The following is a 57,671-nucleotide window of genomic DNA, read 5'->3' as shown; positions in this document are numbered from 1 at the left end:
TTAGAAACTGAACATTTAATTCAGTTTAAAATTGTCAATCAAGAAAAAGTAAACTTTGTTTGTAGATTGGAGTTGAGGTAAGATTTTTCAAACTTCCGAAACTTTATTAATTATCGTATTTTTGTTTTTCTAAAAAATCAATTTTATGAAGGTCGGTTTATATTTTGGATCATTCAATCCTATTCATGTCGGACATTTAATTATTGCAAATCATTTTCAACAATTCACCGATTTGGATCAGGTTTGGTTTGTGGTTTCGCCTCAAAATCCATTGAAGAAAAAAAGTTCTTTGGCAAATGAATATGATCGATTAGAAATGGTAGAGTTAGCGATAAAAGATTATCCTAATCTTCGTGCATCTAACATCGAATTTACGTTACCGAAACCTTCGTACACAATTGATACGTTAATTCATCTAAACGAAAAATTTACTGAGCATGACTTTGCGTTGATTATGGGTTCTGATAATTTGGATGGAATTTCGAAATGGAAAAACGCTGAGATTTTAATGCGCGATTATCAATTGTATGTTTATCCGCGTCCTGGTTATTCGCAAGAAGAAAATTTGGATAATGTCGAAATGGTTGAAGCCCCTTTGATGGAAATTTCTTCTACATTTATTCGAAATGCAATCAAAGATGGAAAAAATATAAAACCTATGTTGCCTCCAAAAGTTTGGGAATATTTGGATGGAAGTAATTTGTATGGATAATTAATAATATTTCGTCAATTCGAGTAATTCTGACAAGAATTGTATCAAGAACTAAGTTGAAATATTTCATTCTAAATCGTCTATCTCGATAATAATTTAATTCATAAATTCACTCGAAATTACGGTAAAATTAAAAAATCATGACAAAACAAGCTACTATAAATAATTTAGAAGAATTAGTTCCTTTATTTGATTCGTATCGTCAATTTTATAATAAAAAATCTGATGTAAAAGCAGCAGAAGAATTTCTAAGAGCCAGAATCATAAATGACGAATCGGTTATCTTTTTAGCCTATAATGAAGACGAAAAAGCTGTTGGTTTTGTACAATTGTTTCCTTCCTTTTCATCTACTCGAATGAAACGTTTCTGGATTTTGAATGATTTATTTGTTTCTCCGAAATTTCGAGGAAAAGGTTTTTCAAGAGAATTGATTGAAGAAGCAAAAAATCTATGTCGCAAAACAGATGCTTGCGCGATGTTGTTAGAAACCAGTGTTACGAATGATATTGGAAATTCGTTGTATCCAAGTGCTGGATTTCAATTGCGCTATGATGCAAATTTTTATGAGTGGGAAGTTTAACCAAATTGACGTTTCAATTCGTAGATAATATCTTCTAAACCATTTAGTTTTATTTCGTAAACGGTCGATAATAAAACGCCTAATTTTCCTTTCGGAAAACCACCTTTACCAACAAACCATTCCAAATAAGAAACGGGTAAATCGCACAACAATCGCCCTTCGTATTTACCGAAAGGCATTTTTGTTGTGACAATTTCTTTTAATATTTCGGGACGAAATCCTTCCATTATTTTGCTACAGTTCCTTTGTACGTCGACATTCCATCTTTGAAATTCTTCGCATTTTTGAAACCTTTTTCTTGCATTTTTTCTGTTGCCAATTTTGCTCTAACACCAGATTTGCAATAAATAAAATAATTCTTTTTTGTGTCTAATTTCTGAATTTCTTCTTCGAAATTTGGATTTTTCACATCAATGTTTACCGCTCCAGGAACATGACCTTCAGCAAATTCTTCAGGTGTACGAACGTCTAACAAAACATTCTTTTTGTTCTTGAAATTGATTTCATTTACATTGTCTAACGTCGAAGTTACTTCTTCTATTTTCGCTTCTTTTCCTTCTGAACTTGACGAATTGCTTGCACAAGAACCTAAAAAAAGTGTTCCTGCAATCATTGCAACTCCTAAAATTTTATTTACCATTATATTGATTCATTGTATTCCCTAATCCTTGAAAAATAAACGACAAAACTGCATCAGCAGCCAAATTTAATCGTTCATTCATTTTTTCATTTTCTTCTGCCGACCAATCGCCTAATACGTAATCCACTTGTTTACCTTCCGAAAACTCGTTTCCTACACCAAAGCGTAATCGCGCATAATTTTGTCCGCCAACTTTATTCTGAATATCTTTCAAACCATTGTGTCCACCATCGCTACCTTTTCCACGCATACGAATTGTTCCGAAAGGCAAGTTCAAATCATCAGTAATGACAAAAATATTTTCTAACGAAATATTTTCTTTTTTCATCCAAAAACGAACCGCATCCCCACTCAAATTCATGTATGTATTCGGTTTTAACAACGTAACTGGACGCGCTTTATATTTAAATTGAGCCACATCACCAAAATTTGATGGCGAAAATTTAGCATCAACTTTTTTAGCAACTTCTTCAACAACCTTGAAGCCAATATTATGACGAGTATTTTCGTATTGAGCACCAATATTACCAAGCCCAATAATCAGATATTTTTGCATGAAACAAAATTACATCTTTTTGCAATGATTCGAAATAAATATTTAACTTCGCTTTAAAATCTACTAAATTGGTATAGATTTTGAAAATACAAGAAATCGATAAAAATTTATCATGAACAAAATAATTAGCGTTTTTATATTATTTATTGGAATGAGTGCGTTTGCGCAAAATATTCCGTCGGTGATGAAAACTGAATTTCCCGCTGCTGCTTTGCAAGATAGTGTAGTTGATTTGGATGGGAATTCGACAACTATAGGAAAAGTTTTTTCGAATTATAAAGGAAAAATTGTCCTATTAGATTTATGGGCAACTTGGTGTGGAGATTGTATCAAAAACATGCCAGCTTTGAAATCTTTGCACGAAAAAAATCCTGATGTAACCTATGTTTACCTTTCAATGGACAAGAATGAGGAAGCTTGGAAAAATGGTATTGAAAAATATCAAATTGAAGGTCAACACTTTTACTTAGGAAACAACTGGAAAGGCAATTTTGGCACAGGGATTGATTTAAATTGGATACCGAGATATTTGGTTCTTGATCAAAATGGAAAAATTGCAGATTATTACAGCGTAAAAGCTGATGATCCTAAAGTTCAAGAAACAATTGATCGTTTAAGAAATAAATAGTTTATAGTTTACCAACCAAATGGTGATTGAAATTGAAAAATCAATCACCATTTTCTTTTATTAATCATTAGAAATCAATACCTTTCATAGAATAAAAATAAATATTCTATAATTTTTTATAGATCATTTTTTGTATCAAACTTTTAGTTATTATTGCATTGATTTTAATACCCTTTTTATTTATATGAAAATATGCTTCGTAATGTATCCTTGGGACAAGGTTGAACCAGGAAAAGACACCACTATGCGAATTATTAAAGAATGCGTAGATCGTGGATTTGAAGTATCCTATTTAACAAAAAAAGATATCTCTATTGCCAAGGGCAAAGTTGTAGGAAACTGCAAAAAGATGATAACTACAGAAACAAATGATTGTGTTGAATTTTATCACACCATGAAATTTGAAAGTAGTATAAAAGATTTGACCGAATTTGACATAATTTTTATGAGAGCCGATCCACCAATTGATCCGCTTTTGTTGAATATGTTAGAATTAATTGAAGAAAAAGTTTTCTTCGTTAACAAAATTTCGGGATTACGTAAAGCAAATAACAAAATATACGCCGCTTCTTTTGATGATGGTCAAGAAACAATTGTTCCTCAAACACTTATTACAAAAGACATCGATTTGATAAAATCGTTTGTAGAGGAAAATAATTTTGAGAAATTTATCATCAAACCATTAGACGGAATGGGTGGTAAAGGTGTTATACTTTTCGAACGAAAAAATATTGGTAACTTAAGCTCGATTTGCGATTTTTATATCAATCATACCGGAAATTCTCAGCCTATTATTTGTCAAAATTATATAGAAGGTGCAGAAAAAGGTGATGTTCGTGCCATTGTGATTAATGGAGAACCAATTGGTGCAATTATGCGTGTTCCTGCAGAAGGCGATCACCGTTCTAATATTTCGGCTGGTGGTTCTGCGATTAGACATGACATGAGTGAACATGAGTTAGAATTGTGCCGTAAAATAGGAAAACAACTAAATGAAGATGGAATTTATTTTTGCGGAATCGATTTGATTAACGGGAAAATGGTTGAGCTAAATGTCGTAAGTCCTGGAGGAATTGTTCCTCACAATAATGTAAACAATAACAACGAAATTCAGAAACAAATTGTGTCGATGTTATTGGAGAAATATAAAGAATTTAAAGCATGAAATCCATAAGTATACAGCAAATTTTAGATAATATTGAGAACGAAATTGTATTTGAAGCTTATGCAGAAGACGAATCATTCAAAATAAAAATCGACGAATACATTCCTTACGTTTGTGCTGCCATTCATGATGGTGGACAAATGCGCGAAGATATTCGCGAAAAATGTTTATTAAGCAATTATGAACGTTGGTACGAGGAAGATCCGCATACAGCTGAGTTTGTAGAAACTTTTCCAATCTTAATTCAAGGTTGCGATTCTCGATTTGAATACGATCTAAATCGTGGTCCAGAAACTGCTGTGTACGAAGAAGCTTGGGGAAAACAGGTTTGGAAAGAGCCTTTGTCGGTTTCTCAAAAACAAAAAAGTATTGCAAAACATCACGCTTTTTATGAGGTTTTAGAAGCTTTAATTAACAAACTTGAAACTAAATTTAAGTCGTGTTTGGTTTATGATATTCATTCGTACAATTGGAAACGTTGGGATCGTCCGGTTCCTGTGTTCAATATTGGTGCGGAGCGAGTTGACAACGAACGTTATGGAAATTATGTAGAAAGTTGGCGCGATGAATTAGCGAATATTGAGTTAGAAAATATTCACAATTATTCAGCGATTAACGATGTATTTTATGGACGTGGATATTTGTTAGAATTTGTTACAAATCGATTCAAAAATACATTGGTTTTAGCCACAGAAGTTTCAAAAATTTATTGTGATGAATTAACAGGAGAATCTTTTCCTGAGATTATTAACCAAATAAAAGAAGGTTTCAAATCGGCGATTCTTAACCACGCTTATGAATTTGTAAAAACAGAAACGACATACAAAGTAGGTTCTAAGCAAGTGAATATTTTGCACAATGAATTAGAATCTGATTTGGTCAAAATTGATAAACAATTGTATCAATTGGTTCAGAATTTTGAGTTGTTAAGTGTTATCAATCCGATTAATTTAGAATTTGAAAAGAAGAAATTCTTAGCTTCAAAATATACATACGAACCACAATTTAAGTACAATCCGCTTAACATTGATCCATTCGAATTTAAACGAAAATTATCGAATATTAAAGTCGAAAAAATCAATGATATTAGTATTCAAAATATGTATGTTAACACGATTAACGCTTATTTTGACAAGGTAGATTTGTTGGCGAATCTTGGTACGGATAAATTTCTGTACAATTCGTTGCGTTATTTTGGCGAACCATCTAAAAAAGATATCGAAAATGCGAACTTTATCCTTTATTGTCCTGAGTTTAGAATGGATAAACAAGGCAATTATACAGAGGAAGAAGTGGTTAATCTTTTTAGAAATGCTACAAATGATTATGGTTTCAAATTTGACATCGAAGTTTCGGATGATATCGCTTCAAAAGCGCTTGTGATAAATAGTAAGAGAAAAGTTGTGATTAAGCGTGGCGTTAAGTTTGATAAACGTTTTACAAATGGTTTAATTGAGCACGAAATTGGAGTTCATATGGTGACAACGATGAACGCGTTGGATCAACCATTAAAAATCTTTAGTATTGGTTTACCTGTGAATACATTAACGCAAGAAGGTTTGGCGATTTTAAGTGAGTATTATTCTGATTCTATTAATCATAGCCGTTTAAGAGAACTTGGTTTGCGCGTTATGGCGGTACATATGTTGACAAATGGAAAATCGTTCAACGAAACATTTATGACGTTGATGGAAGAATACAAAATGCAACCAGAAGACGCATTTTATCTGACAACTCGTGTTTATCGTGGTGGTGGTTTTACAAAAGATGCGCTTTACTTGAAAGGTTTGAAAACAATTTTGAATTATGTTGATCAAGGGCGTTCTTTGGATAATTTATTGATTGGAAAAACTTCGGTTGAATACATTGATACAATTGACGAATTAGTTGAGCGTAAAATGATTAATAAACCAAAATATCATACCAAAATTTTCAAAAAACATCTTGAAAATCCAGAAATCAATCCGATTTTACAATATATTTTTAATGGAATAAAAGATTAAAAAAATAAAAACCCACTCAAATTTGAGTGGGTTTTGTGTTATTATGAGCTTATATTTAATCTTTTTCCTCAATTCTCTTATCAAAATAGAATAATACAATTCCTAATGCGATAATTCCTAAACCAAATAAACTTTCTTTTGGTTTTTGCATCAAAACGAAATAACAGATGTATAAACTAAATGCTAAAAATATCGCAGGTAAAACATAAAAGAATTTACTTTTGATAATGGTTAATTGATCTTGTTTGATAAAGAACGCTGTACAAACTGCCAATGTGGCCAAAATTTGTAAAACAAACGATGTATAGGTAAAAATCACTTCAAAATCTCCTGAAAAAATAAGCAAAATACTAATTGTTGTATGCACCCAAATTGCACGAACCGGAATTCTATTTTTATTCTCTTTTGCCATAAAATTCCACAATTTATTTTCGCGCGCTGTGGCTTGCGTCAAACGAGAACCAATCCACAAATAACCGCTAATCGTCGCAATCAATTGCAAAGCAATAAAGCAACTCACCCATTTTACATTATTTCCAAGTAGATTGCCGAACGAAATATTCGCCACATTTTCTTGTCCAGCCAAAGCTACTGATGATCCATGTTTCAAGAAAACATAATTTAGCAAAACATAAGAAATCGTGACAAAAATAACGCCTATAAATAATGCTTTTGGTAAGTTTCGTTTTGGTTGTTCAATTTCTTCTACGATATATGAAGCCGAATTCCAACCTGTATATGCGAAAGTGACATAAACCAAAGAAGTCGCAAATGCTGGAAGTAACAATTCATTTTTCCAAGTCGAATCAAAAAGTACCGCATTTGGCTCAACTGCTGGAGCAAAATAAAAACCTAAAGCAATTAAAACGATGATAAATACAACTTTAAGAATAGTAAAAATATTCTGAAATTTACTACTCAAATTTAGACTGAATGATTGAAAAACAGCGACAATTAAAATCATGGCTATTGCAAATTCTTTTCCTAAATCCAATCCAAAAACATTGAGGTATTTTCCCATTGCCAAAGCTGCTAAAGATATTGGAGCAGAAAAACCAACGAACAACGAAATCCAACTTGATAAATAACCAAAAACGGGATGAAATGTCCGAGATAAATAAATATAATCTCCTCCTGATTGTTTAAATTTTGAAGCTAATTCCGAATAAATAAATGCGCCAATCAACGCTAATAAACCTCCTATTGACCACAATAATAAGATAGAAGTTGTATTTTTTAGATCAGAAATCTGATAACCCAAACTGGTAAAAACACCTGTTCCGATCATATTCGAAATCACTAATGCTGCTGCGGTTTTCCAACCAATTTTTGAATGTGCCATACACAAAAAAGTGCCAATTGAATGTTTGAATTTACATTAAAATTGACACTTAGAATATTTTATTATTGATTAAAATTTAAAACTTGCACGCGCAAAATAATACGCTCCTGTCATCCCCATTTGAACCGGTGCATACGGAAAAACTCCATAATAAGAATTTTCGTAAACTTGCTTGTCTGGGAAAACATCAAACAAATTATTTGCACCAATTGTAAAGTTGAAATTCTTTGTGATATCATAACCAATCGATGCATCTGTCACCACTTTTCCCGTGTGTTCTTGGATACTTCCCCAAGGATATCCATCTTTTATCACTTTTCCGAAATACGTGTTACGCACCATAAAATTGAATCCAGAAATTGCATAATTCAATCCTAAAGTTGCTTTTGTTTTTGGACTTAATGATTCGATAATATTGACTTGATCAGGACCAAAAAATTCTTCTGTTGGAATCGTCAAAGCTTTTGGAAAATGATAACCGACAATTTTTGTTTCGTTGATATTTCCTGATAAACTTGCATTCAACTTTCCTCGACCTAAACGAGTATCATAAGAAATTACTAAATCCAACCCTTTGGTTTCTGTATCAATTGCATTCGTAAAAATACGCGCTGTCGCAACATTATATTTTTCTAAAGCAGGATCTGTAATATCAGAAGTCAAGACAATTCTGTCATCAACTTTTATAAAATATCCATCCAATGTGATGAATAATTTTGAAGTCGGACGAAATGTTAAACCTAAACTTGCATTGATTGATTTTTCTTCTTTCAATTTATCCAAACCAATTTCTTTCGACAATTCAGACTCATTTCGGATAATTCCTTTTGTTACCAAAACTTGATCTCCATTATCATTCAAGAATAAATCAGTATATGAATTACTGAAGTATTTTTGTTGTAAAGAAGGCGCTCTAAATCCTGTTGAAATTGCTCCACGAACCGAATATCCTTTTGCGTATTCATATCGCATCGCTAATTTTCCATTGATTGTACTTCCAAAATCTGAGTAATTTTCGAATCGTCCAGCTAAATCAGCTGTAAAATCTCCAAATTTCAATTCTCCATCTACATAAGCCGCAACTGAATGACGATCACCTTTTACAGCATTTAATGGAGAAAATCCTACAAAAGATTCAGATCCAGAACCTGTGTAAGAAGCTTCATCTCCAGCTTCGATTTTATATTGTTCAAAACGATATTCTCCTCCAAACGCTAAACTAACATTTTGGTTGATTCGTTTTGAAAAATCTAAATTGACTGTATTTTGCAAAAATTGATGTTTCCCAGCGTAAAAATCTGTTGGAGAATTTAAGCCTAATGATTGATTAATTGAATTTTCTAAATCATATTTGAATGAATTTAAGCCAAAAGTATTACTCAAGTCAACTTTCCATCCATCATATGAATAACGCAGTCCTGTCGAATTTGAATAATCATTTACATTTGATTTTAAGGTAGCTTGAAAACCATTTGGATAAATTTTTAACGCATCTTCAGACAATTCGCTTGGTAATCTTCTAAAACCAAATCCATTTCCTTGACGCAACGAAACTCCTCCAAATGAATAAAAATCTAATCGATCATTAATCGTCGTTTCAGCATTTACAAAAAATTGTTGATTTTTGATTGCCGCATCTCCAATTTGAAATCTAAAATCTTTTCTCGAAAGTCCTAAAGCAGCAATTTTCGCATCATCCGCAGCTCTCGCAGCATCTGGATCATCTGCAAAATCGTATGCGAAATTATCTCCAAAAATATCTAAATTATGATCTTTTGAACGATTTGTTTTCTTACGCTCACTTACAACTGCCGAAAAAACAATTGAGCCTGATTGTCCTAATTTCGTTCCATAACTTCCGTTAAAATTGTATGTTTCTCCATCATTTCGAGAAGTCTGACCATACGTCAAAGATGCATCACCACCTGGTTTAGATTTCAAAACAATATTTACAACTCCCGCAATCGCATCAGAACCATATTGCGCAGCTGCACCATCACGTAAAACTTCAATTTTATCAATCGCTGAAATCGGAATTGCGCCTAAATCTGTTCCTACAGAACCATTCCCTACCGTATTTTGGTAATTCACCAACGAAGTTGTGTGACGACGTTTTCCATTAATCAAAACCAAAACCTGATCTGGTCCCATTCCACGCAACGTCACAGGATCGATATGCTCCGTTCCATCGGCAGATGATTGACGAACCGAATTAAAAGAAGGAATAACCACATTCAAAATATCATTCACACTCAATTGAGGAGAAGACGTTTTCAATTTCTCAACATCGATAATATCGACAGGAACTGACGAATTAACCACCGTTCTTTCTGATGTACGACCACCGATTAAAATAACCTCGTTAAGATTTGTTTCCTCTTTTTCAACTTCTTGAGCGAAAAGTGTAGATGCGCAAATAAATGCGAATGAAGCAAGTAAAAATTTGTTTCTTTTCATTTTTAATTTTCATAAAACTTTCAAGAAACCAACAGATAAAAGTGAAATACTTTTGCTCATCTTTCCCTCTAATAGGTTGGATTTAGCACCTTAGATTATAAGTCATCTGGTTGCTAAGGTTTCACAGGGCCAATCCCTCCACCTTTCTTGATAAGTTATGCAAAGGTAATGTTAAAAAATGAAAATGCAAATAATACTCTATCAATTTTATAGAGTTATTGAATTAACAATGAAATATCTAACTCTTGACTTTCGTCCAAATTCATCATTGCATTGATTCGTTTGAATGATTTGAAGTTAACTAGATCTGAAACCTTTATATTTTTCTGAATGATTTCGCCTGATTGCAACAAAGCTTCTCTCATTGTTCCTTTCAACAAAAAACTTCGCGGCGTGATCCATTGAGAACCGTCAAAAAAAACAATATTCGAATAAATACAATCGGTAATATAATTTGATTTCACCAAGACCAAATCATCTGTTTTTGATTCTTTTAAATATTCATCAAAAAACCAACGATCTAAATATTTGTAGGAATAATCAATTTTATTTTCGATCTCAAAAAGTTGAATACTTTCAATTGGTTTGATTTGATACGATTGAAATTCTACCGATTGAATTTCTCGATCATAAACAATTCTAACTTTATATTTTTCATCCGTTAAATCTGTTGGAAACTTAATAATTTCGTTCAACAAAATCGAGTTGATTTCAGTAAAATTATCATTTCTTGTTCGATCAAATCTCGCTTGATGAAATTCTAAATTTCGAAGTTGTTTATTCACACAACAAATCGATTCAATAAATTGGAACATATACTTTCTGAATTAATTCTTCGTATTCTGCTTTCGCTTTGCTTTTTGCCGTTATTCCTCCTCCACTCTTGAAAAACAATCCGCCTTGATTATTTTCAATGAAACGAATCATCACAGCACTATCAAGATTTTCGCCATCAAAAACACCGAAAACACCCGTATAAAAATTTCGATGATACTTTTCTGCTTCTAAAATAATTTCGACGGTTTTCTTTTTGGGCGCACCACAAATAGAACCAGCAGGTAAAAGTTGATCGAAAATCGTTCCTAAGTTTTGGTAATAATCATCATTTAAATCACCTTTTATCTCAGAACTTACTTGCAAAAGTGTTGCATCATTTGTCTTCACCTCATCGATATATCGATAATTTGTCACCTCAACATTTTCTGAAACAAGACTCAAATCATTTCTAATTAAATCGACAATTGTAGCATGTTCGGCAGCTTCTTTTTCATCATTTAAAATGAGTTGTTTTGCATTTGGAATCGAAGCATCAATAGTTCCTTTCATTGGATTTGAAAAGATTTTTTGATCTTCAATTTTCACAAAACGTTCGGGAGAAAAACAAACAAATTCGTCTTTATATTTCAATTTATATTTTGCTTCAGAAAACTGAAAAATTTCGTCTAAAGTCAAATTCGTTTCGATTTTTGTTGGAAGAGTTAAATTCGTTAAATATGAATTTCCAAACAAAAGATTATCGTGAACATAATTGAATTTTGGCAAATATTCGTCAAAGGAAATCGGGAATTTATTGAATTTAAAATCTTTCTGAAAAGATTCTTTTTTTGGCGAATCTATTTCAAATTTTATCTCATCAGGTAATTCATTTAACGGAATTACTTCTCCATTTTCTTTCAAAAAATCGATCATAAAAAAAAAGGGAACTTCTGCAGCTCCCAATTCATTCATTTTCGTAAAAATCGAATGCTTTGCTAACATTCGATAAAATTAATATTATTCTTGATTTGTACCAAGTAGATCAATTTCTGATTTTTCATCATCCGTCAAAATCATATCTTTTAACATAAAATACACCATAATATAAGCAAATGGATACGTTGCAAGAGCACCTACATAACAAGCAATAGCACCAATTGAAGCAACCAGACTAACCACAATCGCCATTAAAACCATCCACCAAAAATTCTTTTTTACGATTGCATAAGACGTTTTCATTGCGTCAATAGCGCTCATGTTTCCGTAATGAATAAAATACGGAGCCAGATAAATACATGCTTGTAGGAACAATAAAAATACCGTCGCCACTAAGATATATAACATACCAAAAAGCGATGAACCAATCATTAATGCTGGGTTTACATTTTCGGGATCATTAAACATAAGTGGTAAAAACGAAAAAATAATGTAAGGTGACAAAACGACAAGCGAAACACCCATAACGATAAGTGTTAAAAGGAAATAGCTTCCTATGTTTTTGAAACCTCCAAAAAAGTCACCTAGCTCTAACGACATTTTGTTTTCGGCACGTTCTGCACCTATCATAAATCCCATTATAAGTGGATACATCACAAAAAGCAATCCGATTACAGTGAACGAAGTAAACATATAAATAATGGCTGCGACAAGAGCATAAATAACAAATGGCTGCCAATTATTTTGGAAAAGTTCTAATGATTGATTGAAATATTTCCCGATATCAAATTGAAATTTATTGTTTTTGTAATACTCAATTTTGTTGTAATCTAATGTTTTCATCTTAACGTTGGTTTAATTGAAATTAATGTAAATTTGCTTGATTAGTAGAATAAAATTAATAATTGTTACAACATGAATGCAAACGATTTATTATCAATCATAAAAAATAGACGCTCTATATTTCCTCCGCAATACAATCAAGAAGAAATTACGCGCGAAGAATTGAATCAAATTTTTGAGGCAGCAAATTGGGCGCCATCTCATAAAAAAACAGAACCTTGGCGTTTTGTCGTTTTAGAAGGGCCTGCAAAAGACCGTTTCCGCGAATACGTAAAGCGTGTTTATGTGCAAGGAACGCCAACAGATCAATTGAGCGACAGAAAAATAAATGCATTAATTGAGAAATGTGATAAGTCGAATAAAATTGTTTTAATCAATTTTATCAACACAGAAAAAAATCCTGAATGGGAAGAATTAGCTGCGACTTCTATGGCTGTTCAAAATATGTGGTTAATGGCAAGCGCTTTAAATATTGGTGCATATTGGTCTTCCCCAGCAAATATTATCGCCAATGTTGATGAATTTACAACTATGGAAGAAGGCGAAAAATGTGTTGGAGTTTTCTATATGGGAAAAATTGAAGGAGATTCTCCAGAAGCTGTTCGTCAACCAATCGAAGATAAAGTGAGATTTTTAGAATATTAAAGAATCTTCTAAAATATAATTTAAGAAAGACTACTAATTTTTTTAGTGGTCTTTTTTATTTAACATTAAAAATATCTTTTAAAACTAAATATATCCTTATTTTTAATACATTAATTAACACTACACTATGAAAATAATTCATCTATCTATATCAATTCGATTACTCTTCTGCTTGCTATTCTTATCTAGTTTTTGTTTTTCTCAAGAAGATATCATTAAACTTCAAGAAGCTAATATAACAAAGAAATCAAAAAAATCTTTGCATTATGAAGAGCTCAAAAAAATGCCTCGAATTGGTCTTTATTCTTTTGGATATACGATTTATGATGATAAACTTTATATTATGAGTGGAGATATCTCAGAAACCAATATTACCGAATTCAGTTCTGATATATACACTTTTGATTTCACACAGAATAAATGGGTGACGCAAAATGCTAAAACATCAAAAGTCGCAGGAAATTATGTCTTTACTTATAATAATTTTTTATACAGTTTAGGAGGAAGAAAACGCGAAAAGAAGGACAATAAAGAATACTTGAATAATTCTATTGATATCTATGATATTAAAAATGATAGCCTATTTAGTCGTCAACCAATGCCTCATCAAGCTGTTAATTTTGCAGCCGTAAAGGCCAATGATAACATTATCTTATTCGGAGGTTCTACTAAAATCTCTGAAACTGGAAAAAAGAAATATTCTGATAAAGTAACATTTTTTGATTTAAAAACTGGTTTATGGTATGATTTAGCACCAATGCCTACTCCAAAAGAAACAACTGGAATATTAGTAGGAAATAAAGTTTATTTAATTGGAGGCTTTAGAAATCAAGCACTCAAAACGATTGAAACTTATGATTTAGCAACAGGTAAGTGGGAAAATGAATTTGAATTACCAACTGCTTTAGAAAACCCAACTTTAGCTACAAAAAATGGAATAATTTATATGTACGAAGAAGGTGCTTTTTATACCTACAATACAACTAATAAAAATTTGAAAGAGTTCAGAATTAAGAATATCACAGCAAGCAATAGTAAAATGGTTATTTATAAAAATGATCTTTATTTACTTGGAGGATGTAATATTTCAATAGGCGATGATCCTAGAAAACCAAAACAAAATTTAGAAATGGGAATTCCAGAGGGCTTTGTAATGGATTGGCAAACTAAATACATTTCAACTGTTGACGATGTTTATAAAATTAGCCTTCATCAATTTGAAACGACTACACCTAAATTGAATTTATCAAAAAATTAGTTTTTTTTTATAGTTATTTTAATTAACAAATAGATAAAATAAATTTTCATATTTTAGTGTTATTTTAACACACTATGAAATCGATTTTTAACTATTTAATTTTTGCAATTTTTGTTTGTTTTTTGACTTCTTGCAAAAACTCTAATCCCATTGTTTACAACGATCCAATTCCGAAACACGAAACATTCACAATTGATTCTAAAATTCTGAATGAAAAACGAATTATTAATGTTTGGGTTCCTAAAGAATATTCAACTTCTCAGGATTCGTTATCCGTTTTGTATATGCCTGATGGCGGAACAAAAGAGGATTTTCCGCATATTGCAAATACATTGGATAGCTTGATTATTTCGAAAAAAATAAAACCAGTTATTTTAGTTGGAATAGAAAACATACAACGTCGCAAAGATTTGAGTCCGCCAACCGAAAACGAAGAAGATAAAAAAATAGCCGATGTTGTGGGAGGTTCGAATGAATTTAGAAGTTTTATCAAGGATGAATTATTTCCTGAAATCACGAAAAAATATCGTACTAAAAATAATAAAGGAATTATTGGCGAATCCTTGGCTGGATTATTTATTATGGAAACTTTTCTGAAACAACCCGAAATGTTTGATTATTATATTGCAATTGATCCTTCACTTTGGTGGAACGATCATAAAATGTTATTGAATTCAAAAAATGATTTAGCTAAATTTCCTTCTACTCAAAAAAAGTTATGGTTTGCAGGATCTGGAGCAAGTGATATTTTGCCTTATACAGATGATTTGAAGAATATTTTAACGCAAGAAAAACTTCCAAATCTACAATGGAATTATTCTCCAGAACCGAAAGAAGAACATGTTACAATTTACAGAGCAACTAAAGAAAAAGCACTGATTTGGAGTATTGGTAAATAAAATTTATCTAATAAACCAAAAAACCTCACTTCAAATGAAGTGAGGTTTTTTTTATGCGATTCGTTTACCTAAAATAGTTAAACTTCTTTCTATTCCGTCTAAAGTTGCAATATTGGGATAATTTCCCCAATCTTCGAAACCAAAATGTTTGAATAATTTCAAGCTCGGTTCGTTATGCGAAAAAATAAAACCTAAAATCGTTTTGATTCCAAATTCTGGCGCTTTCGTAATGCTATATTCCAACACTTGTTTTCCTAAACCTTTTCCACGTTGCGTAGCATCTAAATAAATGCTAATTTCTACAGTTGCATCATAAGCTGGTCTTCCATAAAAAGATTGAAAACTTACCCAACCTACAATGTCTTTCGATTCATTTTCTACAACCCAAAGTGGTCTTTTTTCAGGTGAATGTTCTTCGAACCATTTTACTTTACTTTCAACTGAAACTTGTTCTGTATCGGCAGTCACTAATCGCGAAGCTATTGTAGAATTATAAATTTCTGTTATTTTTTCTAAATCGCTTCGTTTAGCATCTCTGTATGTTAACATCTAAATTTTTAAATTTTATTCTCTGTTCAATTTTAAAAAGGAATATTCTTTTTCATCGCCATCATATAGCCCAAATGCATTGCTTCGTGAATATTGTTGTACAAAATTGCATCTTCAATCGATTCTAACGTCATACCAAAACTTGTTTTATATGATCGATAATACGATAGTTTTTCCGAACGATAATCCTTGAACATCTGCATTGGAGTACTTTCCAACATTTCCTTCAATTCTGTCACATCTTCTTCTGTTACTTCCGTATTTCCGATTGTTCCTTTTTTATACTTCTGAATAAACTGAATATCGACCAACATCCTATTATCGGTTAAATAATAATGGATCAATTGTTGTGTTGCCAAAACATGAGCCGCATTCCAAAACAAATTGTTTTTATAGCCAACAGGTATATAAAGTAGTTGTTTCAGAGAGTGTTGTTCAAGCTCATCAATAATCTGTTTTCTTATATTCGTCAGATAAATAATATGCTCTTCCATAGTCAGATTTAAAGTTTAAATATACATCAAAATAAGTCTATTTATCAAATTATAAAGCAAAACAATTAAAATCACGTTTTTAGATTATTTAAAGTCTTTGATTCTTCGTAATTTTGTCTCATTAAATTTAAAAGATGGCTTACACAAGAGATCAAATATATCAAGTATTAGAAGAATTGGGTATTCGCAATTGGATGCGTAACGCTCAAGTGATGGGAAATGATATTATTTTGGATATTGTTTCTCCTTCGCCTGCAATGCACGAACGCAAGCGTTTGGAAATTGCGTTGAAAAATGCATTTAAAGAAAATTTACCTGAGTCAAATCTTAAACTTAACATTTCTGTTGAAGTTGAAGAAAAAAATCCGAACGAAATCAAAGGTTCAGAATTGCCAGGTGTTAAAAATATTATCGCTGTAGCATCAGGAAAAGGTGGTGTTGGTAAATCTACTGTTTCATCAAACTTAGCAATAAGTTTAGCAAACATGGGATTCAAAGTTGGTTTATTAGATGCTGATATCTACGGACCTTCTATGCCAATTATGTTCGATTGTCAAGATGCTCGTCCATATTCTGTAGAAGTTAATGGAAAAACGAAAATAAAACCAGTAGAAGCTTACGGAATCAAGTTATTATCAATTGGTTTCTTTGCTGATACAGATCAAGCAATTGTTTGGAGAGGACCGATGGCTGCAAAAGCATTAAATCAAATGATTCGTGATGCACATTGGGGAGAATTAGATTTCTTATTAATCGATTTACCTCCAGGAACAGGTGATATTCATTTATCTATCGTTCAACAAGTTCCAATTACAGGAGCAGTTGTGGTTTCTACACCTCAAAATATTGCATTAGCAGATGCGAAAAAAGGAGTTGGAATGTTCCAAATGGAAGCGATTAATGTTCCAGTTTTAGGAATTGTAGAAAATATGGCGTATTTTACACCAGAAGAATTACCTAACAACAAATATTATATCTTTGGACAAAATGGTGCAAAGAACTTAGCAGAACAAATTGGTGTTCCTTTCTTAGGCGAAATTCCAATTGTACAATCTATTCGCGAAGCTGCTGACGTTGGTCGTCCAGCTGCAATGCAAGAAGATACTGTTGTAGCTAATGTTTACAAAGAAATTGCACGTAACGCAGTACAAAGTTTAGTAGAACGTAACAATACTTTGCCTCCAACAGAAGCTGTCCGTATTACAACGATGGCAGGTTGTTCGGCAAAAAATTAAAAAAGTAAAAGATCATGACTCCAGAAGAAAAATATTCAGAAGTTGAAAAGGCCTTAACTGAAATTAGACCATTCTTAAATTCAGATGGAGGCGATATCGAATTAGTATCTGTAGAAGATAATATTGTAAAAGTTCGCCTTACAGGTGCATGTATAGCATGTTCTGTCAACCAAATGACCTTAAAGTCAGGTGTTGAAATGACCATCAAAAAATATGTTCCAGAAATTGTTTCGGTTATCAATGTTTCAGATTTTGAAACTTCAACTGAAGCAGATCAAATATCTTCCTTAAAAGAAGAAAATTAGAATATCATTAGATTCTCATAAATTAAAACGCCTTTATATCAATTTATAAAGGCGTTTTATTATTTTTGGCAAACAATTTGAATCTTAACCTCAAAACCAAAAATTCAAAATGAAAAAATATATTTTATTTTTTACTTTTATTATCCTTTCATTTGCATTGCCTTTAAATGCTCAAAACAACTACAAAGTTGGCGAAAATCTAAAATTTAGAGTTCATTATTCTGGATTGAATGCAGGCTTCGCATCAATTGATGTAAAAGAAGCTACATTGAACGGAAAAAGTCATTTTCATATCGTAGGAAAAGGAACTTCTACTGGTGCGGTACGTGCTTTTTTTAAGGTAGATGATAATTACGAATCATATATTGACAAAACAGATTTGAAACCAACAAAATTTGTTCGAAATATTGTAGAAGGAAGTTACAAACGTCATCAAATCTATTATTTTGATCATGCCAATAGAAAAGCAAAAGTTGAAAATAAACGAGATGGAAAAGTCACAACAGAAACAATTCCGTACGATGCGCAAGATTTACTTTCTGCTTTTTATAGCTTACGTAATGCCAATCATGCCACTCTTAAAACAGGAGATTATTTGAACGAAAATATTTTTCTTGGTGATGAAACGCTTAAATTTCGATTGAAAGTTTTGGGACGTGAAACCCTAAAAACAAAATTCGGGAAAATTGCAGCAATCAAAATTCGTCCTTACGTACAATCTGGTCGTGTTTTCAAAGAATCAGAATCGGTTACAATGTGGGTTTCTGACGATGATAACTTAGTTCCATTAAAAATAAAAGCTGGACTATTAGTTGGATCATTAAATGCAGATCTTAACGAATATAGTAATTTAAAATATCCAATTACTTTTACGAAGTAAACTGATTGTAAATCATAAAAAAATCCCGCTATTAATGCGGGATTTTTTCATTTAATATTGTGTTTCCGTTTTTGTCAAAATAAGTACAAGTATAATTATCTAAAGAAACAATCCATTTCTCTATGCCTGTTTCTGCACAATGCTTACAAAATGTAAAATAATCTGTTTCACCTTTTTGATGAATTTTTAGATATGTTGTAAATTTCTCAATATTTACATCATCTTCAATCATTAAATCATCGTATTGTGTATCAGAAGTCGTTTCAAAATTATCTGTCCCAAAATAATTTGTATGACTATCTACCACCCAAGTCTCGAAAGCTATAACGCCTAACGATTTTATCTCTTTGATATAATTCGGAAAATCTGCTCCAGATTTCACTTTTTCATGTGCTTTTTCTATATTGGCAACTGTAAATTTTTTCATATTATTTTGATTGATTATGTTCTAAATATTCCAAAAAAACATCACTCGGAATTTCCATTGCACCCAAACTCGCTAAATGTTCGGTATAAACCTGACAATCGATCAATTTATATTTCTTGTGATATTTTGCAACAAACTGTATAAAACCCGCTTTGGAAGCATTGCTTACTTTCGCAAACATACTTTCTCCACAAAAAATATCGCCTATATCAATTCCATAAAAACCACCAACCAATTCGTCGTTTTGCCAAACTTCGATACTTTTTGCAATTCCCATTTCATGTAACGTACAATATGCTTCGATCATATCATTCGTAATCCATGTTCCGTCCTGATCTTTTCTATACGCTTGCGAACAATTTGTAATCACTTCTCGAAACGCTTTATTCTCTGAATAGGTAAATGTTTGATCTCGAAAAACTTTCTTCATCGATTTCGAAACATGCAAATTTTCTGGAAACAAAACAAATCGATCTTGAGGAAACCACCAAATAATTGGATCTTCTTCATTAAACCAAGGGAAAATTCCTTTCTGATAAGCCAAAATTAAGCGTTCTGGCGAAAGATCTCCTCCAACAGCTATAATTCCCTCACTATTCACTTCATCGTAATCAGGAAAGATTAAATCAGAACTTAACCAATACATATCGTTTTGTGTATAATTTATATAAAATTAAAAAAACGTGTCCAATAAAGAACACGTTTAGTATTAATTGATGTTTTGTTTTCCTTAGAATGGTAAATCATCATCATCTCCGTTAGAAAAAGTATCTACTGGAGGCGCTGGTGCAAAATTATCGTAACCTTGAGGTGCTTGTGCAGCTGCATTTGCCATATTTTCAATTCTCCACGCTTGGATTGTATTGAAATATCTTGCTACACCTTCTGGGTTCACCCACTCGCGACCACGAATGTTGATAGAAACTTTCACTTCATCACCAGGTTTGTAAGCATTCAACACGTCTGTCTTATCTTGTGTAAGCTCAATTAAAATATCTTGTGGATATTGTTCTTGCGTTGTAACAACGAATTCTCTTTTCTTGAAACTTGCAGTAATATTTTGAGTTTCAAATACTTTTTTAATTCTTCCTGTAATTTCCATTTTTGTAAAAGCTTTGTACAAATTTAGAATGTAAAAAAAGATTAAAAAAATTTTATTTCGAAATTTTGTTAGAAAGAAAACTTGTGTATATTTGCAATCCAAATCGGTGAGATTTTAGCGGGCGTGGTGGAATTGGTAGACACGCTAGACTTAGGATCTAGTGCCGCAAGGTGTGGGAGTTCGAGTCTCCCCGCCCGTACAACAGAAAAGACTTTGAAATATTTTCAAAGTCTTTTTTTATGATTTATTGTTTTCTAATGATTTATAATATTTTTCATAAATTTAGATCATTATTTGGTTATAAGTTGGTTTGGTATGTATTCGAAAAGAAAAAGAAATTTGAAATCTGGAGGGAGAACTATCCCCATTTTTGAATTTATAGTGGTTGTTATTATCATCATAATTTTGATTTACTTCGCAGTTTTCTAAGGAAATTATTCTTCATTTTTTTTAACATTAATTTATAATTATTTCATTATCTATGGTTTAATATTTGTTCGTTATAGATAACAAATCTATTAACAACTTATAAAACAAAAATTATGGACAAATTACAATTAGAAGGAAAATGGAATCAAATCAAAGGATCTGTTAAACAAAAATTTGGAGATTGGTTTGATGATGATGATACTTTTTTGAATGGAAAATTTGACGATATCGTTGGAAAAATTCAAGAAAAAACAGGAAAAACAATCGAAGAAATTGAAAGTACAATTAGAGATTGGGTTGACACAGATGATGATGCAGAAGATAATGCGAAAAATAATCAACCACAAGCTTAGTTGATATAGAAAATGGTTAGAATTTAGGTTCTAACCATTTTTTTATGCTTCTATATTTTTATAAAATGTTTTTCTACGTTTATGGATAACAGGATCAAAGTTTTTCCATAGTTGTTGCACTTTTGTATTTTCCTCAAGCAAAGGATTCGTTTCTAAAGTTTTAATTCCTCTTGCTATAAATCGATCATAAAGTTCTTTAAAAATCAAGGCATTTACACCTTTATTTTGATAATGAGGATCAATTCCAATCAAATAAAACTCGACATGATCGTTCTTTTTTTGGGCTTGCATCAAGTGCCACCAACCAAATGGAAATAATTTTCCTTTCGTTTTCTGGAAAGCTTTCGAAAATGAAGGCATCGTAATCGCAAAAGCAATCATTTTGTTGTTTTTATCTTTTACACACGAAATAAAATCAGGATGAATAAATTTTAGATATTTCTTTTTGTAATGTTCAACCTGAAATTTTTCTATCGGAACAAAACTTTGCAACTCTGCATACGTCACATTCAACAAATCGAACATCTCATCAACATAAGGCAACATTTCGTCAATTGTTTCAAATTTATACGTATCAATTTCGTAACGTTTTTTGAGCATTTCGCACAATTTATCCATTTGCTTTACCTTGCCCAAATTCGTAATATCAATAGAATATTCTAACCATTCGGCTTTTGGTTGATAACCTAATTCTTGTAAATATGTTGGATAATATTCGTAATTATATAAACCGATTAGAGTGGCAACTTTATCAAATCCTTCTGTTAATAATCCAGCTTTATCCATATTCGAAAATCCCATCGGACCTTCTATATAACTCAGTTTATATTTTTTAGCAATGTTTTCAACAGTTGTTAATAAAGCTTTCAAAATGTTGATATCATCTTTAAAAACTAACCAACCAAACCGAATTTTAGTCTTTCCAAGTTCTTTTACTTCGGTCCAATTAATAATTGAAACAATTCGTCCAACCACTTTTTCGCCTTTGTAAGCCAAAAAATATTTTGCTTCTACCGTCTCAAAAATTGCATTGTTTTTATCAAAACTTGCGAGTTCATCTTTTTTTAAAGAAGGTACCCAATACGGATTATCTTTATACACTTCAAAAGGTAAATCGACAAATTTTTTCATTTCACTTGGCGTATTCACCTCTCTTACTTCGATCATATGCTATTAAATTGCGTCTAACAGATTCTAATTTAGGAAGATTTTTTTAGAGAACAATTTTCTCTTCTACAGATTTTCCATTTTTATCTTTTCCGTAAAATAAAATATAATCAAGCTTTACGGAGATTCCAGCAGTTCCTTTCTTCTGTTTCAAGAAAACACGATTCAAGGTTATCAACTTGTTATTAACAGTTGTTTGAACAATTGGATTTTTCTGAAAATCAAGCTTAAGCGTTAATTTTTGAATTGGATAAGAAACCAAAGCCAATTGATAAATATTCTTTTCAATTTTCTTAATATCTAAACCATATGCCAATTTCTTTTGTATAGAAGTCAAGGGCTTTTTTGAACCATCTTCAGCATAAAGAATACGATAAATATCAACTGGATTATCATCATTCAAAATTCCTTTGCTCGAAAAAAGCGCATCGTAAACAAACGTATTTTGATTGTCGTTATGCTGAATATAAAATAGTCTATTTTCTGATTTTGGAGGAACGGGATAACCTTGTTGTGCATTTACAACAAAAGAAAAAAGGATAGAGCAAATAATTAATAGGTTTTTCATTGGTTGATATTTTTTAGGATAGAAGATATGAATTATTTGAATGATTATCTAAATCCAAATAAAAAGTTTCGAAACTTTAACTTGTTCAATATTATTTCGATCAAGAAAATCTTGCGGAAATTTTTATTTCTTCATTTTCTCTTTTACGAATTCAATAATAATCGGAACTAAAGAAAACACAATAATTGCCATGACAACAATTTCAAAATTGTTTTTGATAAATGGGATTGTTCCAAGGAAATATCCAGCCAATGTAATCCCGAAAACCCAAATTGTTCCACCGATGAAATTATATTTAATAAATGTACCATAATGCATTTTAGAAATTCCTGCAACGAAAGGCGCAAGCGTTCTTACAATCGGAACAAAACGTGCAATTACAATCGTTTTAGAGCCGTATTTTGTAAAAAAATCTTCGGTCTTTTGAATAGCAGAGTCTTTAATAATTCGTTTACCGAAAATTTTGGCTGTAACTAATTTCGTTCCCAAGGTTTTACCAATCGTATAATTGACTGTATCGCCCGCAATCGCTGCAAACCAAAGCAAACCTAATACGATATAAATATTAAGTTGATCTGGAAAAGCTGCAGCCAACATTCCTGCCGCAAATAAAAGCGAATCACCTGGTAAAAAAGGCATGACAACTAAACCTGTTTCGATAAAGATTAAAAGAAACAAAATCAAGTAAAACCAGTTTTGATAATCATTCAAAATGGTTTCTAAATATTTATCGATATGTAGTATGTAATCTAAAATTTCCATGATTTAAAGGTATAAAAAAACTCGACCGAAGTCGAGTTAATTTTTTATTGTTATTCTTGTTCAGCAATCTTTTTTTTGCCGAACTTTTCTTTGATAATTTCTACAAAAATTGGAAGTATTGAAACGATTGTTATTCCTAAAATTACTTTAGAAAAATTCTTTTGAACCCATTCGATGTTTCCTAAGAAATATCCAATAAGCGTTAAACCAACAACCCATAACACAGCTCCAATCACATTATATGTAATAAAAATAGAGTATCCCATTCGTCCGATTCCTGCAACGAAAGGCGCTAAAGTTCTTACGATTGGTACAAAACGCGCAATTACAATGGTTTTAGAACCGTATTTTTCGTAGAATTCGTGCGTTTTATTAATATGTTCTTCTTGGATGAAATTTTTACCAAAAATCTTAACTTTAGTTGCTTTGTAACCAACTTTCTTTCCGATGGTATAATTCAAGGTATCACCAAGTATGGCGGCCACCAAAAGAATTGCAATCATAATCCACACATTCATATTATTTGTTTCTTGCGCAGCCAACATACCTGCCGCAAACAACAATGAATCTCCAGGTAAAAATGGCATCACAACAACACCTGTTTCCACGAAAATGATTAAAAATAAAATTGCATACAGCCATAAACCATATTCATTTGCAAACTCTGCTAAATGCTGGTCGATATGCATAATAAAGTCAAAAAGACTCATAAATACTTCCATAAAAGTTGATTAAATTTCCGAAGCATTAAATGCATTTTTGATATGATTTACGCTCCAAGATTGTTGTTTTTTTAAAAGTGCTAAAATATCAAATCTTACCTCAGAAATAAAATTATTTTTCTGAATAAAATCATCTGCGGCAAGAATTAACAATTTCTTCTTCTTTGTGTTAACAGAACTTTCTGGCTCCGCAACATAATTTGAAGTACGACTCTTAACCTCTATAATAACAATCTCATTTTCAAATTGAACAATAATATCGATTTCGGCTTTTCTGAAAAAATAATTTCGAGCCAATATTTTGTATCCATTTTGGATTAAATAATTAACGGCAAAATCTTCTGCTTCTTTCCCGAAATCGTAACTAATACTCATTCAAAAAAATTATTTTGTCCCGTACAAACGATCTCCAGCATCACCTAAACCTGGAACGATATATCCATTTTCATTCAATTTTTCATCCAAAGCAGCCAAGAAAATTGGAACTTCTGGATAAACATTTTGTACTGCCTCCACTCCTTCTGGACAACCAACTAAACAAGCCAAACGAACAGATTTCGCTCCTTTCTCTTTTAGAATTTCGATTGCTTTGATTGCAGAACCTCCAGTTGCTAACATTGGATCAACCAAAATCACATCGCGAGAATCTAAATCAGTTGGGAGTTTACACAAGTATTCAACTGGTTGTAATGTATCATGATCGCGGTAAAGCCCAATATGACCAACTTTAGCTGTTGGAATTAATTGATGAATTCCTTTTACCATTCCCAATCCAGCACGTAAAATTGGAACAATAGCCATATCATTTCCTTTTAATTTGTAACCGATTGTTTTGATAATTGGCGTTTCAACTTCTACTTCTTCAAGCTCGATGTTACGTGTAATTTCATAACACATTAAACCTGAAATTTCGTCTACTAATTCACCAAATTCTTTCGTTGTTGTGTTTTTATCACGCATTTGCGTAATTTTTGCTTTTACCAACGGGTGAGTAATGACTGTTAAATTATCTTGTTTCATATTTGTTTGTATAATGGTGCAAAGTTACATTATTTGAAGTAACATTTAGCTGAACTTTTGCACCCATTTTTAGCGCAACATTGTGACCTGTATGCCCTGCAGGAAATCCGAAAGCTACTGGAATATTTAATTTTTTTGTAAAACTATGAACGACTTCATACGTTTTTGGATCGAATGGATGATTGTAGTTATCAGCATTTTCTTCTTCCGTATCCATGTGCGTAAAGTTTCCTAAAATAATTCCTTTTACATGAGTAAGAATTCCGTTGCGTTTAAGATTCATCAAGATTCGATCAACTGCATACCAATTCTCGAACCAATCTTCTAAAAATAAAATCTTATCCGAAGGATTTGTAATCGCAGATTCGCTCCCCAAAAGTGAATACACAATTGAAAGATTTCCTCCAATTAATTCTCCGTTTGCTTCACCTAAATTATTGTAAACATTTGATTGAATTTCGTAATTAATTTCATGTCCAAACAACGCTTCGTAAACACTTTGATAGGATGTTGGATGATATTCGGTATTTGCTAATTTCTTCGCTGTAACACCATGAATTGTCTGAAAACCTAATCGGTTAAAATGATTGTGAAAAACAGTGATATCAGAATAACCAATAATCCATTTTGGAGATTGTTTGAAATTCGTTAAATCTAATTCATCGATAATTTTTACTGAACCATATCCACCACGCGCGCACCAAATCGCTTTGATTTCAGGTTCATCCAACGCCCATTGAAAATCTTCGGTTCTGATTTCATCTGTTCCAGCATATTTGTAGCCAAAATCATATTCAGCATAAATATTTTTTCCTAGTACAGGAATCAATTTCCACGATTTTATTAAGTCTATTGCTTCATCCAACTCGCCTTGTAACATTCGTTTTGCTGGCGCAACAATTGCTATTTTATCACCTTCTTTTAGAAAATCGGGTTGAATCATTTTTCTATAAAATTTTAGTAAAGGTAAACACAAAAAAAAGACGAACTACAAGCGTTCGTCTTTTTGTTATGATAATGAAATATTTCTTAGAAATTATAAGTTACACCTGCATTCCAAGTTCTTCCATTCCCCCAGAAGTAACCGTAGTTATCTTTACGAGAAATGTATTGATCATTGAATAAGTTTTTGATGTTACCTCTAAATTTAATAGATTGACTATTTGTAATTTTAAAGTTGTAAGACATTCCTAAATCTACTGTAGCAAATGGGCTAATACTTGCATTTTTGTAAGCATCTCCTTTAATATTTGCTTTTGCTACATCAGCTACATTTACATTTTCATATAAACGAGCGTAGTAGTTGAAGTCTGTATCAAAAGATAAAGCTTTTGTTACTTTAACTTTAGTACCCATACCAAATGTAAATTGTGCTGCATTACCAACTCTTACACCGTCTAAGTTACCTTTTCCATTTTCTGATCCAGCAACAATTTCTTGCGTATCTGTATCTTGAATTTGATATGTGAAAGCTCCTTGGTATCTCCAATCTCCTGCAGAAGCATAACCTCTAATTGTCCAATCACGCGTTACTTTAGCATCAAAATCAACCTCTAAACCTTTGTGTACTTGAGATAAATTATTTAATAAATAACGAACATTAGAGTGTACTAAACCATTAGCATCTGTAAAATCTCTATCGTTGTAAGTATCTGCTCTATTATCCCATTCAGTGTAATATGCATTCACATTAACTCTTAATGTACGAGTTTTGTAACGGTAACCTGCTTCAACACTTTGAATCTCTTCATTTTTAACTGTTGGATCTACAAAAGTAACTGTATTACGTACAAACATATTATTTAAATATGGTTGACGAGAATATTTACCTCCATTAACAAAAACACTATTTTCTTTATTTAAATTGATAGAGAAACCAGCTTTTAAATTATAACCAATTTCTGTGCGCTCACCTGAATAAGCTTTACCGTTTTTGAATTTGATACCTTGTTTTTCTGCAGATTCTGCAGTATAGTTCCAGTTATCATATTTTTCATACTCTTGCCAAGATAAAGCACCTTGAAAGAATGCTGAGAATAATTCGTTTGAGTATTCAGCTTGTCCAAAGAAACCTTGGTAGTTAATTCTCTCTGAATTATCAAATCCAATTCTCTCACTATGTTTAGCTCTATTGAATAAAGAATTCCAAGGGCTTGAGCTGAAAGTTTTATTAACAACATAATCTGAAGAACGTTGTACATTAGATGCAGCACGACCAGAAGCTCCTAATAAATTATTTAATTGTTGATAGTGTTCCCCTTGGTAGAAACGTAAATCTGTACCTACATTAAATACAAAACCTTTTTTTGTATCAAAAGTTAAGTTAGAAACTCCTCCGTACCAAAAGTGATTATTTACTGAAGAAGCTAAAACAGTTCCGTTATTTCCATTAGAAATTCCATCTTTTAATTCTTGATTCTTCGCTGCTATTACATCCCAATCAATTTCTCCATTAGATTTATAACCTCCATCAGTATATCCAGGACCATTACCTAAAGTACTTGTTCCTCCTCCTGTACCAGTAGATGCATAAATCACTGTAGACAAAGACAAGTTTTCGTTAATTGTAAAATCCCAGTTTAAGTTAGCTACTGGTTTATGATAATAGTTTGTTTTAGCAGATAAAGATTCTCCATTATAGAAACCATAGTTAGAGTTTCCTAAGCGACCCGTAATATCATAACCTGGAGTTGCAATAATACTTTTATTTACACCATTAACTTTAATATTACGATATTGAGTATCCATTGGTTTAGAATAGTTCTGACCATGTTCTTGTGGAGCACCAAAAATCATAAAGTTGAATGTATGACGTGCATTTGGTTTGAAACCTACAGAAACAAAGTAAGATTGACCTTTACCTTCTGTTCCACGTGCAAAACTTCTGTGAGCAGACCAGTTATCAAACATAAATGAAGCACCCCATTTACCTTTCATACCTGTATTATAACCAATAGTTTGTTTTTGGTATGAATCGTTACCTGTTAAGTAACGTACAAAACCTCCTTCTTTTTTCTCAGTAGCTTTTGTTACGATATTTACAGTTCCTCCAACAGAAGAAATAGCTAATTTTGAAGATCCTAAACCACGTTGAGAATCAATAACATTTGCAATATCAGAAACAGACTGCCAGTTTGACCAATATAAACTACCGTTATCCATTCCGTTGATTGGTTGCCCATTCAATAAGAAAGCAGTATTTGATTGATCAAAACCACGCATATACATTTTTGCATCACCAAAACCTGAAGCTTGGTCCGCAACATAAATAGATGGCGAATTTTTTAATAATTCTGGAAATTCTACATTTCCAACTCCTTTATCAAGGATTTCCTCTCTTGTAATAACTGTAGAAGCAACAGGAGTCTTACGATTCTCTGTTACATCGATTACACCTTTACCAATGATTAATGTTTCACTTAAAGATACATTTTCGTCTTGTTCAACCTTTGTAGAATCTGTTGGTTCAACAACTTGAGCGAAAGATAATGATGCCGTTAAGGCAAAAGCTCCTACTAATAAAAGCTTTACTGAGTTTAACCTCATCTTATGAAATAGTTTAAATGTTTACCGCTGCAAAGGTGCAATGTTTAAATGTTAAAACCTTCAAAAAAGATAACTAATATAGAATAATTATTACACTAAAAATAAATTTTAAATAAATTTAACACTTACCATTCTTTTAAGTGCATATAATAATATTTTAACCACATAATTACATTAATTATAAAAAAACAATATAAATTTTATACAATATTTTATTAATAATTAGAGATATAAAAATATTTAAGAATTAATATACAGCACTAAATGTATAAATATACAATAAACTAATTTATTTAGAACCAGTACAAACTAAAATTTATATAATTATATCATTTAACTTATTAATTTACAGCAAGCACCAAAAAAAGCGGACTTAAAAATAAGTCCGCTTTCATAATATAATAAGTTTTATTAATCTTAAAGAGTAATTTTAACAGAAGCACTCCATGTTCTTCCGTATCCGAAATAAACTTGGTTGTTTACGTTAATTCCTTTATATGTATCAGCTCCTTTGTAATCTGCTTGATAGTTTGTAGTTGCTTCAGAAATATAAATGTGGTTAAATACATTGTTTACGTTGAAACGTAAAGTTAATCTATTTCTGTTAGTCAATTTATAGTTCCAAGTAATACCAGCATCCATAATATTGTAAGATGGTAATTCTAAGTTTCCAGAACCATTATCTTTTGTATTTGCATTAACTGCTGTAGTTCTAGATCCGTATAAATCTCCATTATATCTATAATCTGCATCAACAGAAAGACCTTTCAAGAATTCGTAAGCTACTCCTAAACCGAATTGTGTTTGAGCTGCATCACCAACTTTTAATCCATTTAAATCTTCCTTCGTAGTTTTCAATAAGTTTTGACTCTCATCATAAACATTTGAAATTGTAGCACCTTTGTATTTCCAATCTCCTAACGAAGCAAAACCTTTAAATTCTAATGTTCTAAGAGGCTTGTAAGACATCTCTAATTCTAAACCTTTGTGTTCTTGTTTTACACCTTGGTTAACAAAATATACATAAGACCCTAATGGAGCTGTTGGATAAGTTGCTTGATTGTTAGCTGTAACCTCTGTTGAAGATCCAGTTACACGGTTTTCCCAAGTTGTATAATATGCATTTAAGTTTGCCCAGAAATTTCTAGATTTAAATTTATATCCAAGTTCTAAACCTAAGATTTTTTCGTTTTCTGCATTTCTATTTACATCATTTTTGTAGTTCATGAATAAATTATCATGAAATGGTTGACGAGAATAATATCCTGCATTAGCAAAAACTTTATGATTATCTGCAATTGTATAACTTGCTCCACCTTTTACATTATAACCCCAGTTATTTAGTTTCTCAGACTTTTCATTTGCTGCATCGTATTGAAAATAATCCCAACGTTGATTCGATTGATTAGAAACTGCTCCTTGGAAGAAAGCTGAAAAATTATCTTTCGCATACTCTATTTGAGCAAACATACCACCATAGTTAATTCTTTCACTATAATCGTAAGACCATTTTTGTAAAGCGTTATCTGTAAAGTCACTTAATGCTTTCCAAGGATTAGTAGAGAAAGTTTCACTCACTTCATATCCTTTAGGATAACGTTTGTTTCTTGTCTCAAACATATAATCACCTCCCATTAAGTTAGATAACTGTTGGAAGTGTTCTCCTTTATATGTTCTTAAATCAAATCCTACATTTAAACTTAATTCGTCTGTAAATTTGTGATTTAAGTTAGATACTAAACCATACCATTGGTGGTTATTTACAGATTGACGAATACCATAACCTGATCTTCCGCCAGCAGCTAACTGTTTATCATACATCTCTTGGATTTTTTTCAATCCATTTTCATCTCTACCTGGTGAAGTTGTTGGATATGCTTTATCTGTTGTTGTAGCAGTTCCAGTTCCTCCTCCACGTCCCCATGAAGCATATAATACTGTAGATAAAGATGTTTTATCATTAATATCCCAATCCCAGTTTAAGTTAGCAATTGGTTTGTGATAGTAGTTTCTTCTTTCGTTGAATAACTCACCATTTAAGTAACCTGTATTGTTGTTGTATTTACGACCGTATTTTAATAAATCTGATAAAGATTTAGAATAGTTTTGGTCATGCCATTGAGGAGCACCTGTAAATAATAAGTTTAATGTGTGTTTTTCTGAAGGTTTGTAACCTAAAGAGATGAAATAGTTTTGACCTTGACCTTTAGTACCGTCATTGTATCCGTTACCTTGCCAGTGTGTCATCATTACAGAAACACCAAATTTATTGTTGATTAAACCTGTGTTATAAGCCAATGTCGTTTTGTAGTAATCATCATTTGCAATACCTGCACTAAAGAAACCTCCTTCTTTTTTCTCAGTAGCTTTTGTTACGAAGTTGTAAGTACCACCAACTGATGAAATAGCTAATTTAGAAGATCCTAAACCACGTTGAATCTGAACTGCATTTGCAATATCTGTCATACCAGACCAGTTAGACCAATATACTTTACCATCTTCCATACCATTAATCGGTTGTCCGTTTAACAAGAAAGCAGTATTTGATTGATCAAAACCACGAGTAATAACACGAGAATCTCCGAAACCTCCCGCTTGTCCAGCAACATAAATAGAAGGTGTATTAACGAAAGCTTGCGTGATATCATTAGCTCCTACTTTTTGTTCAATAACTTCTTTTGTTATCGTTGTAGCTGCAATTGGTGTTTTACGATCATCTGCTAAATCGATAACCCCTTTACCAATGATTAATGTTTCTCCTAAAGATACATTTTCGTCCTGTTCAACCTTTGTAGAATCTGTTGGTTCAACAACTTGGGCGAAAGATAATGATGCCATTAAGGCAAAAGCTCCTACAAGTAAAAGCTTAGTTGAGTTTAACCTCATCTTATGAAATAGTTTAAAAGTTTACTTCCGCAAATTTCTATACTTTAAATGAGATTATTGTTAAATTATGGTAAATTTTTACAAAAACCACCATCAACTTAATTATTAATTATTACATCAATTTTTAAAAAGAATATTTTTTATTAAAGTAATAAATTAGACAATATAATTATATCAATTTTTAAAGATTATTTAACGATTAGTCGAAAATTAACATATAATGAAATCTTAATTTTTAACATTAATTTTCTTCATTCCCTGATTTTTTTTCAGTGTAAGGAAGAAAATAGAATCAAAACCTTCTTATTTAGAATCAGTATTAATAAAATACTATTGAATAACATTTTTATTTATAGAATAATACTAATATAATTTTAATAATTTATACTAATACACAATACTAGTAACGTTAAAACGACATTATTAGTATGATACAATTAAGATAATACTTAAAATGTTAAAGAAATCAAACTTTCACAGCCTTTAAACTCAAGTCAAAGTTAGGAGCAGAATGAATAATTGCGCCAGAAGAAATAAAATCAACACCAGTTTCGGCAATTGCACGAACAGATTCTTTTGTAATTCCACCCGAAGCTTCAGTTTTTACTTGTCCATTTATATATTGAACAGCTTCTTTCATCGTTTCGAGATCAAAATTATCCAACATAATAAAATCAACATTTGCCTCCAAAGCTTCTTTTACCTCATCCATATTGCGCGTTTCCACCTCTATTTTTAGATGTAAATGATGTTTTTCCAAATAATCTTTGGTTTGCGCAACTGCTTTAGTAATATTTCCACAAAAATCGACATGATTATCTTTTAACATCACCATATCGTATAATCCAAAACGATGATTTTCTGCTCCTCCAATCTTAACAGCCCATTTTTCTAACATACGAAAATTAGGTGTTGTTTTTCTTGTATCCAAAATTTTGGCATTTGTTCCGCTTACCAATTCCATCATTTCGTGCGCATAAGTCGCAATACCAGACATTCGCTGCATGCAATTCAAAGCTAATCGCTCGCAAGTTAAAATTGATTGTGACGACCCTTTCACTTTGAAAGCAATATCACCAAATTGAACTTTATCGCCATCATTTATATATTGTTCTATTTTTAAAGATGGATCAAACGTATCGAAAATAATTTTTGCTAATTCAATTCCAGCAATTATTCCGTTATCTTTTACTTTTAGTTCTGCTTCTTGAATTGCATCATACGGAACCGACGCTAACGTTGAATGATCGCCATCACCAACATCTTCTAAAAAAGCTTGACGAATAAAAAGTTGTAATTTTTCTTGTGTGATATATGGAGGAAAATTCATTATCTATATGTTAAGGATGCAAATTTTGATTGATTAAATTCTTTCTTGGTTTTGTATTCATAATACTCGGCCCAAGTACCGTTTTCTTCACGCACAACTGTAATCAACACTTGTACTGAAGGATCATTTTCGAAGAAATTTTTGATTTGAAGTTTATATTCTTTGTCATCAATTTTACCTTTTGTAATGTCAATTGCTCCAGATTTGAACGCCGAATCAAAAGCAGTTGCATAAGGATCAATAGAAGCCATTTCGAAAAGATTAGAAAACTTTCCTAAATAATATTCCCGACTTCCATTATTACCAAAAGTTGTTAAATTAAATTCTTTATCAATTCTTACTTCAATCGTTTCTTCATCAGTTTTTAAAGTAAACAATACACGATTTTCTGAAGGGAAAGTTTCAAAATCATTATTTTTTTCTGCCGATTCGTAACGTAAAGGCATTGTATATTTCATCGCAACCGCTTTTCCATCAACTCCTTTTGCAGGCGTTATTTTCAGATTAGCTCGTTCCATTTTATTGTTCAACAAAACTAAACTCGACAATGCTACACTATTAAAAATTGGATTTGAACCATCAGTCGAGACATCATCAAAATTACCATCTTCATTAATTTTAAAACCTAATTTGGATTGAGCAGTTTCGATATGAAGATAATCAGCAATATTAGAAAAGAATGAAATTTGAGTTTGAATATCTTGATTCAAATTTTTGTTCATACAAGCCTGTAGTTCGCTATTCTCTTTGAGATTTTCGCAACCAAAATAAACAACAGCTTTCTTAGTTTCTTTACCAAAAGTCAAACTTACGTTTTGTTTTTCTTTCGAATTTTGAGCAAAAGAAAAACTTATTGCAAAACATGTAACGAACAGATATAACTTCTTCATTAATTAAAATCTTTGTTGTAAAAAGTTCCTCGATTTTCTTTTTGATTAATACTTTGATCAATGATTAAATGTGCTACATCAACCAAATTTCGAAGTTCTAAAATTTTAGGTGAAACAATCGTAAAATAATAAATTTCGTTGACCATTTTCTCAATTTCATTGATACGATTCTGTGCAATTTGCAAACGATTATCACTTCGTACAATTCCGACCAATTCGCTCATCATCGCTTGTAATTGTTTGCGTAAATAAGAAATCAATACTAATTCTTCTTGCACTTTCATCCCTTCTTCGTTCCATTCTGGAAACTCAAAATTATAAATCGAAAATTGATTATCATTTAACAAATCGACCGTTTTTAACGCTGCACGATGACCAAAAACCATTGCTTCTAACAACGAATTCGAAGCCAAACGATTTGCACCATGCAAACCTGTATTCGAACATTCGCCAACCGCAAACAAATTCTCAATAGATGTTTTTCCTTCTAAATCGACGTCTATTCCACCGCACAAATAATGCGAAGCTGGAACAACCGGAACCAATTCGGTAAACATATCGTAACCTTCGGATTTACATTTTTCGTAAATATTCGGGAAATGCTCCAAGAATTTTTCTTTCTCTAAATGTCGACAATCAATATAAACATAATCATCTCCACGCAATTTCATTTCGTTGTCAATCGCACGCGCCACAATATCACGCGAAGCCAATTCTTCACGTTCATCATATTTATGCATAAACAATTCACCATCTTTCGTACGCAATTTCGCACCAAAACCACGAACAGCCTCCGAAATTAAGAACAATTGCCCATCAAACTCACTGTAAAAAGCTGTTGGATGAAACTGAATAAATTGCATTCCAGAAACGGTTGCTTTCGCACGTCGAGCCAACCCAATTCCGTCACCAGTTGCAATAATAGGATTCGTCGTATTTTTATAAACATGACCAACTCCGCCCGTTGCTAACAAAGTTACTTTAGCTAAATGTTGCTCAACTTTATCTGTATTCAAATCTAAAATATACGCACCAAAACATGTCGTTTTCTGAGCTATATCACGATTCAAATGATGTTCTGTAATCAAATCTACCACAAAATGATGTGTAAAAACCTGAATATTTGAATATTCTTTGATCGCTTCTAACATTGCGCGCTCAATTTCCCAACCTGTCACATCTTTGTGATGAACAATTCGGTTTTCGGTATGTCCACCTTCACGGCCAAGGTCATAAATTCCTTCATTATTTTTATCGAAACGAACGCCCCAATCTATAATTTCATTGATTCGTTCTGGCGCTTCTTTTACGACAACCTCAACCGCTTCCAACTTACACAAACCATCTCCAGCACGAAGCGTATCTTCAATATGCTTCTCGAAACTATCTTTCTCGAAATCACTCACAACAGCGACTCCACCTTGCGCATATTTGGTATTAGTTTCGTCTTTATTTGCTTTGGTTACAATGGTAATTTTTGCATCAGGATTTCGAATCGCAATTTTCAGCGCATAAGAAAGTCCTGCAATTCCAGAACCAATGACTAAAACATCTTGAATAGCCATTATTTTATTTTTTCTGATAAATCTAACATTCTATTAATTGCAGCTAATGCTTTCACTCGCAATTCTTCTTCGATTTGTATTTCTGGCAATTCATATTTCATGCACAGATATAATTTTTCTAATGTTGATAATTTCATATAAAAACATTCAGAACAATTACACGATTCATCTTGAACTAATGCTGGAATTAATGTTTTATTCGGAGCAAGTTTTTGCATTTCGTGTAAAATTCCTTCTTCCGTTGCCACAATAAATTCTTGTGCATCATTTTCTACCACATAATCTAACAAACGAGAAGTTGAACCAATAAAATGTGCAAACTTCAATAAATCTTCTTGCGCTTCTGGATGCGCAATTAATTTTGCATTTGGATGATCTGCCATTTGTTGTGCAATTCGTTCCAATGAAAACGCTTCATGTACGATACAAGCTCCATCCCACAAAATCATTTTGCGATTACAAACTTGATTTAAGTATCGACCTAAATTACGATCTGGCGCAAAAATAATTTCTTGATCTTCTGGCAACGAATTAATAATCGCTTCCGCATTCGAAGAAGTGACAATAATATCTGATTCTGCTTTAACACCCGCATCACAATTGATGTAACTTACCACAATCGCATTTGGATGTTGCTCACGTAAACCACGTAAACCTTCTGCCGAACATGAATCTGCCAAAGAACAACCTGCTTTTGTATCTGGTAAAACCACTTTTTTAGACGGATTCAGAATCTTTGCGGCTTCCGCCATAAAATGAACACCACAAAAAACAATCATATCAGCTTCAGTTTTTGCAGCTGCACGTGCCAATTGCAATGAATCACCTAAATAATCTGCTAAATCCTGAATTTCTCCTGACTGATAATAATGCGCCAAAATCACCGCATTTTTCTCTTTACGTAATTTATTGATTTCCGCAATCAAATCGGTTCCTTTTGGAATTTCTACATCCAAATAACCTTTATAATCTAGTTTCTCTATCGCTTGTTCTAATGTATTCATTTGTGAGTGGTTTTATTTTATACCTAATTGCTTTTTCACTTCTTTTGACAACGCATCTTTGTGCACTGTAAAAGCAATTGATTTCATTCTGAAAAATGGTTTCGACATATAAATATGTCCATTATTTCCTAAATCTGTTGTTCCCCAAGAATTTTTTACATCATAATATTGATTTCCCAATTGATCTTTCAAAATCCCCGTAATATGCATTAAATGGTCATCTTCTGTCGAATAATCTTCAAAACCTTTTTGACGCTCATCAGCCGTCACCCATTTTTCAGGTAAAATCTGAACAAAATAATCTGATTCTAAACCTTCTGAAGGCCAAATTGCCATTCCATACTTTTTAGAAAATGTTTTTTCAGAAACATCTGTATCAAAAGCTGCTGTATATCCTTTATATAACGCTTCGTCCAAGACTTTCATGTATTCATCTAACGGTAAATTATAATATGAACCATTTGAAAAATTATCTGGCACTTGTAAAATAAATTGTGAATAATATGGCGCTTGCTGAAAAGATGTTAATGTGACATAATCATCTGGATTAATTTTCAAAAATTTTGCAAATTCTTGTGGCGTATATTCTTTTCCTTCGAATTTGAATTTTGTCGGAGGAACACCTAATTTATCATTCAATTTTTGATCAAATTTTGATTTCCAATCTGCTGTTAAATATTTTTTAGGATTTTTTACAATCGAATCTAATCCAACTTTCAAATCCTTTACCAACATTTCGTGGTTATGTTTCACATCTGTTCCATTCGCAAAACCTGCATAAACTTCGTTTGGAACCAATCCATTTTTACGAACCGAGTTTAATACATCATGCGACAAACCTCCTTCACTAAATTGCGCTTTTCCTTGGCGATATACATAATTATACGCTTTTACAGGATAAGTAAAACGCACATTATACATTTCCGATAAATCGACATCTTTTCCTGTCAAACGCTTCACTTCCGATTCTAAAAAAGAAGTTGTCGAAAATGACCAACAAGTTCCCGTTTTTCCTTGCGAAATAATAGGAAGTGCAGAATTATTAACTAATTCTTTGAATTTGAAAGGCGTTTCTTGTGCCGAAACCAACATACTTACAAAAGCGATGCTAGCGAATATATATTTTTTCATTTGTGTTTGTATAGATTTCAAAAGTAAAGTTATTTTATGAAGTTTTCATCTAAAACGGCTCCAAATTGAATGTTTCTTAATTAGAAAAATTATTTCAGAATTTATAATATTTCACTTTTCGAACAAATTATAAATCAAATCAGTATAAATATTCAATTTTTATTCATCTTAAAATTAATTTTCGTGAAAATGCCATAAATGACTCAAAAACCTATTAACTTTGCTCAAACATTACACAGATGCAACCAAGAGAAGATTTTTTATTGAAAGCTTACGAGCTGGGAATTATAAAATTTGGAAATTTTACTTTAAAAAGTGGTATAGAATCTCCTTTCTATGTCGATTTAAGACCTTTAGCTTCGAGTCCACAATTACTAAAAACTTTAGCAAATAACTTATTAGATTTAGTTGAAGATGTAGAATACGACTTGATTTGTGGTGTGCCTTATGCAGCTTTGCCAATGGCGACTACAATGAGTTTAACATCGAATATTCCTTTGATTATCAAACGTAAAGAAAACAAAGGTTATGGAACTAAACGTATGGTAGAAGGTGTTTTTGCGGAAGGACAATCTTGTCTTTTGGTCGAAGATGTAATTACTTCTGGACAATCTTTGTTAGAAACAATTGATCAAGTTGAGCGCGAAGGTTTACGTGTAAAAGATTTGGTTGTTGTTTTGGATCGTGCGCAAGGTGGTTCTGAAAAATTAAAAGAGCAAGGTTACAATGTGAAAACGTTATTTACAATTCACGAAGTAATCGATATTTTACATAAATATCACCGTTTAAGTGATGATGAAGCGAAAAAAATCAAAGACTTTTTAGCTCTACCTCCAGAAGCGGTTCCTGCAAAACAACGTATTGCATTGGAAAACAAAAAAATTGTACATCCAGTTGGAAAACGTTTGGTTGAATTAGCATTGAAAAAACAATCTAACTTAATTGCTTCTGCAGATTTAATTACTTCTGAAGAAATTACAGATTTCGCTAAAAAGGTTGGTGATCATATTGTTGCGTTAAAATTACATTCAGATATTATTCAAGATTTTTCGGATAACTTAATTGTTGAGTTGAAAAAAATCGCACGTGAAAAAGAATTCTTATTATTCGAAGATCGCAAGTTTGGAGATATTGGAAATACGCAAGAATTACAATTTAAGAAATCGATTTACAAAATTTCTGATTGGGCAGATTTAGTAACTGTTCATCCAATTGGAGGTTTAGAATCGTTAAAAGTTTTCGAAAATACCGGAGTTATCACAATTGTTGAAATGTCTTCGAAAGGAACATTGACTGATGATTATTACTTTACAAAGGCAATTAATGTTTCAGAACAATCTGGAAATGTTTTGGGAGCTGTTGCGCAACGCCAAATTCCTGATAACTTGTTATTGTTTACGCCTGGTGTTAATATTTCTTCAACTGGAGATAGCAAAGGGCAACAGTACAATACGCCAGAATTAGTTTTCAAAAATTACCACACAGACTTTATGATTGTTGGTCGTGGAATTTACAAAGCTGCTGATGTAAAAACTGCTGCAAAAGAATACCAAACGTTAGGTTGGGTTTCTTACTTACAAAGTTTGAATGACTAAGATTTAGATTTTATAAAATAATCCACAAAACCAGTAAGCTAATTTACAGCTTACTGGTTTTTTTTATATTTTTTGAAAAAATTTAGTTTTAGATTCTACAAATTCTTATATAATAGATTCTTTTTCAATTATTCGAATTTAAGTATTTATAAACGATTAATGTTTTTTAAAATTTATTATTTTAGTCAGATTAACACAAAAAAAATGAAAAAACTTTATTACCTAGGCTTAGCCTTAGCTTTGTCAAGCTTTTCTATCGCGCAAGAAAAACTACCAATAGAATGTGCTACAGAATCTTTAATGGAAAATTTCTTTAAAGAAAATCCTGAAGCAAAAAAAGAATATGATTTATTCAATTTAGAGCTATCTGAACTTACTAAAAGTGGCAAATTAAAACAAAACATTCTATCTAGAACTCAACAATCAAAAATTTATGAAATACCAATCGTAGTACATATCATCAGTAAGGGTGATTCTATTGGTCATACTGATAACCCAGCTGATAAACAAATTATAGATTGGATAAACTACACAAACGATGTATTTGCAGGAAAAGCTGACAAGGTTTTAGATGATACAAACGGAGGGGCTACAATACCTGTAAAATTTGTTTTCGCAAAAGTAGATCCCAAAGGAAATCCTACAAATGGTATTGACAGAATTGATTTATCAGGAAACGAACAATTTGTAAAAAATGGATTAAATGGATCTGCAAATTATCCAGGTTTACATGACAAAGAAGTAATTACAAAATACGGTTGGGAACCAACAAAGTATTACAATATTTACGTCGCCCATTATATTGCTTCTGGAACAACAGTAGCAAATGGATACGCAAATTACCCTACTGGAGATTTAGGCGGTGATCGATCTGTAATGCTGGCTAAAGTTTCAAAAGTTGGAGAACAAACAATGGCCCATGAATTTGGTCATGGCCTTGGACTTAGACATACTCACGAAGGTTTTATAGCTGGTGAAGCTAATTTAGCAAAAGGAGCGGATGGTAAATATCTAAAGGATGAAAATGGAGATTATGTTATTAACATTACAAAAGCTGCAGTTTGCCCTACAAATAATGATTGTACTAAAAATGGAGATTTAGTTTGTGATACAGAACCATCTCTATCTCTTTATGATCCAACTATTAACCTTTATAGATGTTTAACTGGAGGAATAAATCAATGTACGAATAATCCTTATGCAGGAGTTGAACAAAACATAATGTCTTACACATATTGTTTTAGAAATAGATTCACACCAGGTCAAGTTGAAAGAGCATTAGCTCACTTATTCAAATATAGAGAAAGCCTAATTAATTCTCCCGTATTAAATAATCAAAAAATAGATAATAACACAACTTTAGTTGAAGCTGTTTGTACACCAAAAGCAATAGATAGTAAAACAGCATATACAATTGGAACAATAAATGTCAACTTTAATGAAATTAATAACTGGACAACTACTTTTAATACTTACGAAAATAATTTTTATAAAGACTACACAAAAGACTACACATTAGCTAAAACGACTACCAATATACCATATGATAAGCCTACTAAACTTACATTAAGATTAGGAGATACATCAAATAAAATGACTACAAAAGTATATATTGACTACAATAATGATGGTGTTTTTTCAGAAACAGATGAAGTCGTTTTCTCCAAGGCCGAAGTATTACAAAATGAAATATTAACAGCTGACATAACTCCTTCTTCTAAAGCAGTATATAACAAACCTCTAAGAATGAGAATAATTACAGACTATGTTGGTACAGATATTAAATCTTGTAACAATCTTCGTTATGGAGATGCAGAAGATTATGCTGTAACAATTGTTAATAATCTCGTAACAAATGATTTAAATTTAAATCAAAATGAAATTATAATTGCAACTTCTAAATCAGAAGTAATTATTAAGGCAAAAAATATTATTTCTAAAATATCAATTACAGATATATCAGGAAAATTAATTTACAATGGAAATAATATAAATCAAAAAGATTTTATTAAAAGCCTTGGAAATAATAACCAAATCTACATTGTAGTTGTCGAACTTAAAAATGGAGAAAAAATTTCTAAAAAAATAATTTTATAAATCAGTTATAAAAGAGTCTTATAAAAATTAAGACTCTTTTATTTTAATTACTTCAACACAAATTTATGTGAAACACTATTTCCATTCTCATCTTGAAATCTAGCGACATAAAATCCTGCGGATAAATTAGAAAGATTTACACTTCCGTTAGAATTTTCTGTATTTATCGTTTTAGTCATTCGTCCTGTTGCATCAATTATTTTGATCGAAATTGGAGATTTAAAATTTAGTTGATAATTTAATATTTTATTTGAAACATAAATTTTAGACCAATTTTCATCAATACCATTTGTACCTAAAGTCGAGGTTTTAGCAGCTTCAACTATATATTCTATCCCTAATTTTGTAAACTTAGCCGCATGCATAGATGTACTTCCCATAAACGCATAAGTGTCTCCGGTTGTGTGTATATTAGGATTATCTTCTCCCATTTTAGACTCGAAAGGTAAAGTCGCCGCATAACCATTTTCCGACCAACTCGCATGATCTGAGCATCCATAACCACATTTTGAAGTATCATACGTGAATTGATGTAAACCAGTTTTGTTGTATTCGTCCATCAATTGCATCAAAAACGAATTGAGATTTGCATCACAATAAGCATCCGTCATCAAAATAACATCTTTCGTAGAACCTTTGTAATTCGTCATATCAAATTGTACATAACCTATTACATTTTTATTCTCCGAAGCGTATTTCTGCGCAATTTCTTTCGATCCTACTAAACCTATTTCTTCTGCTGCGTAAGCCATAATTTCGGTAGTTCGTTGCGGTTTGAAATTATTTTTTAACAACACACGCAAAACTTCGGTGATTGTTGCAATTCCCGACGCATTATCATCTGCTCCTGGTGCAAAAGTTTGATTTGTATTCCAACCAACAGTCGAATCGGCGTGACCTCCAATAATCACAAATTCCTCTTTCTTTTCAATTCCATTAAAAGTCAAAATCAACGATTTCATTGGTGTATTCACATGATCAACAATTTTTACAGCAACATCTGTTCGTCCTGCATCAGCAATCATTTTCTCCCAAATTTCTTTCAATTTAAGAACCGCATCATTCGCTTCTTGTCTTGTATGATAACGCGTTTTGAAACCTTCTAACATCAAAATTGTTTTCTCAATTTCTTTCACATCAACATCATTCAAAGCAGTAGTTATAAAAGCTTGTTCTGATATTGTATAATTGAAAGGTGCTTTTTTCTGAGATGGCTTTTCTTGAAGTGATTGAAGTGCATCTTCTTTCGTATTTCTAAAAACATAACCATGTCCATGCGCAAATTTCCCATGTAAAATTTCAGCAATTGCAGGATGAAAATAAATTGCAGATAAATTATCTTTCGAAGATATTATATCAATTGAATCTGCATGATTTTTTTGTAAAAGAATTGCGTTATCAGTCTCCATTGTCGCAAAAATGAAGTTTTCTTTGGATTGCCCAAAAGAAAAAATAGCATGGAATAAAAAAGGCGTAAAGAATAAAAATTTATTTTTCATAAAATCATAAAAGTGTTACAACAAATATATGATTAATAAATCTTTATGGAATTTATTTTTAATAAAAAATCCATCTTTCGATGGATTTTTTATTAATATTTTAATTGAAACTTTATATAGGTAATCTTTTTACCTTCTTCCAAAAATTTCGATTCGTAATATGTTTGTACTTCCGTTACAATTGCAGGAATATCCGAATGATCTGGATGATAAACATCGTGTGTAGAACGAATTACTTCGTGACCTTCGATGTGAATAACGCCATGTGTATACCCATGTAAAAATTCAGAATCCGTTTTCAAGTTTACTGTTCCTTCTGGTTTCAAGATTGTATTGTAACGTCTCAAAAATTCAGGATCTGTCAAACGATGTTTTGTTCTTCTGTATTTAATCTGTGGATCTGGGAAAGTAATCCAAATTTCGCTCACTTCATTTTCTGCAAAAAGATGATCGATAATTTCGATTTGAGTTCGAAGAAATCCAGCATTTTCTATTCCTTCATCCAAACAAGTCTTAGCACCACGCCAAAATCTTGATCCTTTAATATCTACTCCGATAAAATTACGATCCTTGTCACGACGCGCCATTGCAACTGTATATTCTCCTTTTCCGCATCCAAGTTCTAACACAATTGGATTATCGTTCTTGAAAAATTCTTTGTTCCAATTTCCTTTTAATGCAAACTCATTAATCGCCTCTTCTCGTGTTGGTTGAACAACATTCTGAAAAGTTTTATTTTCGTTAAATCTTCTGATTTTATCTTTTCCCATTTCGGATATATTTTGCGCGAAATTACGAGATTTTGATTAATCTAAAAAACTGTTCTGAAAACACATAAATATCATCAAATAGTATTTATGTAAAAAGGTTTATTATTTTTGTATTGAAAAACTAAAATTAGAAAAATGGATTTTATCAAACAATTTCATAGTGGCTGGGCTTATCTTGTGATTTTGATGGGCGTTATCTTTGTGATTTCAACATTAATTTATGCGATTTCTAAAAAAGATACAAACGCAACGATTAAAAAAATCGGGTTATTTACAACCATTACTTTTCACGTTCAATTATTACTTGGATTAGTCTACTATATTATGATGTTTTCTGCTTTAGAACCATCAGGAATAATGAAAGATTCTGGCTTAAGATTAACTTTTGTTGAACACCCTATGATGATGATTGCAGGTGTTGTTTTTATGACAATTGCTAATGCAAAATTAAAACGATCTACAACTGTACCAATGAGCGTTGCAGTCTTTGCAATTATTGGTTTAGTTTGTATTTTAAGTAGAATTCCTTACCATGTTTGGTTTGCTTAAAAATTTAGAATAAATTCATAGAAAAGAGTATTAAGTTATTAATACTCTTTTTATATTTTTATGTGATTTATAATTTTTTTATTCTAATTTCGTTATTAACAAGTCGCTAAAGCTTTCTTTTAAATTTTAAGAATCTTTGGCACTCGATTTGAAATAGACTTGTACAAACTAAGAAATAAAATGAAATATATAAAATATCTATTCTCTTTGCTTTTGGTTTTAGTAGCTTTTAACCTAAGTGCCCAAGATTTTCATACAGCAAATATCAAGGTTGATTACGAACAAGAAACCGGAACTTTAAATATCACTGCGCGTACATTTACCAATCAGTTGGAAAAAGCAGTTGGTGCAGATGTTTCGAACAAATCTAACTTTGAGAACAAGTTGAAAGCGTATGTAAATAGTAAAGTTGATGTCAAAGTAAATGGCAAAGCTTTAGGAACTTCTTATTATGGTTATCAGGTAAATGATAAATCTACACGAGTTTTCTTTAAGTTTGATAAAATATCTGATATCAGCTCGATAGAACTAAAAGTGGCTTTGTTGACAGATATTTTTAATGATCAGCAAAACATTGTAACTTTTGATGTAAAAAATAAAAAAGACACAAAAGTATTAACAGGAAATAACGACACCGTAAAGATGTCTTTCTAATAAAGCAAAAGCCTTCCGAAATCGGAAGGCTTTTTATTTCAAATATGCTTAATAATTATCTCTAATAATTCGTAATAATTTTTCGTTCTCATTTCGAATCCAAGATAAATCTTTGATCGAATTATTATTCATCAAACTAAAAATTAACATTCTTCCAGATTTCGTTTTCAAATAACCACTCAACGTTACATTATTGTTCAACGTTCCTGTTTTGGCATAAATATAAGGTTGCGCCGAATCTTTGTATCTATTTTTGATTGTTCCCGTTTTACCACCGATTGGGAAAATAGAAAACAAACGTTGCTCAGGAAATTCGTTATACATTTTCCCTAAAACTTGTGCAAAACTTTGTGGTGTAAACAAATTATAACGCGATAATCCCGAACCGTCAAACCACTCTGGTTGTTGTTTCAAATCATTCAACAAATATCTTTTCGAAAAGGTAATCGTTTCAGAAGCGCTCAGTTTTCCTGGTAAAGTACTCGAAGCTAAAATCAATAAATGTTCTGCCAAAAAATTATCGCTATTTTCCATCATTTCGCGGTAAACATCATCTGATTTCTGACTATAAAACACTTTCGGATTATTAACCATTGGCGTTTTGACCATATCAACAGGTTTTCCCAAAATTTGCGACAACGATTTTTCTATCACCGTTTCATTCACAATAAAAGGAACTTTTTCTGTTCGTTTTTTATTGCTGATATAAAATTTATTGTCATAGAAATTCCTCGGCTCTGGCATTTCTCTAATTTCTGTTAATTCTTCAAAATATGTTGGAAATGTTTTGATTGAACTTCCATTTTTCGAAATTGAAACTAAATTTTCATGAATCGGAAACTGACTTCTTTCTGGTGCATAATCTTTTCTAAAATCGTCCCAAGTCCAACCTGGTAAAAAAGATTCTTCGTCGAAATTATTCCAATGAAAAACAATTTTAGAACCATTATTTTTCAGGAAATCTAACACTCGTGTATTTTTATATTTTGGATGCAAAAAAGTTGGATCTCCAGTTCCTTCGATATGCAATTCGTCACCAATCAACTGATATTTGAATGCAGGAATCGAATCATTTAACATTTTCATCGCTGTATACAACGTAAAAATTTTGGAGTTAGAAGCTGGAATAAAAAATTTGTTTCCGTTATAATTATAAATTTCTTCTTTCGTAATTGGATCATATAAATAAAATCCCGTGAATTGAGTGGAATAGAAATCAGAATTGAGATGTTTCTCAATTAATTCGGTCTGTGCAAAAAGATGCACAGACGAAAAAATTGATAATATGGTAAGTAAATACTTCATTAATCTTTGTTCTCGAAAGGAATTGTTGACGAGTTCGATTCATTTTTAATAATCATTTCTGTATGTGGATAAGGCATCGAGATATTATTGTCGTCTAACGTATATTTCACCGCGCGATACAATTGCCAATAAGCCGTCCAATAATCGCTATTTTTCACATAACAACGCACAGCCAAATTCACAGAACTTGCAGCAAATTCTAGAATCTCAACCGTTTTAGATTGTGTATCATCAACCAATTCATTTTTCTCTAAAACATTCAACAAAACTTCGCGCGCTTTGTCAAAATCATCATCATAAGAAATACCAACATTTACATCTAATCGACGATATTCTTTTACAGAATAATTGGTAATTGGATTGTTAAATAAATTCCCGTTTGGCAAAGTAATAATCTGTCCTTTTGCAGTTGCAATTACTGTATTTAGTAAATTTATCGACTCTACACTTCCTTCATTTCCTTGCGATACGATATAATCTCCAACTTTGAAAGGTTTGAAAAGAATAATTAAAATTCCTGCTGCAAAATTTGATAAAGAACCTTGCAAAGCTAAACCAACTGCTAAACCAACACCTCCTAAAGCTGCAACAAAACCAGAAGCATTAAAACCTAATCGCCCTACAACAAAAGTTAATACAATAGCTTTGAACAATATATTAAGAATTGGAATTAAAAACGTGCGAATTGATAAATCGACATTTCGTGCAACCATTCTTTTTTCGATTAACTTGACAAGTTTACCTGTTACCCAAAAACCAATTATTAAGGTTAATAAAGCAGAAACTAAGCTCCATCCAACCTCAGAACCTTTCGTTAATAACCATTGTGTAAAGTTTTCTAAATCCTTAAATGGAGTTGTTATTACATCTTGCAAACTATCTACTTTGTCTTGCTCTTGCATAATTATTCTTTTTTATTAGTAATTCAGTTGATAAAATTAGTTCCAATCTAACATCTTTTCAAAAAAATAGAAAAATTATCATTTTTTTTAACTAATTTTAATAAATATGAATATTGGTACAATATTCGTTAAGAACAAATTACAACTTAAAAAAGGCTATAATTAAAAATTAAAATCTATGAACATTATTGAATTAGTAAAAGGGTATATTACCCCAGATTTGATCTCGAAAACTTCATCAGAATTAGGTGAAAATGAATCAGGAATTTCTAAAGCAATCAATGCATTTATTCCTATTCTTTTAGGAGGTGTTTTAGAAAAAAAGAATTCTACTACAGGCTTATTTCATACCATCAAATCTTTTGGTGCTTCTCGTGGATTAGCAAATATTTCGACAGAACAAGAAACACCAGACACGATTAAAGAATTAATCAGTGTTATTTTTGGTTCGAATGCTCAACCAATCGTTTCTAAAATTGCTGAATATGCAGGAATTTCGACAGGTTCATCTTCAAAATTATTAGACTTAACAGCTTTAACAACTTTTGGATCTATTGGAAAAGAAGCCGAATTTAACAATGTAACAGAAGCTGATTTCTTTTCATCTTTAGGAGGAATTAAAGATAAAATTTTAGGATTAATTCCAACTGGTTTAGGACTTGGAGCTTTAGGTTTAGGAACAATGTTTAATGATGCGCCTAAAATCACTGAAACAATAGATGTTGCAAAAGATCATGTAACTGAAACTATTACAGAAACAAAAAAAGTAGTTGATGTAGAACCAGAAGAAAAACCTTATGTAGCACCAGTTGATGCTTACGCAGAAACTCATAACAACAATGGCGGTGGAGGTTTTTGGAAATGGTTAATTCCATTAATTTTAGTTGCTTTAGCAGCCTTTTTCTTATTAAAAAAATGCAATAAGAACGAAGAAAAAACAGTTGTTACAGAAGAAACTGAAATTGTGGTTGATTCATTGAATGAGGATTCTCTAAACAGTGCACCAAAAGAATTATCTGATATCGATTTAGATGGTGTTGCTTTGAAAGGATACGCAAATGGATTAGAAGATCAAATTATCAAATTTATCAAAGCGCCAGATTTTGCAACAATGACAGAAGATCAATTGAAAGAAAAATGGTTCAACTTTGATAATGTTAACTTCGTTTTTGGTAAAACAGATCAATTAGAGCCAGGTTCTGACGTTCAATTAGATAATGTTGCTGCAATTTTGAAAAAATATCCAACTGCAAAAATTAAACTTGGAGCGTACACAGATAAAGTTGGTGATGATGCGAAAAATAAAGAAATCTCTCAAAAAAGAGCAGATTACTTAAAAGCTGAATTAACAAAACGTGGTGTTGGTGCACAAGTTATTGCTGCCGAAGGTTACGGAGAAGAATTTGCAAAAGTAGCTGAAACAGCTTCTGACGCAGAAAGAGCTTCTGATCGCAAAATGTCATTACGTTTTACAAAATAATCATTTCATAAAATTTCTAAATAAGGGTAAAGGCAACTTTATCCTTATTTTTTTGTTATTTTTTTCGAAACCAACTCGCAACAAGCTAAACAATTAATATCTTTGCACACTATGAAATTTTCAATCGATAAAAAAGACGAATTTTCTAAGGCAAGAGCTGGTGTTGTAGAAACCGATCATGGTAAAATCGAAACACCTATTTTTATGCCAGTTGGTACGGTTGGTACAGTAAAATCTGTTCACCAACGTGAATTAGAAGAAGATATTAAAGCCCAAATCATTCTTGGAAATACTTATCATTTGTATTTGCGTCCAGGAACTGATATTTTGCACAGAGCGGGTGGATTACATAAATTTATGAATTGGCAAAAACCAATTTTGACAGATTCTGGAGGATTCCAAGTGTATTCTTTGGCAACAAGTCGTAAAAAATCTGAAGAAGGTGTGCGTTTCAAATCGCATATCGATGGTTCTTACCACATGTTTACGCCAGAAAAATCAATGGAAATTCAGCGTTATATCGGAGCTGATATTTTTATGGCTTTTGATGAATTAACAGGAATTCCAGCAAAATATCATGATGCAAAACGTGCGATGCATGTCACACATCGTTGGTTGGAGCGTTGTAGAACTTGGTTAAACAATAATCCTGAATATTACGATCACAAACAAACGCTTTTCCCTATTGTACAAGGAAATGATTTCAAAGATTTGCGTCAAGAATCAGCAAAATATATTGCAGATTTCGGTGCAGAAGGAAATGCAATTGGTGGATTATCTGTTGGTGAACCAGAACCTGTGATGTACGAAATGACGGATATCGTAACCGAAATTCTTCCACAAGATAAACCTCGTTATTTAATGGGAGTTGGAACACCTTGGAATATCATCGAATGTATTGCTCTTGGAGTTGATATGTTCGACTGTGTTATGCCAACACGTAACGCGCGTAACGCAATGTTATTCACTTGGAATGGTGTTATGAATATGAAAAATGCAAAATGGAAAGATTGTTTCGAACCATTAGACGAAAACGGAACAAGCTATGTGGATAGTTATTACACAAAAGCCTATGTTCGTCATTTGTTCAATGCCAACGAAGCGTTAGGAAAACAAATTGCATCTGTTCACAACCTTGCGTTTTATTTAGATTTGGTAAGAGTTGCAAGACAGCATATCTTAGCAGGAGATTTCGCTCAATGGAAAGAACAAATTGTTCCACAATTAAAACAACGTCTGTAGTTTGAAAATAATTGATAAATACATCATCCGAAACTTTATCGGAACCTTTATCTTCATGGTTTTGATTTTGTCTACTATCGCCGTTATTGTCGATCTTAGTCAAAAATTAGGACGTATTAATGATAGTGGTTCTACAGCTTTTTCGGCTTTAACCCAATTTTACCCTTATTGGTCTATTTGGATTATTAACACCTTTTTACCAATTGCCGTTTTTATCACTGTGATCTATTTTACATCACGACTGACGATGCAAACCGAAATTGTAGGTGTACTTTCGGGTGGTATTAGTTTTTATCGATTTACACTTCCATATATTTGGGTTGCTATATTTTTAGCTGTTTCTGCTTTGGTAGTAGGAAATGTGGTTTTGCCTTGGGCAAATATTAAAAAAAATAAATACCAATACACCCATTTATTGAGTAACAACGACAAGGAAGAATATTATAAACGACAACGTATCGGTTCGCAAATTTCTCCTGATGAATTTGTTTTTGTTGATAGTTATGACAGAACAGAAAAGTTAGGAAGTTCTTTTATGTATCAAAAATTTGATTCGACTGAGTTGAAAAAACAAATCATCGCTTCAAGTTTTAATTGGAATGATAAAGATTCTACTTATGCATTAATGAGTGTTTACACGCGAGAAATTAACAAGGATAAAACGGAAAAGTTAAATTACGAAGCCAATACAAATTTGAAGTTGCCAGCTTCTCCTGACGAAATTTTACCAGAAGAATATGTTGCTGAAACAATGAATACCTTCGAATTGAATGAATTTATTCAGAAACAAAAAGCAAAAGGCTCTGCCAATGTAAATACATACGAAAATGAATTAAATAACCGTTTGAGCGGTCCATTTTCAACTATTATTTTGACACTTTTGGCTCTATCGCTTTCATCTAAAAAACGTCGTGGAGGAATCGGAATCAATCTTGCAGTTGGTATTTCGTTAGCGTTTGTCTACATTTTCTTCTCGCAAACAACGTCTACGTTTTCCGAAAAAGGATATGTTTCGCCACTTGTCGCCTCGTGGATACCAAACATCGTCTTCGGATTACTAACTTTGTTTTTATATTTCAGACGAGCACGTTCATAAAATATTTCAAAAATCCAGTTCTTTTCGGAACTGGATTTTTTTTTGTATCAACAATACAAGTAAATAATTTATTGAATCCATCTAAAAACTCACCATAATTTAACTAAAATAATTTTTTAAATTCATCAGTTTTCAGAAATAAAATTTTTTATTCAATTGATAATTAATAACTTTAAGATATTCTAAATTAATTTCTTAGATTCTAAAAAAGTTGAAGTGTAAAACTAAAATCAATTGATATGAAAAAAAATTTACTCCTTTTATTTTTAATCCTTTCGGTTTCTATTTTTTCGCAAGAAACATTAAATACAATGTTTTATAATGTGTTCAAATTTCCGAATTCACTTCCTCAAAATCGTCAATTGATCTTAAGAGATATTTTAGACGAATACAAACCAGATTTATTTATGATTTGTGAATTAGTAACAGAAAATGGCGCTGATTTAATCTTAAATACATCTTTGCAAAATCAACCTGATAAATTTGCTCGTGCACTTTTTGTGGCTGACACAACAAAATTAGATGATCCGTTACAAACAATGGTTTTTTATAACACACGCAAATTGACGTTAGTTAATCAACAAAAAATTCCGACAGTTTATCGTGACATCAATCAATATTCTTTTCAATTAAATATTACTTCAAATGATCCTATTCATTTAGAAGTTTTTGTTGCACATCTAAAATCGAGTACAGGGCCTGCAAATCGTCAAATGCGTTTGGAAATGGTGCAAGAAGTCACAAAATCTTTGAAAAAATTAACACAACCTAATACATATGTTCTTTTTGCTGGAGATTTTAATTTTTATAATTCATCAGAACCAGCATATCAAGAAATTATCAATCCAGCAAATGCTATTTTGATGATTGATCCACTCAATTCGCCTGGAAGTTGGCAAGATAATCCAGCTTTTAGTTATTTACACACTCAAAGTACACGCGTTTCTAATATAGGTTTTGGAAGCGGAACTAATGCAGGAGCAAGTGGCGGTTTGGATGATCGTTTTGATTTTATTATGATGAGCGAAAATTTCAAAAACAGCACTCGTTTTTCTTTTATAAACGATAGTTATAAAGCGTATGGAAATAATGGAGATTGTTTAAATAAAGACGTAAAAGATCTTGATTGTACGGGAATTTACTCACAAACTTTACGAACTAATTTGTATAATATGAGCGATCATTTACCTATTGTCATGCAATTTAAAATTCATGAGAATTTAAGTACAAAATCAATTGAATCAAAACCTTTTATCTGGTTGCAATCATCAAATATCACGAATGATAAAATTATAATTGGAGTTGATAAAACTCAATTACATGCTCAAAATAATATACTTTTTATTTACAATTCAGTTGGACAAATTATACAATCGGTTCGTATTAACAATCAATCAAATATAACAATTGATTGTCAAGGCTTAGCGGCTGGAATCTATTATATTAAAACAAAAGAATCGAACGAAATTTTAAAGTTTATAAAAAAATAATTCAATATAAGTTTTATCTAAAACAAGATAATTTCATTCAAAACAATAGCTCAACTATTTACTTAATATTTTAGCTAAAATCAACTCTTTAAAAATTTCGTCAACTTACAGAAAATTCGTAATTTTGCATCTTAGTACAAATTCTAAAAGTAAGATGATAAACATTTCTCTTCCAGATGGAAGTGTAAAACAGTATGAGAGTGGCGTAACTCCTATGGACGTGGCGCTAAGCATTAGTGAAGGTTTAGCACGTAATGTAATTTCGGCTATAGTAAACGATCAACAAGTTGAAACAACAACCCCAATCACCACAGATGCAACGATCAAATTGTTAACCTGGAATGATGAAATGGGTAAAAAAGCTTTTTGGCATTCATCTGCTCACTTATTAGCGCAAGCTATTTTAGAGTTTTATCCAAATGCGAAATTAACAATTGGACCTGCGATTGACAAAGGTTTCTATTACGATGTTGATTTTGGTGAGGATAAATTTACAGAAGCTGATTTTGCGAAAGTAGAAAAAGCAATGTTAGAGAATGCAAAGAAAAAAGCTGAATTCAAATTATATTCAGTTTCGAAAGCAGAAGCATTAGAAACGTATAAAGACAATGAATACAAAACAGAATTAATCTCTAACTTAAATGATGGAGATATTACATTCTGTACACACGATAATTTTACAGATTTATGTCGTGGTGGACACATTCCAAACACTGGAATTGTGAAAGCTGCAAAAATCTTGAATGTTGCTGGAGCTTATTGGCGTGGAGACGAGAAAAACAAAATGTTGACTCGTGTTTACGGTATTACATTCCCAAAACAAAAAGATTTAACAGAATATCTTGAGTTATTAGAAGAAGCAAAAAAACGTGATCACCGTAAACTAGGGAAAGAACTAGGTTTATTTGCTTTCTCAGAAAAAGTTGGTGCAGGTTTACCACTTTGGTTACCAAAAGGAGCTGCTTTGAGAAGAAAATTAGAAAACTTCTTATTGAAAGAGCAACAAAAAATGGGTTACGAAATGGTCATTTCTCCGCACATTGGTCAAAAAGAATTGTATGTAACTTCTGGTCACTACGCTAAATATGGTGCAGATAGTTTTCAGCCAATTAAAACGCCAAACGAAGGAGAAGAATTCTTGTTAAAACCAATGAACTGTCCACATCACTGTGAGATTTACAAAACATCTCAATGGTCGTACCGCGACTTACCAAAACGTTATGCAGAGTTTGGTACTGTTTATCGTTACGAACAATCAGGAGAATTGCACGGTTTAACTCGTGTTCGTGGATTTACTCAAGATGATGCTCACTTATTCTGTACACCAGATCAATTATTAGAAGAATTCAAAAAAGTAATTGATTTAGTCTTATATGTATTTACAAATCTTGGATTTGATAATTATTCGGCTCAAATCTCATTAAGAGATCCAGAGAATAAAGAAAAATACATCGGATCTGATGAAAACTGGGAAAAAGCTGAACAAGCAATTATCACAGCATCAGCAGAAAAAGGTTTACCAACAGTTGTAGAATATGGCGAAGCTGCGTTCTATGGACCTAAGTTAGACTTTATGGTGAAAGATGCATTAGGACGTCAATGGCAATTAGGAACAATCCAAGTGGATTATAACTTACCAGAACGTTTTGATTTAACTTACACTGGAGCAGACAACGAAAAACACAGACCAGTAATGATTCACCGTGCGCCATTCGGCTCTATGGAACGTTTCATTGCCATTTTGTTAGAAAATACAGCAGGTAATTTACCACTTTGGTTAACACCAGATTTATTCACAATTTTACCAATTAGTGAAAAATATGTGGAATATGGAGAAAAAGTATTAAATTTGCTGGCCGAAGAGGAAATTAACGGACTGATTGACAGTAGAAACGAGAAAACTGGTAAAAAAATCCGTGATGCCGAAATCGGTAAAATTCCTTTCATGTTAATCATCGGTGAAAAAGAAGCAGAAAACGGTACAGTTTCTGTAAGAAGACACGGAGAAGGTGATTTAGGAGAGATGACGATTCAAGCATTTATCGACTTCATGAAAGAACAAATCAAATTAAAATAATTTAAAACAGAATAACTATCGCAATTAGAAGAAAAGGCGGCAGAGGTCCAGCCAGAGTAATTAAGGAAGATCAACACAAGATCAATGATAAGATTGACGCGAAAGAAGTACGCGTTGTTGGAGAAGGTATAGAACCTGGTGTATATCCAATAGCTAAAGCTTTAGAACTTGCAGAAGAACAAGGTTTAGATTTGGTAATGATCAGTGAAAAAGCCATTCCACCTGTTTGTCGTGTCGTAGAGTACAAAAAATTCTTATACGAACAAAAGAAAAAAGAAAAAGAACTTAAAGCTAAACAGCAGAAAGTTGTCGTGAAAGAAATTCGTTTTGGTCCTCAGACAGATGATCATGATTACGAATTCAAAAGACGTCACGCAAGATCTTTCTTAGAAGAAGGTTCAAAATTGAAAGCGTATGTTTTCTTCAAAGGACGTTCTATTATCTTTAAAGATCAAGGAGAAATCTTATTGTTACGTTTAGCTCAAGAATTGGAAGATGTTGGAAAAGTAGAACAAATGCCAAAACTTGAAGGTAAAAGAATGATTATGATGATGGGACCTAAGAAATAATTAGGTTCTTATCATCTTACAAAAAATAAAAAACGTTTTAATTTTAAATATTTGTAATCATGCCAAAATTAAAAACAAAATCTGGAGCGAAAAAACGTTTCAAATTAACAGGAACAGGTAAAATTAAAAGAAAACACGCTTTTAAAAGCCACATCCTAACAAAAAAAGAGACTAAACAAAAGAGAAATTTAACTCAAACTGGTTTAGTTGATCAAGCTGATGTTCATTCAGTAAAACAACAATTAAGATTAAAATAAGAACTTGTTCTTATTTGGTTTATTAATTCATTATTAACCCTGTCGATGGGCCTTAAAGCAGAGCAATCTCGCCCACTACAAAAAAATTAAAAATTATGCCAAGATCAGTAAACGCAGTTGCGTCAAGAGCTAGAAGAAAAAGAGTTTTAAAACTTGCAAAAGGATATTACGGAAGAAGAAAAAACGTTTGGACTGTTGCTAAAAATGCAGTAGAAAAAGGTTTGGTATACGCTTACCGCGATAGACGTCAAAAGAAAAGAAATTTCCGTGCGTTATGGATTCAAAGAATTAACGCTGGAGCAAGATTACACGGATTGTCTTACTCTAAATTTATGGGAGCTATCCACAAAGCTGGAATTGAATTAAATCGTAAAGTTTTAGCTGACTTAGCGATGAACAATCCAGAAGCTTTCAAAGCAATCGTAGAAAAAGTAAAATAATTTTTTTAAACAATATTAAAACGTTTTAAAACTTGGCTATTTAGTCAAGTTTTTTTTTGCCTAAATTTGAAGTATTTCATTCTAAACTTATTTTAGAATATCATCATAAATTTTATTTAAAAACCCAACTCAAATGAATCAACAAAAAGATTTATTTCTAAGAATTTGGCCATTTTTTGTCGTATTTTTCATCTACAATTTTGCTGCAATTGCTATGACGCAATATTATGGACGCGACGAATTACATCTGCATTTCAATCAATACAGCAATCATTATCTCGATAAACTCTTTGTTTTTTATACCGATTTCGGAACCTATTATTTATTTTTTCTACTTCTTGGATATCTATTTTGGAAAACAACTCGAAAATATTTTTATTATTTATTAGTTTCTGGAGCAGTTGCAACAACAATTAGTGTTTTCTTTAAGAATGTCTATTTCGAACAAGTTTTACGTCCTGGATATTATTTTACGCAGAAAAAAATAGACATTATTCTAGTCAAAGATTATGCGATACAAATGGCTTCAACTTTTCCTTCGGGACATTCATTAACAGCCGCAATAATTTCGATGACATTATGTTTATTAACCAAAAACAGATGGTTACAATTATTTTTCGCACTCCATTTTCCGAGTATCGCAATTAGTAGAATCTACTTGTCACGCCATTTCGCGATTGATACCGTTGGCGGTTCGTTTATTGGTTTTTTTATATTTATCTTTATGTATTACATCATCAACCAATCTAATAATCCAAAATTAGATCAAAAATTTATCAACAATGGAAATTCAAAATAAACTTAAAATATCATTAATACAATACGATGTAATCTGGGAAGATGCAAAAGCTAATCACGCTTATTTAGATGAATTATTAACCAATCATCAAACCGATATTATACTGCTACCAGAAATGTTTGCTTCAGGATTTTCGATGAATGTAGAAAAAATTGGTCAAAAGCCTTTTGGAGAAACCTTCGAATGGATGCAACACAAAGCCAAAGAATTGAATTCTGCGATTGCTGGAAGCATTTCTACGCATGAAAACGATAAATACTATAACCGATTTTATTTCATCTGTCCAAGCGGCTCTATTTATATTTACGATAAAAAACATTTGTTCAGTTACGGAAAAGAAGCTGGCGTATATTCTGTAGGAGATAAAATTGTAACGATAGATTATAAAGGATGGCAAATTCGTCCTATTGTTTGCTACGATCTACGATTTCCTGTTTGGATTCGCAATACAGAAGAAGATCCGTACGATTTGATACTTTGTAACGCAAGTTGGCCCAAAGCGCGTCGAGAAGCTTGGATTTCACTTCTAAAAGCACGAGCAATCGAAAATATGGCTTTTGTTGCTGGCGTAAATAGAATTGGAGTAGATGGCTATAATCTCCAGTATCAAGGGGATTCACATTTATTTGATACATTGGGACAAGATTTGGAAACAATAAACAATCATCCCGAAATTTTACAATTCGAAATTGATAAAGAAGAACAAGATAAAACTCGAAAGCATTTCAATTTTCTAAATGATAGAGATTCATTTTATTTTGGATAAATACAAGCTCAACTTCGGTTGGGCTTTTTTTATGGAATTATTTGGGCGTTCCCTCACTCTTTGCCTTCCATTTATATTATTCATAGAATAACCAAAAGAATACAAACACAACTAATGTAAATCGCTCGGTCGGGCTATGCGTTGCAATGTTTTATAGAAGAAGATTGAGGTGATTACAGAAAATCCAATTCCTACAAAAGGATTTCCACTGCTATCCCTAACGCGGGTTTTAAGTTCTGAATTTTGAGTAATAAGTTATAAGACGTAAGATTTAAAACTTACAGAACAAAAATCTATT

58 protein-coding genes, 1 tRNA gene and 1 riboswitch (1 of these 60 running past the window's edge) are annotated in these 57,671 nt (G+C 31.8%); of the genes, 28 read left to right on the top strand and 31 right to left on the bottom strand.

Features of this window, described 5'->3' with window-relative positions:
• From B4A23_RS12655 to B4A23_RS12645, 3 genes are all read left to right on the top strand, one after another.
• Positions 1-81, top strand: partial view of an acyl-[acyl-carrier-protein] thioesterase gene (locus B4A23_RS12655; RefSeq protein WP_291120565.1) — the 3' end only. 660 nt of this gene lie to the left of the window's left edge; 81 of the gene's 741 nt are visible here — the last part of the coding sequence; its start codon lies off the left edge, out of view; its stop codon occupies positions 79-81.
• 64 nt (positions 82-145) lie between these two features.
• Positions 146-712, top strand: coding sequence for a nicotinate (nicotinamide) nucleotide adenylyltransferase (gene nadD, locus B4A23_RS12650; RefSeq protein ID WP_291120563.1), 567 nt, complete (start codon positions 146-148; stop codon positions 710-712).
• 140 nt (positions 713-852) lie between these two features.
• A complete protein-coding gene (locus B4A23_RS12645; RefSeq protein WP_291120561.1) occupies positions 853-1,293 on the top strand; it encodes a GNAT family N-acetyltransferase in 441 nt (146 codons plus the stop codon).
• Here the strand turns inward: B4A23_RS12645 and B4A23_RS12640 are convergent.
• The 3 genes from B4A23_RS12640 to pth are packed head-to-tail and all read right to left on the bottom strand — an operon-like array spanning position 1,290 to position 2,489.
• Positions 1,290-1,520: a DUF3820 family protein gene (locus B4A23_RS12640; protein ID WP_114998729.1), complete on the bottom strand. Its 231-nt coding sequence runs from the start codon at positions 1,518-1,520 to the stop codon at positions 1,290-1,292. The two genes, B4A23_RS12645 and B4A23_RS12640, sit on opposite strands and share 4 nt — an antisense overlap.
• Positions 1,520-1,933, bottom strand: a complete 414-nt coding sequence (locus tag B4A23_RS12635) for a rhodanese-like domain-containing protein (RefSeq protein ID WP_114998727.1) — start codon at positions 1,931-1,933, stop codon at positions 1,520-1,522. Before B4A23_RS12635 ends, B4A23_RS12640 begins: the two co-directional genes overlap by 1 nt.
• Positions 1,923-2,489, bottom strand: coding sequence for an aminoacyl-tRNA hydrolase (gene pth / locus B4A23_RS12630; RefSeq protein ID WP_291120558.1), 567 nt, complete (start codon positions 2,487-2,489; stop codon positions 1,923-1,925). Before pth ends, B4A23_RS12635 begins: the two co-directional genes overlap by 11 nt.
• Positions 2,490-2,601: 112 nt before the next feature.
• On the opposite strand from pth, the gene B4A23_RS12625 reads away from it, so the two are divergent.
• The 3 genes from B4A23_RS12625 (at position 2,602) to B4A23_RS12615 (ending at position 6,285) form a co-directional block, all read left to right on the top strand.
• Complete coding sequence (locus tag B4A23_RS12625; protein ID WP_291120555.1) at positions 2,602-3,117, top strand: TlpA family protein disulfide reductase; 516 nt, start codon at positions 2,602-2,604, stop codon at positions 3,115-3,117.
• Between the two features lie 184 nt (positions 3,118-3,301).
• Positions 3,302-4,282 (top strand): glutathione synthase, encoded by a 981-nt coding sequence (gshB, locus tag B4A23_RS12620; RefSeq protein WP_280061731.1) that lies wholly within the window; start codon positions 3,302-3,304, stop codon positions 4,280-4,282.
• Positions 4,279-6,285, top strand: coding sequence for a flavohemoglobin expression-modulating QEGLA motif protein (locus B4A23_RS12615; RefSeq protein ID WP_180905380.1), 2,007 nt, complete (start codon positions 4,279-4,281; stop codon positions 6,283-6,285). Before gshB ends, B4A23_RS12615 begins: the two co-directional genes overlap by 4 nt.
• A gap of 55 nt (positions 6,286-6,340) precedes the next feature.
• Here B4A23_RS12615 and B4A23_RS12610 read toward each other — a convergent pair whose 3' ends face one another.
• The 5 genes from B4A23_RS12610 to B4A23_RS12590 form a co-directional block, all read right to left on the bottom strand.
• Positions 6,341-7,627 (bottom strand): APC family permease, encoded by a 1,287-nt coding sequence (locus B4A23_RS12610; RefSeq protein ID WP_291120552.1) that lies wholly within the window; start codon positions 7,625-7,627, stop codon positions 6,341-6,343.
• Between the two features lie 69 nt (positions 7,628-7,696).
• A complete protein-coding gene (locus B4A23_RS12605; protein WP_291120550.1) occupies positions 7,697-10,084 on the bottom strand; it encodes a TonB-dependent receptor plug domain-containing protein in 2,388 nt (795 codons plus the stop codon).
• A gap of 53 nt (positions 10,085-10,137) precedes the next feature.
• Positions 10,138-10,241: riboswitch (SAM riboswitch) on the bottom strand.
• 58 nt (positions 10,242-10,299) lie between these two features.
• On the bottom strand, positions 10,300-10,899 hold the full coding sequence (locus tag B4A23_RS12600) for an aminotransferase class IV (protein ID WP_291120548.1): 600 nt from the start codon (positions 10,897-10,899) through the stop codon (positions 10,300-10,302).
• Positions 10,883-11,842, bottom strand: a complete 960-nt coding sequence (locus B4A23_RS12595) for an aminodeoxychorismate synthase component I (protein WP_291120546.1) — start codon at positions 11,840-11,842, stop codon at positions 10,883-10,885. The genes B4A23_RS12600 and B4A23_RS12595 overlap by 17 nt, the downstream gene beginning before the upstream one ends.
• Positions 11,843-11,857: 15 nt before the next feature.
• Positions 11,858-12,619, bottom strand: coding sequence for a hypothetical protein (locus B4A23_RS12590; protein ID WP_291120544.1), 762 nt, complete (start codon positions 12,617-12,619; stop codon positions 11,858-11,860).
• Between the two features lie 72 nt (positions 12,620-12,691).
• Here B4A23_RS12590 and B4A23_RS12585 point away from each other — a divergent pair, with 72 nt between their 5' ends.
• The 3 genes from B4A23_RS12585 (at position 12,692) to B4A23_RS12575 (ending at position 15,421) form a co-directional block, all read left to right on the top strand.
• A complete protein-coding gene (locus B4A23_RS12585) occupies positions 12,692-13,264 on the top strand; it encodes a nitroreductase family protein (protein WP_180905388.1) in 573 nt (190 codons plus the stop codon).
• A 283-nt stretch (positions 13,265-13,547) separates the two neighbouring features.
• Positions 13,548-14,522 carry a Kelch repeat-containing protein gene (locus B4A23_RS12580; RefSeq protein WP_291120541.1) on the top strand — a complete coding sequence of 325 codons (975 nt, stop codon included), beginning with the start codon at positions 13,548-13,550 and terminating at the stop codon, positions 14,520-14,522.
• Between the two features lie 74 nt (positions 14,523-14,596).
• A complete protein-coding gene (locus tag B4A23_RS12575; RefSeq protein WP_291120539.1) occupies positions 14,597-15,421 on the top strand; it encodes an alpha/beta hydrolase in 825 nt (274 codons plus the stop codon).
• Positions 15,422-15,472: 51 nt separating this feature from the next.
• Here the strand turns inward: B4A23_RS12575 and B4A23_RS12570 are convergent, their stop codons facing one another.
• The gene (locus B4A23_RS12570; RefSeq protein WP_291120537.1) at positions 15,473-15,970 is read right to left on the bottom strand and encodes a GNAT family N-acetyltransferase; all 498 of its coding nucleotides are present in this window, start codon (positions 15,968-15,970) and stop codon (positions 15,473-15,475) included.
• Positions 15,971-16,002: 32 nt separating this feature from the next.
• Positions 16,003-16,464, bottom strand: coding sequence for a DinB family protein (locus B4A23_RS12565; RefSeq protein ID WP_038336414.1), 462 nt, complete (start codon positions 16,462-16,464; stop codon positions 16,003-16,005).
• A 134-nt stretch (positions 16,465-16,598) separates the two neighbouring features.
• Between B4A23_RS12565 and B4A23_RS12560 the strand changes: the two genes are divergently transcribed.
• The 3 genes from B4A23_RS12560 to B4A23_RS12550 all read left to right on the top strand — a co-directional run bounded on the left by B4A23_RS12560 (position 16,599) and on the right by B4A23_RS12550 (position 18,884).
• Positions 16,599-17,699: an Mrp/NBP35 family ATP-binding protein gene (locus B4A23_RS12560; protein WP_114998705.1), complete on the top strand. Its 1,101-nt coding sequence runs from the start codon at positions 16,599-16,601 to the stop codon at positions 17,697-17,699.
• Between the two features lie 14 nt (positions 17,700-17,713).
• Positions 17,714-18,004, top strand: a complete 291-nt coding sequence (locus B4A23_RS12555) for a NifU family protein (RefSeq protein ID WP_114998704.1) — start codon at positions 17,714-17,716, stop codon at positions 18,002-18,004.
• Between the two features lie 109 nt (positions 18,005-18,113).
• A complete protein-coding gene (locus tag B4A23_RS12550; RefSeq protein WP_280045832.1) occupies positions 18,114-18,884 on the top strand; it encodes a DUF3108 domain-containing protein in 771 nt (256 codons plus the stop codon).
• Between the two features lie 31 nt (positions 18,885-18,915).
• Here B4A23_RS12550 and B4A23_RS12545 read toward each other — a convergent pair whose 3' ends face one another.
• From B4A23_RS12545 to B4A23_RS12535, 3 genes are all read right to left on the bottom strand, one after another.
• Positions 18,916-19,311, bottom strand: coding sequence for a DUF1398 domain-containing protein (locus B4A23_RS12545; protein ID WP_291120535.1), 396 nt, complete (start codon positions 19,309-19,311; stop codon positions 18,916-18,918).
• A 1-nt stretch (position 19,312) separates the two neighbouring features.
• Entirely contained in the window at positions 19,313-19,957 is a 645-nt protein-coding gene (gene aat, locus B4A23_RS12540; RefSeq protein ID WP_280035403.1) for a leucyl/phenylalanyl-tRNA--protein transferase, read from the bottom strand.
• Positions 19,958-20,041: 84 nt separating this feature from the next.
• A complete protein-coding gene (locus B4A23_RS12535; protein WP_038336420.1) occupies positions 20,042-20,413 on the bottom strand; it encodes a DUF3127 domain-containing protein in 372 nt (123 codons plus the stop codon).
• Between the two features lie 117 nt (positions 20,414-20,530).
• Here B4A23_RS12535 and B4A23_RS12530 point away from each other — a divergent pair.
• Together B4A23_RS12530 and B4A23_RS12525 are read left to right on the top strand one after the other, a co-directional pair.
• Positions 20,531-20,612, top strand: a tRNA-Leu gene (locus tag B4A23_RS12530).
• Between the two features lie 343 nt (positions 20,613-20,955).
• Complete coding sequence (locus B4A23_RS12525; RefSeq protein WP_280050730.1) at positions 20,956-21,195, top strand: CsbD family protein; 240 nt, start codon at positions 20,956-20,958, stop codon at positions 21,193-21,195.
• Positions 21,196-21,237: 42 nt separating this feature from the next.
• Here B4A23_RS12525 and B4A23_RS12520 read toward each other — a convergent pair whose 3' ends face one another.
• The 14 genes from B4A23_RS12520 to B4A23_RS12455 form a co-directional block, all read right to left on the bottom strand.
• Entirely contained in the window at positions 21,238-22,362 is a 1,125-nt protein-coding gene (locus B4A23_RS12520; protein WP_291120532.1) for a GNAT family N-acetyltransferase, read from the bottom strand.
• A gap of 46 nt (positions 22,363-22,408) precedes the next feature.
• Positions 22,409-22,930, bottom strand: coding sequence for a DUF4833 domain-containing protein (locus B4A23_RS12515; protein ID WP_291120530.1), 522 nt, complete (start codon positions 22,928-22,930; stop codon positions 22,409-22,411).
• A 123-nt stretch (positions 22,931-23,053) separates the two neighbouring features.
• The gene (locus B4A23_RS12510) at positions 23,054-23,692 is read right to left on the bottom strand and encodes a VTT domain-containing protein (RefSeq protein ID WP_291120528.1); all 639 of its coding nucleotides are present in this window, start codon (positions 23,690-23,692) and stop codon (positions 23,054-23,056) included.
• A 50-nt stretch (positions 23,693-23,742) separates the two neighbouring features.
• Positions 23,743-24,414 carry a DedA family protein gene (locus B4A23_RS12505; protein ID WP_291120526.1) on the bottom strand — a complete coding sequence of 224 codons (672 nt, stop codon included), beginning with the start codon at positions 24,412-24,414 and terminating at the stop codon, positions 23,743-23,745.
• 9 nt (positions 24,415-24,423) lie between these two features.
• Positions 24,424-24,789 (bottom strand): YraN family protein, encoded by a 366-nt coding sequence (locus B4A23_RS12500; protein WP_291120524.1) that lies wholly within the window; start codon positions 24,787-24,789, stop codon positions 24,424-24,426.
• Positions 24,790-24,798: 9 nt separating this feature from the next.
• On the bottom strand, positions 24,799-25,434 hold the full coding sequence (gene upp / locus B4A23_RS12495; protein ID WP_125349581.1) for a uracil phosphoribosyltransferase: 636 nt from the start codon (positions 25,432-25,434) through the stop codon (positions 24,799-24,801).
• Positions 25,421-26,377, bottom strand: coding sequence for a S66 peptidase family protein (locus B4A23_RS12490; protein ID WP_291120522.1), 957 nt, complete (start codon positions 26,375-26,377; stop codon positions 25,421-25,423). Before B4A23_RS12490 ends, upp begins: the two co-directional genes overlap by 14 nt.
• An 86-nt stretch (positions 26,378-26,463) precedes the next feature.
• A complete protein-coding gene (locus B4A23_RS12485; protein ID WP_291120520.1) occupies positions 26,464-28,980 on the bottom strand; it encodes a TonB-dependent receptor in 2,517 nt (838 codons plus the stop codon).
• 417 nt (positions 28,981-29,397) lie between these two features.
• Positions 29,398-31,866, bottom strand: a complete 2,469-nt coding sequence (locus tag B4A23_RS12480) for a TonB-dependent receptor (RefSeq protein WP_286486562.1) — start codon at positions 31,864-31,866, stop codon at positions 29,398-29,400.
• 466 nt (positions 31,867-32,332) lie between these two features.
• Complete coding sequence (gene nadC, locus B4A23_RS12475) at positions 32,333-33,196, bottom strand: carboxylating nicotinate-nucleotide diphosphorylase (protein ID WP_291120518.1); 864 nt, start codon at positions 33,194-33,196, stop codon at positions 32,333-32,335.
• A complete protein-coding gene (locus B4A23_RS12470; RefSeq protein ID WP_291120516.1) occupies positions 33,196-34,086 on the bottom strand; it encodes a hypothetical protein in 891 nt (296 codons plus the stop codon). Before B4A23_RS12470 ends, nadC begins: the two co-directional genes overlap by 1 nt.
• Positions 34,086-35,651: an L-aspartate oxidase gene (gene nadB, locus B4A23_RS12465; RefSeq protein WP_291120514.1), complete on the bottom strand. Its 1,566-nt coding sequence runs from the start codon at positions 35,649-35,651 to the stop codon at positions 34,086-34,088. Before nadB ends, B4A23_RS12470 begins: the two co-directional genes overlap by 1 nt.
• The gene (gene nadA, locus B4A23_RS12460) at positions 35,651-36,655 is read right to left on the bottom strand and encodes a quinolinate synthase NadA (protein ID WP_038337116.1); all 1,005 of its coding nucleotides are present in this window, start codon (positions 36,653-36,655) and stop codon (positions 35,651-35,653) included. The genes nadB and nadA overlap by 1 nt, the downstream gene beginning before the upstream one ends.
• 12 nt (positions 36,656-36,667) lie before the next feature.
• Entirely contained in the window at positions 36,668-37,786 is a 1,119-nt protein-coding gene (locus B4A23_RS12455) for a C1 family peptidase (RefSeq protein ID WP_038337115.1), read from the bottom strand.
• A gap of 239 nt (positions 37,787-38,025) precedes the next feature.
• On the opposite strand from B4A23_RS12455, the gene B4A23_RS12450 reads away from it, so the two are divergent.
• Positions 38,026-39,381: an orotate phosphoribosyltransferase gene (locus tag B4A23_RS12450; protein WP_125349589.1), complete on the top strand. Its 1,356-nt coding sequence runs from the start codon at positions 38,026-38,028 to the stop codon at positions 39,379-39,381.
• Between the two features lie 204 nt (positions 39,382-39,585).
• Complete coding sequence (locus tag B4A23_RS12445) at positions 39,586-41,478, top strand: M43 family zinc metalloprotease (protein ID WP_291120511.1); 1,893 nt, start codon at positions 39,586-39,588, stop codon at positions 41,476-41,478.
• A 47-nt stretch (positions 41,479-41,525) separates the two neighbouring features.
• On the opposite strand, the gene B4A23_RS12440 is transcribed toward B4A23_RS12445, so the two are convergent.
• A complete protein-coding gene (locus tag B4A23_RS12440; protein WP_291120509.1) occupies positions 41,526-42,977 on the bottom strand; it encodes a M20/M25/M40 family metallo-hydrolase in 1,452 nt (483 codons plus the stop codon).
• 92 nt (positions 42,978-43,069) lie between these two features.
• Positions 43,070-43,747, bottom strand: a complete 678-nt coding sequence (gene trmB / locus B4A23_RS12435) for a tRNA (guanosine(46)-N7)-methyltransferase TrmB (RefSeq protein WP_038337121.1) — start codon at positions 43,745-43,747, stop codon at positions 43,070-43,072.
• Between the two features lie 135 nt (positions 43,748-43,882).
• Between trmB and B4A23_RS12430 the strand changes: the two genes are divergently transcribed.
• Entirely contained in the window at positions 43,883-44,296 is a 414-nt protein-coding gene (locus B4A23_RS12430) for a hypothetical protein (protein WP_125349592.1), read from the top strand.
• A 180-nt stretch (positions 44,297-44,476) separates the two neighbouring features.
• Entirely contained in the window at positions 44,477-44,950 is a 474-nt protein-coding gene (locus B4A23_RS12425) for a DUF6702 family protein (RefSeq protein WP_180905404.1), read from the top strand.
• A gap of 48 nt (positions 44,951-44,998) precedes the next feature.
• Here the strand turns inward: B4A23_RS12425 and B4A23_RS12420 are convergent, their stop codons facing one another.
• Together B4A23_RS12420 and B4A23_RS12415 are read right to left on the bottom strand one after the other, a co-directional pair.
• Positions 44,999-46,255, bottom strand: a complete 1,257-nt coding sequence (locus B4A23_RS12420; RefSeq protein ID WP_291120507.1) for a D-alanyl-D-alanine carboxypeptidase — start codon at positions 46,253-46,255, stop codon at positions 44,999-45,001.
• Positions 46,255-47,157 (bottom strand): mechanosensitive ion channel family protein, encoded by a 903-nt coding sequence (locus B4A23_RS12415; protein ID WP_291120505.1) that lies wholly within the window; start codon positions 47,155-47,157, stop codon positions 46,255-46,257. Before B4A23_RS12415 ends, B4A23_RS12420 begins: the two co-directional genes overlap by 1 nt.
• Before the next feature lie 178 nt (positions 47,158-47,335).
• Here B4A23_RS12415 and B4A23_RS12410 point away from each other — a divergent pair, with 178 nt between their 5' ends.
• From B4A23_RS12410 to B4A23_RS12365, 10 genes are all read left to right on the top strand, one after another.
• Positions 47,336-48,637 (top strand): OmpA family protein, encoded by a 1,302-nt coding sequence (locus tag B4A23_RS12410; RefSeq protein ID WP_291120503.1) that lies wholly within the window; start codon positions 47,336-47,338, stop codon positions 48,635-48,637.
• A gap of 111 nt (positions 48,638-48,748) precedes the next feature.
• Positions 48,749-49,879: a tRNA guanosine(34) transglycosylase Tgt gene (gene tgt, locus B4A23_RS12405; RefSeq protein WP_038337127.1), complete on the top strand. Its 1,131-nt coding sequence runs from the start codon at positions 48,749-48,751 to the stop codon at positions 49,877-49,879.
• Between the two features lies 1 nt (position 49,880).
• A complete protein-coding gene (locus B4A23_RS12400; protein ID WP_291120501.1) occupies positions 49,881-50,975 on the top strand; it encodes an LptF/LptG family permease in 1,095 nt (364 codons plus the stop codon).
• Between the two features lie 239 nt (positions 50,976-51,214).
• Positions 51,215-52,465, top strand: a complete 1,251-nt coding sequence (locus tag B4A23_RS12395; protein ID WP_291120499.1) for a hypothetical protein — start codon at positions 51,215-51,217, stop codon at positions 52,463-52,465.
• Between the two features lie 154 nt (positions 52,466-52,619).
• Complete coding sequence (gene thrS / locus B4A23_RS12390) at positions 52,620-54,542, top strand: threonine--tRNA ligase (RefSeq protein WP_038337131.1); 1,923 nt, start codon at positions 52,620-52,622, stop codon at positions 54,540-54,542.
• A 59-nt stretch (positions 54,543-54,601) separates the two neighbouring features.
• Positions 54,602-55,111, top strand: a complete 510-nt coding sequence (infC, locus tag B4A23_RS12385) for a translation initiation factor IF-3 (RefSeq protein WP_236688239.1) — start codon at positions 54,602-54,604, stop codon at positions 55,109-55,111.
• A gap of 59 nt (positions 55,112-55,170) precedes the next feature.
• Positions 55,171-55,368 (top strand): 50S ribosomal protein L35, encoded by a 198-nt coding sequence (gene rpmI / locus B4A23_RS12380; protein ID WP_038337133.1) that lies wholly within the window; start codon positions 55,171-55,173, stop codon positions 55,366-55,368.
• Positions 55,369-55,463: 95 nt separating this feature from the next.
• Complete coding sequence (gene rplT / locus B4A23_RS12375; RefSeq protein WP_038337134.1) at positions 55,464-55,808, top strand: 50S ribosomal protein L20; 345 nt, start codon at positions 55,464-55,466, stop codon at positions 55,806-55,808.
• 133 nt (positions 55,809-55,941) lie between these two features.
• Positions 55,942-56,607, top strand: a complete 666-nt coding sequence (locus tag B4A23_RS12370) for a phosphatase PAP2 family protein (RefSeq protein ID WP_291120497.1) — start codon at positions 55,942-55,944, stop codon at positions 56,605-56,607.
• Positions 56,591-57,373, top strand: coding sequence for a nitrilase-related carbon-nitrogen hydrolase (locus tag B4A23_RS12365; protein WP_291120495.1), 783 nt, complete (start codon positions 56,591-56,593; stop codon positions 57,371-57,373). The genes B4A23_RS12370 and B4A23_RS12365 overlap by 17 nt, the downstream gene beginning before the upstream one ends.
• Positions 57,374-57,671: the final 298 nt, after the last annotated feature.

It is taken from the genome of Empedobacter sp. UBA7248 (assembly GCF_002472945.1).
GTDB lineage: Bacteria > Bacteroidota > Bacteroidia > Flavobacteriales > Weeksellaceae > Empedobacter > Empedobacter falsenii_C.
Note: the sequence above shows the minus strand (reverse complement) of the source record. Positions and strands in the feature narration are given on the sequence as shown.

Excerpts from the sequence above, each read along its gene's own strand:
- B4A23_RS12535 (WP_038336420.1), bottom strand. The coding sequence starts at position 20,413 with ATGGAAATTACAGGAAGAATTAAAAAAGTATTTGAAACTCAAAATATT.
- B4A23_RS12410 (WP_291120503.1), top strand. The coding sequence starts at position 47,336 with ATGAACATTATTGAATTAGTAAAAGGGTATATTACCCCAGATTTGATC.
- B4A23_RS12370 (WP_291120497.1), top strand. The coding sequence starts at position 55,942 with ATGAATCAACAAAAAGATTTATTTCTAAGAATTTGGCCATTTTTTGTC.
- thrS (WP_038337131.1), top strand. The coding sequence starts at position 52,620 with ATGATAAACATTTCTCTTCCAGATGGAAGTGTAAAACAGTATGAGAGT.
- nadD (WP_291120563.1), top strand. The coding sequence starts at position 146 with ATGAAGGTCGGTTTATATTTTGGATCATTCAATCCTATTCATGTCGGA.
- B4A23_RS12450 (WP_125349589.1), top strand. The coding sequence starts at position 38,026 with ATGCAACCAAGAGAAGATTTTTTATTGAAAGCTTACGAGCTGGGAATT.
- B4A23_RS12635 (WP_114998727.1), bottom strand. The coding sequence starts at position 1,933 with ATGGTAAATAAAATTTTAGGAGTTGCAATGATTGCAGGAACACTTTTT.
- gshB (WP_280061731.1), top strand. The coding sequence starts at position 3,302 with ATGAAAATATGCTTCGTAATGTATCCTTGGGACAAGGTTGAACCAGGA.
- B4A23_RS12490 (WP_291120522.1), bottom strand. The coding sequence starts at position 26,377 with ATGATTCAACCCGATTTTCTAAAAGAAGGTGATAAAATAGCAATTGTT.
- B4A23_RS12580 (WP_291120541.1), top strand. The coding sequence starts at position 13,548 with ATGCCTCGAATTGGTCTTTATTCTTTTGGATATACGATTTATGATGAT.
- B4A23_RS12545 (WP_291120535.1), bottom strand. The coding sequence starts at position 19,311 with ATGAAAAAATTTACAGTTGCCAATATAGAAAAAGCACATGAAAAAGTG.
- B4A23_RS12515 (WP_291120530.1), bottom strand. The coding sequence starts at position 22,930 with ATGAAAAACCTATTAATTATTTGCTCTATCCTTTTTTCTTTTGTTGTA.
- nadB (WP_291120514.1), bottom strand. The coding sequence starts at position 35,651 with ATGGCTATTCAAGATGTTTTAGTCATTGGTTCTGGAATTGCAGGACTT.
- B4A23_RS12470 (WP_291120516.1), bottom strand. The coding sequence starts at position 34,086 with ATGAAGAAGTTATATCTGTTCGTTACATGTTTTGCAATAAGTTTTTCT.
- rpmI (WP_038337133.1), top strand. The coding sequence starts at position 55,171 with ATGCCAAAATTAAAAACAAAATCTGGAGCGAAAAAACGTTTCAAATTA.
- B4A23_RS12610 (WP_291120552.1), bottom strand. The coding sequence starts at position 7,627 with ATGGCACATTCAAAAATTGGTTGGAAAACCGCAGCAGCATTAGTGATT.
- nadC (WP_291120518.1), bottom strand. The coding sequence starts at position 33,196 with ATGAATTTTCCTCCATATATCACACAAGAAAAATTACAACTTTTTATT.
- B4A23_RS12440 (WP_291120509.1), bottom strand. The coding sequence starts at position 42,977 with ATGAAAAATAAATTTTTATTCTTTACGCCTTTTTTATTCCATGCTATT.
- B4A23_RS12505 (WP_291120526.1), bottom strand. The coding sequence starts at position 24,414 with ATGGAAGTATTTATGAGTCTTTTTGACTTTATTATGCATATCGACCAG.
- B4A23_RS12645 (WP_291120561.1), top strand. The coding sequence starts at position 853 with ATGACAAAACAAGCTACTATAAATAATTTAGAAGAATTAGTTCCTTTA.
- B4A23_RS12445 (WP_291120511.1), top strand. The coding sequence starts at position 39,586 with ATGAAAAAACTTTATTACCTAGGCTTAGCCTTAGCTTTGTCAAGCTTT.
- B4A23_RS12395 (WP_291120499.1), top strand. The coding sequence starts at position 51,215 with ATGAAAAAAAATTTACTCCTTTTATTTTTAATCCTTTCGGTTTCTATT.
- B4A23_RS12640 (WP_114998729.1), bottom strand. The coding sequence starts at position 1,520 with ATGGAAGGATTTCGTCCCGAAATATTAAAAGAAATTGTCACAACAAAA.
- B4A23_RS12365 (WP_291120495.1), top strand. The coding sequence starts at position 56,591 with ATGGAAATTCAAAATAAACTTAAAATATCATTAATACAATACGATGTA.
- nadA (WP_038337116.1), bottom strand. The coding sequence starts at position 36,655 with ATGAATACATTAGAACAAGCGATAGAGAAACTAGATTATAAAGGTTAT.
- B4A23_RS12615 (WP_180905380.1), top strand. The coding sequence starts at position 4,279 with ATGAAATCCATAAGTATACAGCAAATTTTAGATAATATTGAGAACGAA.
- B4A23_RS12430 (WP_125349592.1), top strand. The coding sequence starts at position 43,883 with ATGGATTTTATCAAACAATTTCATAGTGGCTGGGCTTATCTTGTGATT.
- rplT (WP_038337134.1), top strand. The coding sequence starts at position 55,464 with ATGCCAAGATCAGTAAACGCAGTTGCGTCAAGAGCTAGAAGAAAAAGA.
- B4A23_RS12455 (WP_038337115.1), bottom strand. The coding sequence starts at position 37,786 with ATGAAAAAATATATATTCGCTAGCATCGCTTTTGTAAGTATGTTGGTT.
- pth (WP_291120558.1), bottom strand. The coding sequence starts at position 2,489 with ATGCAAAAATATCTGATTATTGGGCTTGGTAATATTGGTGCTCAATAC.
- B4A23_RS12510 (WP_291120528.1), bottom strand. The coding sequence starts at position 23,692 with ATGGAAATTTTAGATTACATACTACATATCGATAAATATTTAGAAACC.
- B4A23_RS12555 (WP_114998704.1), top strand. The coding sequence starts at position 17,714 with ATGACTCCAGAAGAAAAATATTCAGAAGTTGAAAAGGCCTTAACTGAA.
- B4A23_RS12565 (WP_038336414.1), bottom strand. The coding sequence starts at position 16,464 with ATGGAAGAGCATATTATTTATCTGACGAATATAAGAAAACAGATTATT.
- B4A23_RS12425 (WP_180905404.1), top strand. The coding sequence starts at position 44,477 with ATGAAATATATAAAATATCTATTCTCTTTGCTTTTGGTTTTAGTAGCT.
- B4A23_RS12520 (WP_291120532.1), bottom strand. The coding sequence starts at position 22,362 with ATGATCGAAGTAAGAGAGGTGAATACGCCAAGTGAAATGAAAAAATTT.
- B4A23_RS12585 (WP_180905388.1), top strand. The coding sequence starts at position 12,692 with ATGAATGCAAACGATTTATTATCAATCATAAAAAATAGACGCTCTATA.
- B4A23_RS12485 (WP_291120520.1), bottom strand. The coding sequence starts at position 28,980 with ATGAGGTTAAACTCAGTAAAGCTTTTATTAGTAGGAGCTTTTGCCTTA.
- B4A23_RS12415 (WP_291120505.1), bottom strand. The coding sequence starts at position 47,157 with ATGCAAGAGCAAGACAAAGTAGATAGTTTGCAAGATGTAATAACAACT.
- B4A23_RS12590 (WP_291120544.1), bottom strand. The coding sequence starts at position 12,619 with ATGAAAACATTAGATTACAACAAAATTGAGTATTACAAAAACAATAAA.
- B4A23_RS12570 (WP_291120537.1), bottom strand. The coding sequence starts at position 15,970 with ATGTTAACATACAGAGATGCTAAACGAAGCGATTTAGAAAAAATAACA.
- B4A23_RS12500 (WP_291120524.1), bottom strand. The coding sequence starts at position 24,789 with ATGAGTATTAGTTACGATTTCGGGAAAGAAGCAGAAGATTTTGCCGTT.
- B4A23_RS12605 (WP_291120550.1), bottom strand. The coding sequence starts at position 10,084 with ATGAAAAGAAACAAATTTTTACTTGCTTCATTCGCATTTATTTGCGCA.
- B4A23_RS12575 (WP_291120539.1), top strand. The coding sequence starts at position 14,597 with ATGAAATCGATTTTTAACTATTTAATTTTTGCAATTTTTGTTTGTTTT.
- B4A23_RS12525 (WP_280050730.1), top strand. The coding sequence starts at position 20,956 with ATGGACAAATTACAATTAGAAGGAAAATGGAATCAAATCAAAGGATCT.
- B4A23_RS12480 (WP_286486562.1), bottom strand. The coding sequence starts at position 31,866 with ATGAGGTTAAACTCAACTAAGCTTTTACTTGTAGGAGCTTTTGCCTTA.
- B4A23_RS12600 (WP_291120548.1), bottom strand. The coding sequence starts at position 10,899 with ATGTTCCAATTTATTGAATCGATTTGTTGTGTGAATAAACAACTTCGA.
- B4A23_RS12560 (WP_114998705.1), top strand. The coding sequence starts at position 16,599 with ATGGCTTACACAAGAGATCAAATATATCAAGTATTAGAAGAATTGGGT.
- B4A23_RS12595 (WP_291120546.1), bottom strand. The coding sequence starts at position 11,842 with ATGTTAGCAAAGCATTCGATTTTTACGAAAATGAATGAATTGGGAGCT.
- B4A23_RS12550 (WP_280045832.1), top strand. The coding sequence starts at position 18,114 with ATGAAAAAATATATTTTATTTTTTACTTTTATTATCCTTTCATTTGCA.
- trmB (WP_038337121.1), bottom strand. The coding sequence starts at position 43,747 with ATGGGAAAAGATAAAATCAGAAGATTTAACGAAAATAAAACTTTTCAG.
- upp (WP_125349581.1), bottom strand. The coding sequence starts at position 25,434 with ATGAAACAAGATAATTTAACAGTCATTACTCACCCGTTGGTAAAAGCA.
- B4A23_RS12625 (WP_291120555.1), top strand. The coding sequence starts at position 2,602 with ATGAACAAAATAATTAGCGTTTTTATATTATTTATTGGAATGAGTGCG.
- aat (WP_280035403.1), bottom strand. The coding sequence starts at position 19,957 with ATGTATTGGTTAAGTTCTGATTTAATCTTTCCTGATTACGATGAAGTG.
- tgt (WP_038337127.1), top strand. The coding sequence starts at position 48,749 with ATGAAATTTTCAATCGATAAAAAAGACGAATTTTCTAAGGCAAGAGCT.
- B4A23_RS12420 (WP_291120507.1), bottom strand. The coding sequence starts at position 46,255 with ATGAAGTATTTACTTACCATATTATCAATTTTTTCGTCTGTGCATCTT.